Source organism: Bradyrhizobium oropedii (genome assembly GCF_020889685.1).
GTDB lineage: Bacteria > Pseudomonadota > Alphaproteobacteria > Rhizobiales > Xanthobacteraceae > Bradyrhizobium > Bradyrhizobium oropedii.
This window is the reverse complement of record NZ_JACMYO010000066.1, coordinates 1-40,559: the sequence shown is the minus strand read 5'-3', so window position 1 is coordinate 40,559 and position 40,559 is coordinate 1. Positions and strand designations below refer to the sequence as shown.

The window sequence follows — 40,559 nt, the reverse complement described above, 5'->3', positions numbered from 1 at the left end:
CTTCCTGACGGGAGCCTGCACCGTCCGCGGCGCGGGAGCCTGGGCTTGCGCTTGCGCCGACGCATCGATCGGCGCAACGAAAGCCGCCAAGGCGGCGGTCATTCCGGCGGCGAGGCCGATCGACCGGAGCTTCACGATAGTGGCGGTCGTCATGGGTTCACCTTCTGATCGAGGAACTTGTCGGTGCTTTCCTGCAGCTGATTCTGGATCTCGACCCGCCGCTGCTGAATCATCGGCTCGCGCGAGACCACGATCTCGCCGATCGTGAGGTCCTTGTAACGCTGCACCATCTCCTTGCCGGCCTTGACCAGCAGGGTGTTCTTGGCGAGGCAGCTCTTGGTGCTGGCCTTGTAGGCGGTCGCCTCACCTTCGAACTTGGCCCGCTCGGCGTCCTTGCTGCGGGCAACGGTCGCCGCCTCCTCATAGGCGGACTTCCACTTCTCCAGCGTCTCATCGCGTTCGGCGAGCCGTTGATTGAACTCGTCGACGGCTTCGCGATGTTCCTTGTCGGCTTTCTTCAGCTGGGCCTTGAGGTCGTCGACCTCCTTCTTGGCCGTCGCCTTCTCGCGATCGGCGTCGGCGACTTTTGCCTGCAACGCCGTGCGCTGGTCTTCCAGCGCGCGGGTCTGCGCGGTGGCGGTGCGCAGGGCGTCACGCAGACGATCGGTCTCGGACTGGGCGAATGCGGTGCCGGAGCTCAATGCTCCGATCACCATCATCAAGACAAAGAGTGCGATGCGCATGGTCAGAACTTCGCGTTGAGGTCGACTTGCAGGACGTCGACGGCATAGGGGTTGCCGGCGATGCTGTTGGCGCTCATCCAACGCAAGGTCGCCCAGACATTGTCGCCGAGACCGATATTGCCGCCGACGAAATAGCCCTTGAGGTTGGTGCCGCCGAGACCGAAGTCGGAATCTGCGAAGGCATCGATGGTGGCATCCGACTCCAGGTATTTGTAGCCGGCGTGGACGTTCCAATCCCAGAGATGCTTGATCTCCCTGTCGCCGACAGTGACGCGACCGAGCCAACCCTGGTTGCCGCCGTTGAACGGACCGGGCGTGTTGCCGCCGTCCTGGCTTGCCGCACGGTTGTTCATCAGAACGCCGTAAGTCGCCGCAGCCGCATTCATCAGAGAACGACTGAACGCGGTGTTGTTGACGTACTCGCCGTCGAGCACGATGTGGGTCGGATGGAAATGTCCGAGATCGAGCTGTCCGCTGACGACCACCGGGCGATACTGGCTGACCAGTCCGAAATACTGGTACTGAAAGTTCTGGCCGCCGTTGTTGCCGATCCCGGGGGCATCGGCGATGATGTTACGCAGCGGGAAGTAGGTGTTTCCCTTCTGCGCGAAGGACGGCCGGGTTATGTCGGTATTGCAGACGTCGACTGACGACTCGACGATGCAGGGAGCGGAGCGCTGGCCCTGCACATTGTCGAAGTCGTAGTAGGCGACGCCGAAGCGGAACGCATATTCCGGGCTGAAGCGGGCATTGAAGCCGACCTGGCCTCCGAACATCCACTTGTCGTGGCTCGCGAATTTGGTCGGCGCCCCGGTGACCGGGTCTCCCAGATTGATTCCGGCGTTGAAATCGGTGTTGTAGATCGGGAATGCGCCGGCCACCGCGAACGGCGTGAAGCCTTCCCATACCTCGTGCTTGGCCTGAACTGCGACGCCATCGAAGCCGAGCTCCTTGTACCAGACGAGATCGGTCGGCGACCAGAACGGGTTGTCGAAACGGCCAGCGGACAGGCTCAGATCGCCGTTCCAACCCTGCCAGTTGATGTAACCGCGATCCAGCCAGAGCGAGTATTTCGAGAAGTTGCCCCCGCTTGCACCAAACGTCTGGTTGGTCGACACCGGTGAGCTGTTTTCGCCGGTCGCGATGCGCAAGCCGGCCGTGAACCCGTAGAGCAGGTCCGCTTCCATGCCGAGCCGGCCGCGGAGCCGGAACTGGTTGCGGTCTTGCGTGGCATCATAAGTCGGCCCGAAATAAGGGTTCGAGGCCAGCGAAACGTCATACGGCGAGCCGGTGTTGATGGCGTTGAAGTTGGCGGCGCCGGCCTGGTCGTTGCCAGTCGGAAAATAGTTGCCCTGATAGCGCACGCGCGCATCGCCGTAGAAGCGGATGCGTTGCGCCCACTCCGGGTAAGTTCCGGGCGACGCCCAGTTCTCTTTCTGCGCCTTGGCCATCACCTCCTGCTTAATCTCTTCCCGTAACTGTCTTTTGACGACTTCGGGAACGTAGGTGACGTGCCTGGTGCCGGGCGGCTGCGCCGCCGCCGCGGCAGCGGTTGCGGCCTTGGTGGCGTCGTCGGCCTTGGACGTGGCGTCCTTGGCGGCCTGGCGGGAGACATAGGCCTCGTCCTCGGCCTGCTTGATCAGCGCCTGGGCCTGGTCTTCCTTGAGCACGCCCTGCTGCACCAGCAGATTGACGAGATTGACGGTGGCATTCGACGATGTCGGCTTGGTGCTCGACACCTTCGGCTTCTTGGCATCGGTCCGCTTCGCCGCGGCGGGCGCCTGGTCGGCGGCCTGATCCGCAGTCTGGCCCACGGCCGGCGTTGCGCAGGCGAGCGCGCTCAGCGACACCGCAAGCGGCAACGCGCGCCATTCTGCGTGAGCTCGTTTCTTAAACATCAGTCCCCCAGTTCTCACTCGCACATTTCAGTTCAAAGGTTGGTCGTTTGGTTGGTATCGTCAGCTCGGCCGTCGCGCAGTCACGCGCGTGACCACCGGCATCGGCATGTCCTTGGGTGGTGGTTCGCGCAGCGTGAGGCTGCCGATCACCTCGTTGCGCAGCGCCGCGTCGATCTCCGGATTGCCCGACGACGGCGTCAGGACCACGCGGGTGACGTGACCGGAGCCATCGACCCACAGCCGCACCTGGATCTGCGTGGCCATGTTGCGCGTCTTCGGATTGGCGCGGATCGCCGCCTCGACCTGCGAGGTGATGATCGTGGTGTACCAACCCCAGCGGCTGCCACCGCCGCCGCCTCCGCCATACGGGTTGCCACCAGGCTTGCCGCCGAGATTGAACAGATCGCCGGGTCCCGTCGGCTTGGCATCAAGCGACAGCGGGCCGGGCGGCTCGTCGTTCTTGGCGTCCTTGGCGGGCTCGTCCTTCGGCTTGTCGACCGGCTTCTCTTCCTCGAACTCGGGCTCCGCCATCTTGGGCTGCTCGATCATCTTCTGCTCGGGCTGCGGCTGTGGCGGCGGAGGTGGAGGCGGCGGCGGCAGCGTCACATTGACGATGGTGAGATCGCGCACCTGACGCGGCGGCGGCAGGTCGTCGTGGCCGAGAAAGAAATAGACGATGCCGCCAAGGAACACTGCGACCAACGCCACCACCGAGCCGTAACGCAGCAGCGCATTGCGCTCGCCCTTCCCGGCCGCCGGCTTGCGGGCAGGTGCCGGCGTGGCGGTGGCGGGAGCCCCGGCAACATCGTGATCTTCAGCGGACGGCGTGGCACGCGCGGCCTGCGCGCTCTGGTCCCGCATCGGCGCGTTCATGGCGCGGCCTCCGTCGAGGCGCGCTCGGCGAGCCTCTCATTGACGTATTGCGTGACGAAGCTGGCGAGTGCGTCGAAATCCGTGGTCTTCAGGATGACCTTGGTGTCGGGGCCGGCTTCGATCGCGGCCTGAAACGTCCCGATCTCGCTGAGATAATCCACATAGGCTGCCGCATCGATCGAGAGCCGGGCCCACGGGCTTCGCGAGATCGTCAGCCGCAGCGGGTTTTCTGCGAGCTCCCGGCCCGCGACATGGCGCCGGAGCACGTCGGCGAGCTTGACCAGCAGTGCCTCGCCATGGATGGGAAACGGCAGGACCTCGCCGGCCGCTTGTTCGTGCAACGTCGGGCCGGACGGCCCGGAGCCGGCCGGACTCGATACCGTCTCCACCGGCACAGGACGGCCGCGGTCTTCGGCATCGCAGCCGGGATCGCAGCCGGGATCGAATGATCGCATCACGTCGCTCAGCCACGACCGCAGCGTCCGGCGCTCGGCAAGTGGAAAGGGTGTTGGCTGCGTGAACATGGCGGCGCTTCCCGGCTGGCTCACTTCACGAGCGGCTTGGTGGCGAGCCCGACCTGGCTCAGGCCGATGCGGCTGAGCAGGTCGAACACGTCCATCACGCTCTGGTACTGCGCCTGCGCATCGCCGCGCAGCACCACGGGAAATTCCGGCGTCAGGGCCTTTTGCTGGATCAGCCGCTGCTCGAGCTCGGCCAACGTCACCGGGATGGTGTCGAGGAATATCTTGCCGTCATTGGCGACCGTGATCGCCTTGGTGGTCTGGGTCGCAAGGCTCGGCGCGGCCGAGGCCTTCGGCAGATTGACCTTCTGTCCCTGCACAGTCGCCGTCGTCATGATGATGAAGATCACCAGCAGCACGTAGGCGAGGTCCAACATCGGCGTGATGTTGATGTCGTCATAGGGTTTGGAATCGGCCTGGATCTGCATCGCCGTTACTCCGCGGCGATGCGATGTTCGATCGGGTCCGGCCGGTCGGCGGAATAGAATTCCGCCATCTTGGTCACGAACTCGTCGACGAAGACCTGAATGTCGTTGGTCAGGTCCTTGATCCGCGAGATCAGGTAATTGTAGCCGAACAGCGCCGGGATCGCGACGCCGAGACCGGCGACGGTTGCCACCAGTGCCGCGGCGATGCCGGGCGCGATCGCATTGACGTTGACGTCGCCGCTGGCCGCGATCGCCGCGAAGGTGATCATGACGCCGACCACGGTGCCGAGCAGGCCGAGGAACGGTCCGCCCGAGATCGCGATCGTGAGCACCACCATCAAGCGATTGAGCCGCTGCATCTCCTTGACGACGCCGCTATCGAGCGCCGCGCGGATCGCCGCGATCGAGACCGCCGACAGCACCGGCGCACGCTGCGAATTGTTGGCCCCGAAGCGGTGGCGGATTTCCGCGGCGCCGATGTGATAGATGCGATAGAGCGACGACGAGCGCATCATCTTGGCGTCGGCTTCGGTGAGGCGTCCGCCCAGCGTCGAGATGTCGTCGGCATCGCCGCGATCCAGCATGGTGAGATCGGCGGCGATCTCGCGGAAGCCCTTCATGAACTGGGCGTTCGCCTTGGCCTGCTTGCTCAGATACGAGGCTCTGTCGAACATCACCACCCAGCTGATCGCAGCCATGATCAGGAGAATGCCGATCACCACCCAGCCGTCGAGCGTCACCGACTTCAGGATCACCGCGAAGTAGCCGGACAGCCAGCTTGCGGTCTCCTCGTCGACGCTGAAGGCCATCAGCTTGGCCTGGTCGGGACCCTGCCCGATCGCCATCACCTTGATCAGTCCGGCCGGGCGCGCGACCTTGCTGATCTGCAATTCGTCGATGTCGCCGACGAAGCCGGCCATGGCGGCGACAGGCGCAGGTGCCGGCGTTGCCGCCGGTTCCGGCGTCGCCGCGGGCGCGGCTCCACCGTCCGCAGCCGACGCATCAGGGGGCACTGATGGTGTTGCTGCGGACGGGGCCGTCGCAGGCGCGATCGGAGAAGCGCTGGAGGTCGACGAGTCCCCTCCGATCAGGCCAACAGTATTGAGAGCCGGCAGGCTCGCGCTGAGCGCGGCGTAGGATACGCCGTCGAGATAGAGCGTGACCTGACCGTTTGCCGCAACGACGGCGACATGATGCCAGCTGCTGGCCGCCACCGGTGCTCCGGCGGTCGAGCGCTGCACGGAGCCCGCATTGGTGACTTCGACAAACGGGCTGCCGTTGTCGACACCGATCACCAGCCCGTTGGCGCCGTCACGCCGGCTGAACAGCGCAGCATTTGGCTGCAGCGCAGCCGGCTTGATCCAGGCCGACCAGGTCAGCGCCGCGCCATCCGCCCAAGTAAGCGACGGCGAGGCCGGCACGGTCACCGGCGCACGGCCGTCGAGCCGCAAGCCGGTCCCGATCAGCGAGCCGTCCGCCGGCTGGCCGACGCTCTGGGCGTTGTTGGCCCATACCGAGGAATCGATCGCCGGCGTGCCGCGCTCGTTGAAGTGATAGACCGTCAGGGTATCCGGATCGTAGGTGCCCTTGGGATCGCTGGTGGCGAGCGCTTTCTTGTTGCCGTAATAGAGCCAGATGTCGGTCCGCGCGCCCGGCGGAAGGTTCGGCACCGCAACCCAGACGAGGCCTTCGCCGAGCAGGGAATCGAACTTCTCGATGTGATGCTTCAGCGGCGTCTTGTCGTCGCCCGCGACGAACCGCAGATCGCTGCCGTCGTCCTTTGCCGAGCTGAAGCGGAAATTCCCGACATGCAGGCGGACCAGCATGGGCGTCGTTCCGATCGGGTCGGTGACGTTGGCGCCGGACGCGCTGGCATCGATCGTGATCTTCTTGCGCAGCGACCATTCGTCGTTCCACCACGCGTTCGCCGGTGCGAGCGACCCCACCAGGACGACGAGCCCGAACAATAGTGCCGTCGCTGCGTTCGCAATGCCTCGCCGCAGCGCCGGTCGGCGCGTGCGTCGCTCGAGAGTAAGACCCATCCCCATCAGAATTCACCCCAAATTCGGAAGTTCACGCGCGGACTGTTTGCGTGCGTGTATTGTTGAGCAACCCCAGGCACGGATAGCGCGACCGTGCCGTTGAAATATTCGAACGTCTTGAACCGGGTGCCGACGCCGTAGCTCCATGCGACGAATGACGACTGCTGATCGACCAGCGGCTGCTGGATCGACGCGTAGCCGGCGTCAAAGAACGTGAAGAAGCGCCAGTCGTTGAAGGTGACGAAGCGCGGCTTGCCGTCGCCGGTTTCGCTCTTGAGCTCGCCTTGCAGCATGCCGCCGACATTGGGGGTGCGCAGCTCGAAATTGGCGACTGCGCCGTTGTCGCCGAGCACCTCGGATTCGAGGTAGCCGCGAACGGTATCGAGACCGCCGAGGCTGAACTGCTCGCTCGAGACCAGCGGCCCGTCGGCAATCTGCCCCTGCACCTTGCCGTAGAGCTGGAAGCCCTCGGGCAACTCCTGGGTATGCGAGACGTCGAGGTTGAGGTGGGTGAAGCTCGGCGAAGCTTTGAAACGCTTCGCGTCGAACTGGTCCCACGGGCTGCTCAGCGTCCGGATATTATAGGTGACGCCGGCATTGAACTGCGTCGTGAACTTCTCTTGCTGGAACGTCGCGCCATAGGTCGCGACGACGGGATAATAAGTGACCGGTGACGAGAAGCCGTCGGTGCCGAGCTTCACGGTCTGGTCGAAATGCTTGTAGTCCACGCCGACCGACAGCGTGTGGAACAGGCCCTCGCGGGTCGGCAGCGTGATCACAGCGCGCTCGCCGATGATCATGCCGGGGCCGACTACGTTGGTGCCGCCGATGGTCGCGACATTGCTGTTCGACTTGACGCTGTAGAACAGCAGGTTGAGCCAGTCGGCGTTCGGGATCCGCGCCATATAGGAGCCGGAGAACACCTCGGCATCGCTCGGCCGTTCCGGCGCAACCTGGTAGGTGAAGCTCAGCGAATGCCCGAGCTGCCACAGATTGTCGTAGTGCACGGTGGCGGAGACGCGGCTCGCGGTGGTGGACGGCGATTGCCGGTTGTTCACTTCGAGGCTGGCGTGGAGCGGCGCCTTGTCCTCGACATTGAGATCGACGTCGACGGTGCCTGGCGCCACGCCGGCGCGCAGGGCCGGCGTCACACGGCGATCGGGCCACTGGTTGAGCGACACGATGTCCTTGGTGACATCGGTGAAATTGGGAACACTGCCCTCCTTCAGCGACGGCGCACTGTCCTTGATCCGGTCGAGATCGAAATAGCGCGAGTTCTTGACCCGCAGCCGCCCGACCTTCAGCTCGCTCACCTTGAGCGTGACCACACCGCCCGTGACGTTCTGCTGCGGGACTGCGACGCTGACGGTCTGAAAGCCTTTGTCGTGGTACGCCTTCTCCAGCGCGGCGCGCGCCTTCTCGACGTCCTCGGAGGTCTTGTTCGGACCGAGGAAGGGATAGATCGCCTCCTCGATCTCGACCTGCGGCAACTTCTCGGCGCCTTGCACCGCGAAGTCGTCGATGTCGAAGCGCTGCAGCGGCGCCGACGGCTTCTGCGCCGGCGCATTCGCCTCGGCCGGCTGCTTGCCTGCTGCGGGCGCTGCGGCCGCAGCAGCAGTATCTTTCGCTGCTTCCTTCGCCGCGCGCGCCGGCACAATGGCTACCACGGAGCCAACCACGGAGAGTGCCGCAGCCGACACGCGCAACCCGATCCGGCGTCGCGAACGATGCCCAATTAACCAATGATCTCTTCGACTACGCACAGACGTCCCACTTTACTTCGCGCAGACGCGCGCCATCGCGACAGGAAGACCGCGATGACGGCGCCTTACTCAGAAGACGTCTGGGCGAGTGCAAACCCGCAAAAGAATCTGCGGCATCGCGGAATAAATTTTTGATTTGTTAGGAAGTCGAGCGACGCGGCGCCGATTCGTTCGAATGGAGCCTCTTTCGTTCCGATTGAATCGGAACGAAGCTGGATCTCCGGATCTTTGTTTGACGCGTTTTCTTCACACGAACTGATTATCCGCTTCGCGAAGACGCTCCGGGTCAGCTCATCAGCACCACGCCGCCCGGCAGCGATGTGATCCGCGCGCCGAACAGTTGCTCGACCTGGGCGACGAAATTGTCGAGCTTGTCGACCTGAAATGTGCCGTTGACGAGCCGGAGCTTCAGTTCCGCGTTGGTGATGATGATCTTTCCGGCGCGGTACCGGTTCACTTCGTCCACCACACTCGCCAGCGGCCGGTCTCGGAAGATCAACAATCCGGTCTGCCAGGCAGCGACCTGCTTGGCATCGACCGGAAGCGAGGCCTGCAATCCGGCGCGCGAATAGGTGACCTGTTCGGCCTTGCGAAGCTGCACGGAGCGGCCGTCCTGTTCGACGGTGACGATGCCGTCGAGGCACGTCACCGAAACGACGCCGTCGATGCACCGCGCGTTGAAATCAGCCTGCAGCGCACTGATGCGACCGTCGCGCGCCAGCATCACCAGCGGCGTCGGCGACGACCTTCGGGCGACCACGGAGGCCTCGCCCGAGATCAATTCGACCCGGGTTTCGTTCGGCGTCGGCCGCAGCGCAAGGCTGGTCTGGGTGTTCAATTCAACCGAAATATCGGGCGCCAGCATCACCTTGCGCTGTTCGCCCTTTCCGGTCCGGTAATCGGCCGAGAGTTCGTCGATCGACGGCCACATCTCGAGTGGTGGACGGATCATCATATAGCCGGCCGCGGCGGCGATCGCGCCGCCGAGCACGATGCGGCGTGTCAAAGCGCGAGACGGCCGGGGCGGCAATGCTACGACGGAAGCCGCGGCAGCCTTTTCCTCGGCAAGTTCCTTTGCCGCGGCGCTGGCGGTGCGGAGCAGGCTTGCAGCCGTCCTGAACGCCTCTTCGTGGTCGGGGCTTTGCGCGCGCCAACGCTGCAACGCGTCGACATCGGCGCGCGTCGGTGACCCGGCTTTCAGCCGGACAACCCAGTCAAGCGCCTCATCCAACAACGGATCGGGCCCGGATGTGCGGGTCGGCTCGGTCACGACGGATTGCTCATCACCCTGCCCGCCAAACCTCAACCTCCTGATCGCGTCGAGCACATAGCGAAGGTCGCTATATAGACGATTCCGACGGCAGCAGGGCACCGCAATCGGCCGTTGCGCACAACGCAAGCAGAAACATCCAGCAATTGCGGCTTGCGCCGCATCGCGCGCCGGAAGGCAGCGCGGCGATCGCATGCCGGGTCAATTGCACCTGAACCTGTCTTCAAGCGGCTCAACACTTCCAGCGAACCTTTCCCAGGCACCCCAACGGTCCTTATGAGATCGCTCTCTATTCGATAGACGACTGAAAGCCCGCTATCCCGCAGAACAGAGGTTGAAATTGGTGCAGTCTGTTACCCTTGATTTAAGGTCAAGCGCCTGCAGCTGCTGGAAATTGTCGTCCGCAATGAATTTCGATGGCCCGCCGCATGACGGCCGACGTCGCGGCCGCGGCGAGTTCGATCACGAACGGGGACGAGGACCGCCGAGACGTCGGATCAAAGTATAGTCGAGGCAATCAGCACAATGGCTCAGGGCCAACTTCAAATCGCTTTCCACCGTTCGCACGCTGACGCCGAGCCGGGTCGCCACATCCTGCGGCGAACGTCCCTCGATCGTAATGCTGTAAAGTACGTCGCGCGGCCGCTCCGGCAATCCGGCCAACGCCCGCTTGAAAGCGTCAATATCGGAACGCGCCTCGACGATTCTCGCCGGGCTCGGTCCATCATCGCTCACGTCGAGCAGTGCATCGATCTCGGTGGCGCTGACGCGGAGATTCTGCGCCTTCTGACGATCCCTCGCGATATTGATCGCGATACGAAATATGTAGTCGGCAGGGCTGCGGATCGGCACGGCGTCAGTGACCCGCTCCAGCCGCAGGAACGTCTCGTGCAGGGCTTCGTAAGCGAAGTCCGACGATCCCAGACGGCGGGTCAGTTTCTTGACGAGGCCGTCATAATTATCTGCCAGCTGGCCCCGCAGCCGCACTCGATTGATTTCAGCCACGTTCCGCGGCCTCCCAGACACCAGCCCGATATCCAGATTGAATTGTTCTTGAAGCTGGCCAATCTCGTAACGGCCGCCCACAACACATTTATGACGGTAACAAGTCGACACCGAACGACACGCAGGCTGATGCGTCGGGTCACATCCAAAGAGTGAACTGGCGCTCGGCGAAGGCGGCGCGTCGGATCAGGCCGGGTCGAATACCAGCGTGATCTGGATGTTGAGACGGTCGGGCAGAGCCGACGGGATCGATGGCAGCGGCTGCGCGCGCCGGATCGCATCGACGGCCGCCTTGTCGAGCACGGCCTCTCCGGAGCTGGTCTTGACCCAGACCTCGAGCAGGGTGCCGTCCCGCTGCATGGAAAACAGCGTCTCGACCGCCCCGTGCAGCCGGCCGAGCCGCCCCGCGTTCGGGTAGCGCTGGTAGCGCGCAACATGACGAAGCAGCGTCTGCTGAAACTTCGCTGCGGCACTGCTGGGCGGCGCATCGGCCGCCGATGGTGTCGAACGCAGAGCCGGCACCGCCGGTTCCGCCGGCATCGGCTCGCGCGCCGGGGCCACGGTCAGATTGTCGAGGGACGGATCGGAGCTCTCCGGCGACACGTCGGTCCGGCTGGCGAGGGTCGCGGTTTGCGGCTGCGACAGCGGCGCAACCGGAATGGGCGCGGGCGACGGGCTCGGCAGCAGGCGAACCTGTACGATCGAGCTCTGCTCCCGGCTTGCCGGTCCAGCCGGCGGCTGCAGCCGGATCCAATAGATGCCTCCGACGAACAGCAGCGTCGCGATGGCCGGCACCAGGAGCAGGCGCAGGACCTCACCCGAGGTCCAGGCGCCGGGATCCTCGGGATGAAACAGCAGGCTCATCGGGCTGACGCCGCGCCCGCCATCAAGTCCACTGGTGTCGTTGCCACTCATTGAAACGATTTCACCCGGATCGCGATCCGCACCGGCTGCGACGCATTCGTGGGCGTCGTTCGGCTCACGGTCAGTCCTTGCAGCGCTGCGGTCACCGCCGCATCGCGGTGCTGATCGCCGGTCGACCGCAACAGCTGGGTTCGCTGAATCGTGCGTAAGGGATCGATCCACAGATCGACGACGAGCTGATAGCTGCCGCCGCGGGACCCGATATTCTTCTGCAGCGCCTTTTGAATGTCGAGCTGCAGGCTCTCGCTGTAGTCGCGCAGCGCGCCGACGTCGTTGCCGTCATTGGTCGCACGCACCTGCAGCGTGCCCAGCGACAGATCCGCGGTCAGAAGCGGGCTCGCCGGCGGCCGGTCGGCGCGCGCGCTGCGCGAAGCCAGCGTGATGGCGTCCGGGCGAATGTACTGGACCTTCAGATCGGTTCCCTTCAGAAGCAGGTTCAATGCCTCCTCAGGCGTGAGGGTTCCTTCGACCGGCGCCGACTTCCGGCCGGTTGCAGAATTGCTTTCGTAAAGCACCTGAACGCCGGTGCGTTCGCCATAAGCCTGTAGCGCGCCGGCAAGCTGCTGTGCGGGAATGTTGAACTCGATCGACGTGGATGCGGCAACGGTCTCGCGCTGCTGCGCGGCAACCGCGCAGATGCTGCCGATCAACAGCGCCGCGCAAATCCCGAGCAGATACCGCGACCTTGCGGAGGCTCCCAGAGCGTCAACGCCGACCGCAGCACCGCCGCACGCGCCATATGATCCAACTGCCGTCATAACCTTGCTTCGGCCCAAAGTGACCGTGGGTGAAATTCGGCCAGCATGTCTGTGCGGGTTTGCCTTCCGGCCAGCGAACCTGCGTTCTTTATATCTGGAATGTGACGGCCGTCTAACTGGCCTGTCAATCGACCAGAGTGCCGGGAATTTGTGCTGACCTTTCAGCGTAAAAAGTTCCCGACGCCGGCCCGGGAAGCTCCGAGCGCAAGGCCGGCAGCCGAAGTGAGCCAAAAAACGAGCGAGCGCTCTCTCAGAAAAATTGATCATCCCCCTTTTCCGAACGCCGCTTCGTGCGCTAGGAATTGATCAAGGGCGACAAGCCCAGCCCGGACCGGCAACAAAACGAAACGGCCCGGGGACATAGCCAGGGAGGCAACGTGGGTCTCGCGCGTCAGCGGCCGGGGACGAATGCGTTCGCGATGGACGTGCTTTGCACGCGTATCCTCGAACGTCACAGGGATTCCATCCGGGTCCAGAAAACGCATCTCGCCGTTCCGAACCTCACGCGCATCATCGGCGCGACGCTCACGCTTTCCAACAAGCACGGCTTTCATGCCACCACGCTGCGCCAGCTCGCGGAGGCCTCGGGCCTCAGCATGGGCGGTCTCTATACTTACTTCGACAGCAAACCGACGCTGCTGGCGATGATCCTCGGCGAGGTCGCCGAGACGGCGGCGGAGGTCCTCACTGCGCCGCCCGCCAGCGTGAAGCAGGATGCGCGCGAGCATCTGCACTGGATCATCGCAACCCATGTCCGCATGAGCGAGGCGATGCAGCCCTGGTTCGTGTTCTCCTTCATGGAAGCGAAGTCGTTTCCGCCCGCGGAGCGCCAGCGCGCCATCGAGATGGAGGTGATGACCGAGAAGATCATCGCCGACGTCCTCAAGCAGGGTGTCGCCAGCGGGGTGTTCGCGATCGATCAGGTCACGCTGACGGCCTCGCTGATCAAGCCGCTGCTGCAGGATTGGTACGTCAAACGCGCCAAGTACCGCAGACGCGGCACCTCGATCGAGACCTACATCAACGCCGTCGGCGCCTTCGTCGACGCCGCGGTCGCGGGCAGGACGCGGCCCAGAACCGTCGTGGCCGGCTCCCGCGCGAGATCCAGACAGACGGCGCACCCATAAGGGCGGGAAGGACGAGGCAATGAAGCGATTGCGATTCAATCAACAGGAGATCGTCTTCGCCGTATTTGCTTTGCTGTTCCTGGCGTTCTCGATTTTCCTGCACGGCTTCCTGACGCCGGAGAACATGCTGACGCTGCTGCAGAACGTCGCCGTGCTCGGCATCCTCGGGCTTGCCATGGCGATCGTCGTGATCGGGCGCGGCATCGATATCTCGCTGATCGCAGCGCTGGCAGTCCCTCCCGGGCTCGTGCTGCAAATGGTGCAGAACGGCCACTCGCTGCCCGCCTCGCTGCTGACCGCCGTGCTGCTCACGATCGCCTTCGGCCTGGTCAATGGCTGGCTGATTGCCTACGCCGAGGTGCCTTCGCTGTTTGCGACGCTGGCGACCGGCCTGCTGCTCGCCGGGCTCGGGCAGGCCGCATTGTTTCAGCTCGACGTCGTGCAGTGGAGCGACGGCATGAAGGGCTTCGAGCGACTCGGACAGGGCACCATCCTCGGCATCCCGACCTCGATCGTGATGTTTGCGATCGCCTGCGTGGTGGTCGCCTTCCTGCTGCGCCAGACACGCTGGGGCGCCTATATCTACGCGATCGGCGACAATCCCCACGCGGCCCGCGTCACCGGCATCCCCTCGCGCCCGATCATCGTGTTGCAATATGTCGTCGCGGCGCTGATCGGCTGCTTCGCGGGCCTGGTGATGGCGGCCTCCGTCAACTCGATGCCGACCCGCATCTTCAATTCGACCCTGATCTACGACGTCATTCTCGTCGTCGTGCTCGGCGGCATCGGCCTGTCGGGCGGCCGCGGCGGCGTGCTCAACGTCGTCATCGGCACGCTGCTGATCGGCACTATGCTGAACGGCATGACCATCATGGACATCTCCTACGCCGGACAAAACCTCGTCAAGGGTGTCGTCCTGCTGCTCGCCGTCATCACGGATTCATTCCTGAATCCGCGCAACGAAGAAACGGCACAGCAGGGCGACATCTGAACCAGACCACAACAAGATCAACACGACCAAGGAGGAAGCAATGAAGTACGCTGTCAGGACTGCCAAGGTGATCGCCGCCGCATTCGGACTTGCAGCCATCGCCGCCCCGGCTCTGGCCCAGCAGGGCCTCGACGAGCCGTTCCAGAAGCCGTTCAAGGAGGCCCTCGCCGGCAAGACGGTGGCCTACGTTCCGGTGGCCATGAATTTCGACCTCACCGAAGGCTGGTACGCCGGCCTGAAGAAGGAGCTCGAGCCTCTCGGCGTGAAGTTCGAGATCCGCGATCCCAACTGGAACACCAATGCCGGCGCGCAGGCGGTGACCTCGCTGATCTCCGAGAAACCGGCCGTGATGGTGATCCACAATCCGGACGTGCAGACCTACGCCAAGCTGCTGCAACGCGCCGAGAACGAAGGCATCTACGTCATCCAGATCAACATGGGATCGGCCTATCGCTCTTCGGCCTTTGTCGGCGCCAACTGGATCGAGATCGGCGAGAAGGACACTGAAGCGGTGGTCAAGGCCTGCCAGGGCAAGTCCAACAAGATCGCCATCGTGCAGGGCGCACTCTCGGCGGCTGCCAGCGCCTACACGCTCAAGGGCGTCGAGAACGTGCTCGCCAAGCATCCCGAGATCAAGGTGGTCTCGAGCCAGGCAGCCGACTGGGATGCCGCGAAAGCCAAGGCGATCACCCAGACGGTGCTGAAGCAGAATCCTGATCTCTGCGGCATCGTCGGCTTCTGGGACGGCATGGACATCGGCACCGCCGCGGCGGTGAAGGAAGCCGGCCTGACCGGCAAGGTGTTCGTCGCGACCTCCGGCGGTGGCGAGCGCAAGGGCGCCTGCGAGCTGGTGAAGTCCGGCGCCTTCGACCTCAACATGAGCTACGACTGCCGACCCAGGCCGCGCAGATGGCCGGCACGATCAAATGGCTGCTGTCGTCCGGCGCCAAGGCCGGCTCGATCAAGGGTTCGGAATACACGACCCTGATTCCGATCACCAAGGAGAACGCGGACAGCCAGACCGCGTGCTGGAATCTCAGCGACCTGAAGAAATAGTCCGGCCATTCCCGCTTGATGTCCCGGGCGATCTGGCCCGGGACGTCGATCTCTCAGAAAATCGAACGCCTTGCTGGAATGCCGATGCGCGACACCTTGACGAGCCTGCGTTACCGCTACTGGCCGGATCATCTCCTCGGCGAGATCCTGTCCAAGCGATGGACCGAGACCGCAATTCCGGTGATCCTGCTCCTGATCGTCGGTTTCGCGCTCAGCCGCTCCATCGACCACTTCCTGTCGCCGGCGAGCCTTGCCGACACCGCGCGGCAGGCCGGCGAGATCGGCTTCATCGGGCTCGGCATGGCCCTGGTGGTCATCGTCGGCGGCATCGATCTGTCGGTCGGATCGATCTTCGCACTGACGGATTTCTGCGCGCTCTATCTGCTCGACGTGCTGAATTGGCCGGTGCCTGCGGTGGTGGTGGCCACCCTCGCCTGCGGCGCACTGCTCGGCGCGGTCAACGGCGTCCTGATCGGATACTTGCGGCTACGTGCCTTCATCACCACGCTGATCACCCTAATCATCTACCGTTCGGCGTTCGATCTGCTGATCCAGCGCTACTCCAATTCGATCGCCGCGGCCTTTCCCGACATCCCCTCGTGGAATTTCATCGGCGGCGGCGACGTGTTCGGCATTCCGAGCGTCGCGCTGGTCTATATCGCGATCGCGATCTTCGGCCATATCTTCATGACGCGACTGCGCCCGGGCTGGCACATCACCGCGATCGGCGGCTCGCGCCGCTCGGCCTACAATTCCGGCATTCCGGTTCGCCGCACCATCGCGCTCTGTTATGTCGCAAGCGGTGTGCTGACCAGCATCGCCGCGCTGTTCTTTGCAGCACGGCTCGGCACCGTCGGCGGCGACATCGGCGTCGGCCTCGAGGTGATCGTGCTGACCGCGACCGTGCTCGGCGGCATCACGCTCGGCGGCGGCAAGGGCTCGGTCGCCAAATCGCTGGTCGGAGTGCTGATCGTGCTCTTGATCACCAACGGCCTGACCACGCTCAATGCGCGCGGTGGCATCAACCGCATGGCGCTCGCAGGCATCCTGCTGATCGCCGCCATGGTCGACATCCGCTGGCAGAAGAACCGCACCCGCATCATCAGCAAGGTCTACGTCGCGCCGACCTATCACGCGCTGCCGCCGCCTCCGGCCACCGAGATCGGCCAGGGCGGCCCGTTCGAGCAGAACGACAAGCTGCGCGACGTCGAATTGATCGGCCTCGGCCGCATCGAGGCGCCGGAGGACGTGATCCTCGATCGCAACAACAATCTCTACGCCGGCTCGCGCCATGGCGATATCATGCGCTTCTTCGCGCCGGACTATCAGCGGATGGAGGTGTTCGCCCATATCGGCGGTCAGCCGCTCGGCATGGCGTTCGACCGGCAGGACAATCTCTATGTCTGCATCGGCGGCATGGGTCTGTACCGCATCACGCCCGACGGCACCGTGGAGAAGGCGACCGACGAGACCAACCGCAGCATGCATTCGGTGAACGACGACAGCCGTCTGCGGCTGGCCGACGACCTCGACATCACCGACGACGGCCTGATCTTCTTCTCGGAAGCCACCGTCCGCTACGAGATGGACGAATGGCCGATCGACGGCCTCGAGGCCCGCGGCAACGGCCGCATCATCTGCTACGACACCAAGACCGGCGCCACCCATACCGCGCTGCGCGGCCTCAAATTCCCCAACGGCATCTGCGTCGCCAGCGACGGCCAGTCGATCCTGTTCGCCGAAACCTTCGGCTGCTCGATCAAGCGGCTGTGGTTCGCGGGGCCGAAGAAGGGCCAGGTCGAAGTGGTGATGGACAATTTGCCGGGCTATCCTGATAACATCAATCTCGCCTCAGACGGCAATTACTGGCTGGCATTGGTCGGCATGCGCAGTCCGTCGCTCGACCTCGCCTGGAAGATGCCCGGCTTCCGCCGCCGCATGGCCAAGCGTGTCCCGGTCGACGAGTGGCTATTCCCGAACATCAACACCGGCTGCGTCGTCAAGTTCAACGAGCAGGGCAAGATCCTCGAATCGTTCTGGGACCTGCGCGGCGAGAACCATCCGATGATCACCTCGATGCGGGAGCATCGCGGCTATCTCTATCTCGGCGGCATCATGAACAACCGGATCGGCCGTTACAAGTTGGAGAACGCCGACCCGAACTTCGTGCAGTATGACAAGCGCTGGGGGAAGCTGTCGTGATCGCGGCCGTCAGGGAATTCGCCAACCGCTTTCTCGGCCGCGGCGAGGCCACCATCACCGTGCCGTCGTTCGACGGCGCGCTGAAGCCCAATCAAAAGCTGGAGTCCGCGACGACCTTGCTGGAATGCGAGGCGCTCGAGGATCTCGCAACCGACGGCCGCAACCTGTATGTCGCGGACGGCCGGCGCCTGCTACGGCTCGACGGCAGTGTCGCGACCGAGTTGCGCAGCTTCGAGCAACCGATTTCGGCGCTGTGTGCACTCGCCGACGGAGGCATCGCCGTTGCGCTCGGTGGCCGCGAGGTACGGCTCTACGCCAATCCCACCTCGGGCGAGCCGAGCGTGAGGTTCAGCGACGCCGCCTTCAATGCGATCAACGCATTGACACCAGCGGGCGACGGCACCCTGATCGCGACCGATGGCTCGGCGACCTGCGGCGTCGACGATTGGGCGCGCGACCTGATGGAGCTCAACCGGAACGGCCGCGTGTTCCGGCTCGACCCCAAGGCGAGGTCGGTAAAGCCGCTGGCCTCAAAACTCGGCTACGCCTTCGGCGCCTGCGCGCGCGGCGACGGGGTGCTGGTCAGCGAGAGCTGGCGGCATCGTCTCGTCCTCGTTGCCGATGGGCGACCGCCGCAGACCGTGCTCGGTCACCTGCCGGTCTATCCGTCGCGGCTGTCGAAGGCTGCAGGAGGCGGCTACTGGCTGACGGCGTTCACCGCGCGCACCCAGCTGGTCGAGTTCGTGCTGCGCGAGCCGGCCTACCGGCGCCGCATGATGGCCGAGATCGATCCGGCCTATTGGGTGGCGCCGCGGCTGCGCTCGGGCTTCTCGTTCAAGGAGCCGATGCAGGGCGCGCACATCAAGACGATGGGCGTCATCAAGCCGTGGGCCCCGCCGCGTTCCTATGGCCTCGTCGTCCGGCTGAGCGAAGACGGCAAGCCGCTGTACTCGCTGCATAGCCGGGTCGACGGCGTCAATCACGGCGTCGTCGCCGCGCTCGAGCTGGGCAGCGACCTTGTGCTGATCGCCAAGGGACCGGGCCGCGTCCTGAAACTGCCCCTCGCCGGGCTTGCCGAGGAGACAGGCTCATGAACGACACCGTGCTGTCCCTGCGCAAGGCCACCAAGCTTTACGCGGGCGTGCCTGCCATCGAGGGCGTCGACTTCGACCTCCGCCGCGGCGAGATCCACGCGCTGGTCGGCGAGAACGGCGCCGGCAAGTCGACACTGACCAAGGTGATGGCCGGCGTCGTGACGTTGACCTCGGGCAGCATGACGGTCGACGGCGCAGACGTCGCGCCGCGCACGCCGCTCGAGGCCCGCAATCTCGGCATCGCCATGGTGTTCCAGGAGAACAGCCTGGTGCCGACCATGACCGTGGCGCAGAATCTGTTTCTCGGACAGGAGAAATTCTACAACCGGCTGCGCGGCATCTACATCGCCGCCCAGCAATTCCTGCAATCGCTGAATTTCGACGTGACGCCGACCGCGACCGTGAGCGGGCTCGGCGCCGCCAAGAAGCAGATGGTGGAGATCGCGCGCGCGGTCCTGCACAAGGCCAAGGTCATCATCTTCGACGAGCCGACCGCGTCGCTGACGCCGGAAGAGAAGAAGTATTTCTTCGATCTGGTTCGCGATCTCAAGAAACGCGGCGTCTCGATCGTCTTCATCTCGCATGCGCTGGAAGAGGCCCTGCTGCTCGCGGACCGGATCACCGTGCTGCGCGACGGCAAGCATGTCGTCACCGACGACGCGGCGAAGTTCGATCGCGCCGCGATCGTGCAGGCGATGGTCGGACGCGACCTCTCCAACACGCTGTATGGCGCGCGGAAGACCAGCGTCCGGCCGGCCGGTGCGCGCGTGCTCACGGTGCAGAACCTCAAGATGGCGCCGATGGTGAAGAACAATTCGCTGTCGGTGTTTGCCGGGCAGATCACCGGCGTGTTCGGCCTGGTCGGCGCGGGCCGCACCGAAACCTTCAAGATCGTATCCGGCGTGTTGAAGCGCGACTTCTTCCACGGCGGCGAAATCCTGCTGCACGACAAGCCGGTGCGCTACCGGGTTCCGGCGCCGGCGGTCAAGGCCGGCATCGCCTATGTCACCGAGGACCGCAAGGTCGAAGGCTTCTTCGAGACTTCCTCGATCGCCCGCAACATCTATCTCGGCCTGCTCTCCAAGTTTCCCGGAGGACGGATGATGCTGTCGCGGCGCGAGACCAACACAATCGGCAAGACCTGGACCCAGCGACTGAAGGTTCGCGCCATCGGCGACGAGGCCAAGGTGGTCGAGCTGTCGGGCGGCAACCAGCAGAAGGTCGTGATCGCCAAATCGCTGGTGCAGGAGCCCGAGCTGATCATCTTCGACGAGCCGACACGCGGCGTCGACGTCGGCGCCATCGTCGAGATCCACGAGCTGATCAACCAGCTTGCCGACGAGGGCAAGGCGGTGGTGGTGATCTCATCCTATCTGCCCGAGATCATGGCCCTCTCCGACCGCATCCTGGTTTCGCGCCAGGGCAAGGTGGTCGAGGAATTCTCCGCGGTCGAAGCCACCGAGGAGAAGATCATGTACGCGGCGATTCACTGACGCCGCAAGAGACATGCGTCGTGGCCTGCCGGCCACGCCATGGGAGCCGCATTCGCTGCGACCCGGTTCGCCGCTACTGCTTTGGACCGACGGTTCCGGTCGCCTTCAATCTCGCCGACCTCACCCAACCCGAGACGTCGTCGCCGCCGCGCGGATTGAGGTACATCACCGACGACCAGCCATCGTTGGTTTGCGCATAGGCGACGAGCTCGTCGTTCGGAATCACGAACACCCCGCTGATCGGACAGTGGAGATTCGGCGCCGAGTAGAACTGCAGCCGCCCGCTGCCCGTCACCACATTGGCAAGCGGTGGCGAGAATATCGGGACGCGATTGGTGCCGGTCTTCGGCTCCTTGCAACTCGACGGCGTCTGCGCGTGCACGGATGCGCCGAGCGCACCGAGCATCACGGCGGTGCAGACCATGCTGGCGAGGACCGATCTGTCCGACATCATTTCGCTCTCCCGGACCGCGTTGATGGCGATCTCCGGGTGTTTGTCGCCGGATATGCCGAGCAGGTTCTACGGATCCGATCGAGATTGCATCCTCAAGCAACCCGCACGCATTCATCCGGTCGCCAGATCGGGAGGCCCGGCGATCATCTTTTATGCCATTGAGATATCGGCATGATTTGCCGGTCGCCGTCCCCGCCCCGTTGGGCCGGCCCGGAACCTGTCGGGAAGCGCAACACGCGATCGGGCCAGGCGGCACGCTGATTGGTTGAATTCACGACGCCGGCGTCTTATGCGTGGTCGCCATGAACACCCTTGCCACCGCCGATATGTCCCTGACGTCATGGCCGCGCCACCTGGCGCGCCCCGACGAGCCGGCGCCATTCCTGCCGATGAACCGCGCCGAGATGACGGCGCTCGGCTGGGACCAATGCGATATCGTGCTGGTGACGGGCGATGCCTATGTCGACCATCCGAGCTTCGGCATGGCGATCATCGGCAGGTTGCTGGAGGCTCAGGGCTTCAGGGTCGGCATCATCGCGCAACCCGACTGGCAGTCGGCCGAACCGTTCAAGGCGCTGGGAAAGCCGCGCGTGTTCTTCGGCGTCACCGGCGGCAACATGGATTCGATGGTCAACCGCTATACGGCGGACCGGCGGTTGCGCCACGATGACGCCTACACGCCGAACGGCGAGGGCGGCCGCCGGCCGGACCGCTGCACCATCGTCTATGCCCAGCGCTGCCGCGAGGCGTTCAAGGACGTGCCGATCGTGCTCGGCGGCATCGAGGCGTCGCTGCGCCGCATCGCGCATTACGACTATTGGTCCGACAAGGTGCGCCGCTCGCTGCTGGCAGACGCCAAGGCAGACCTTCTGCTCTACGGCAACGCGGAACGTGCGGTCGTCGAGGTGGCGCACCGGCTCGCCAATGGCGAGGCGCCGCGCGATCTCGATTCGATCAGGGGCGTCGCGCTGTTCCGCCGCGTGCCCGAGGATTACGCCGAGCTGCATGCCGACGATCTCGACTCCGCCGACGAGGGCGCATCGCGCCAGCCGGGCAACATCGTGATCCGCCTGCCGGCCTGCGAGCAGGTCGAGCAGGACCGCGAGGCCTACGCCCGCGCCTCGCGCGTGCTGCATCGGGAGAGCAATCCCGGCAATGCGCGGCCGCTCGTGCAGCGTCACGGCGATCGCGATTTGTGGCTGAATCCGCCGCCGATCCCGCTGTCGACGGCCGAGATGGACTCTGTCTACGACCTGCCCTACGCGCGGGCGCCGCATCCCTCCTACAAGGACGCCAAGATTCCGGCCTGGGAGATGATCCGCTTCTCGGTGACGATCATGCGCGGCTGCTTCGGCGGCTGCACCTTCTGCTCGATCACCGAGCACGAGGGCCGCATCATCCAGAACCGCTCGGAGGGCTCGATCCTGCGCGAGATCGAGCGTATCAGAGACAAGACGCCGGGCTTCACCGGCGTGATCTCCGACATCGGCGGGCCGACCGCCAACATGTACCGGATGGCCTGCAAGGATCCGAAGATCGAGGCGGCGTGCCGGCGGCCGTCCTGCGTCTTCCCCGAGATCTGTCCGAACCTCAACACCTCGCATGACGACCTGATCCGGCTGTATCGCAAGGTGCGCGAGGTGAAGGGCGTCAAGCGGGTGATGGTCGCCTCGGGCGTGCGCTACGATCTCGCGGTGGAGAGCCCCGAATACATCAAGGAGCTCGTCACCCATCACGTCGGCGGCTACCTGAAGATCGCGCCCGAGCACACCGAGCGCGGCCCGCTCGACAAGATGATGAAGCCGGGCATCGGCGCCTACAACCGCTTCAAGAAGATGTTCGATGCTGCCGCCGAGCAGGCCGGCAAGAAATACTATCTGATCCCGTATTTCATCGCCGCGCATCCGGGCACGACCGACGAGGACATGATGAACCTCGCGCTCTGGCTCAAGAAGAACCGCTACCGCGCCGATCAGGTGCAGACGTTCCTGCCCTCGCCGATGGCGACCGCGACGGCGATGTATCACACCGGCGTCAATCCGCTGCGCGGCGTGCGCCGCGGCGCGAGCGACAAGGTCGAGGCGATCAAGGGCCTCAGGCAACGCCGCTTGCACAAGGCGTTCCTGCGCTATCACGACCCGGACAACTGGCCGCTGCTGCGCGAGGCGCTGAAGCAGATGGGCCGTGCCGATCTGATCGGCTCGCGCCCCGATCAGCTCGTGCCCGCACACCAGCCGCCCGGCACCGGCAAGGCCGCCGGCACGCGACGACCTCTGCGCGAGGGCGGCCGTGCACAGCGCTTCACCACCAAGGGCCTGCGGATGGGCAAGTGAGAAGCCATCGGCGGCCGGAAGTCAGATCCGGCCAAGCCTGGCGACGCGGCTACTGAGAAAGTTGGCTGGTTCAGTTCGTGCCCGCGATGATGGCGAGGTTGTTCAGGACGGGCGTCGAGCAGAAGGCGACGACAAGCGCGATGTTGTAGACGTTGTTGCTGCGCCAAAGCAGCCACGTGATGACAAACGTCAAGCCCAGCTTGGGCACCAGCCACCACACGCCGAACCACGTCTGAGCCAGATGCATGAACGGGTTCAGCTCGCCCAATCCGAGATCCAGGATCACGTTGGTCGACACGAGGTCGGCGTACCCGAGCAAGAGGGCACAGAGTACCAAGAGACCTTTAACCCAATTCATTATGAGACTCCCGATGCCAAAGATTCCGGAGATGCCGGATTGGCCAGATCACGCTGTTGATGATGTCCACTCGCTCGGCTGGCACGAGGCCCGTTGCAGGATACTCGTCCGGCTTCGGCACCCAGGCCGTGCCGAACAGAATGTCGAGGAGCGGAAAAAAGGCGGCGAAGTTCTTGTCGCGATGCTCAGGACGGACCGAGTGATGAATCCGGTGCCATTGCGGGTTGTTGATCCATGTCACATACCGGCCGAGCGGGATGCGGACGTTGAGATGAGCGCATGCATCGGGGAGGAAGAAGATAAACCCGATAGCTATCGCTATATCTGGCGGGATGCGAAACAAGATCGCCATGATCGGAAGAAAGGCTTCGGAGAGCACCCTCTCTAACCAGAAATGCCGGCCGCCGGTGATGAACGTAACGCCGTTCGCGCTGTGATGGAACGAGTGCATCGCCCAGAGAAACGGGATCGCATGTTGAAGGCGATGGTATGCGTACTTGTAGAGATCGAGCGCGACCACGACGATCGCAAGTGAAACGTACCACCAGTAACCTTCAGTCGGTAACTTGATCCAGCCAACACCGGCATAGCCCGCAATTGCGCCGGCACTGATCGCTGCGACCGGAGCGAGCATGTACGACAAGCCGAGGCTCACGATCACCGCGAGCCAATCATCACGAAACTCGTCGTGGGGAACGTCCGCAATCGGCCACCGTTTTTCCAGGATACGACTGCCATAGACGATCCCCAGAAATACCGCCGCGTAAAAGATGACGTTTGCAACGTTACTCGGCATGAGAAATCACTCGCCGGCTCAATAGGGCAGACAATAAGAATAAAAACAGTCTGTGCCCTATATGTTGAAAAACCTTATTTTTTCTCAACGTTCCGGCGAGCGCAAGCAGGGTTTTTACGGGACGCCGCTCGGCTTCAGCCTGCTTCTGAAGCGCCGCTGGTCGGTACGGATATTGAATTGATCCGGAGGCGACCGAAACGCTGCCGCTTGCGATCCAGCCAGCAGTCGCGGCCTGTCGCTTCAGAGCATGAGCGGCGATCCGCGACAGAAATGTTTCGCTAACGGTGTCGTCGAAGAATTCATCACGACGCTGTCGCGAGCCGACGCAGGTGCCGCGCATCGTACATACGAGAAGGCCCGCGACGTTGTCGCGGGCCTCGGAGGGGATCCGCTATGCAGCTCAATGCAGCGAGCGGTCGGTACGGGCAGAAGCCCGTGCGGTCGTGATCTTGCTTCGCGGTGTCAGGACGCTGAGCTGATGCGGCGTGGCCGACGTCGCGGCGATCGGCGCCTGCTCGTGGACATTGGCGGCGCCAAGCGCGCCAGCCTGCACCGGCGAGATCGGCAGGCCCGCGGCTTCGAAAGTCGGAAGCTCCGCTGCCGATGCGCTCGTTGCACTCGCGATCGCGAGGGTGGCGGCGATGATGGAGAGGGAAATCTTGGTCACTTGAAGGCTCCTCGATGGGATTCGAGAAGCAGATCTAGGCCCGCTTTGTTGCAATGCAATAAAACCATCGCCGCACCGCACAAACAATTGAAGGCCGTGACGGACGTCGCAGCGCCGCTGGCGCTCTCGCCCGGTAGCGAACTCGGCTGCCGGCGTGAAAAACCAATGAAAACAAAGACGAATGGCGCGCCCGGAACGATTCGAACGTCCGACCCTCAGATTCGTAGTCTGATGCTCTATCCAGCTGAGCTACGGGCGCATTTTCGCGGGTGGGCTCGAAGCCCGCAAGGTTCCGGGAAGCCCGGAACGTCGCGAAAGAGCGCTCTAGCTACAGGCTCCCGGCCCGGTTGGCAAGCTCTGGAAATGCCAATTTCGGCGCAGTTTGGCCGCCCGAAATACCGGAGCCGCCTACGCCCTCGCCCGCTCGCTGCGGATCGACAGCAATTCCACCGGGCGATCCGGGATCGAAATCCGGAAGGTGGCGCCGATGGTGCCCTCGACCAGGTGAATATGGCCGCCATGGGCGCGGATCAGCTCGGCGGCAATCGCGAGGCCGAGCCCGCTGCCGCCGGGGCGGCCGGAGGTCTGGAACGCCTCGAACAGATGCTCGCGCGCCTTGGCCGGCACGCCGGGGCCGGTATCGGAGACCTCGATGATCGCAACCGTCCCCTCGCGGCGGCCGGTGATACGGATCTGCTGGGCACCGCCATCGCTGTCCTGCCGGCTTTCCAGCGCCTGCGTGGCGTTGCGCACCAGGTTGAGCAGCACGCGGAACAGCTGGTCCGGGTCGGCGTCGATGGTCAGGCCGCGCTCGATCGCGCTGATCCAGGTGATCGAGACCTCGGTTGCAAGCCCGGCCGATTCCCGCACCTCGGCAACCGCGGGCTCGACCATGATCACGCGGCGGTCGGGTGCCGCCTCCTGGGCGCGGCCGTAGGACAACGTCGACTGGCAGAACGCGATGGCGCGCTCGAGCGAGCGCATCAATTTCGGCGCAAAGCGCTGCACCCGCGGGTCGGGCACGCTGGCAAGCTGGTCCGACAGCAATTGCGAGGATGCCAAGAGGTTGCGCAGGTCATGGTTGATCTTGGAGACGGCAAGCCCGAGCGCGGCGAGCCGGCTCTTCTGATGCAGCATCGAGACGAGGTCGCGCTGCATGTCCGACAGCTCGCGCTCGGCAACGCCGATCTCGTCGCCGCGCTGGCTGGGCACGATGATTCGCGCCGAGCTCTCCGGATTTTCGTGGAAGCCGACCAGGCTTGCGGTCAGCCGCCGCATCGGCCGGACGAACAGGTAATGCAGCGCCAGATAGACCAGACCCGCGGTGAGGCCGGCAATCAGCAGTGCGACGACCAGCACGTTGCGCGAGAATCTGTACATCGCCTGCCGCAGCGGCTTCTCGTCGATCACGACCTCGATGAACTGCGCCTGGCCCGGCGCCGGGCCGACCACGCGGATGGTCTGGTCGCCGTGTTCCAGCATGATCTCGAAGGCATCGACGATCGCCGACCACACCGTCATGGCCCGCATGTCGACGTCATGGTCGATCGCGGCCGGCAGGTCGGCGCTGGCGAGCAGGCGGCGCTGCTGCCCGAGCTTGATGGCGACGGCACGGGCGCCGATGCTGGTCAGGATCTGCCGCGCCAGCGAATCCGGCACCAGGCCAGAGGGGGCGGCGTCAAGCACCAGCGCCGCAGTATTGGCGGCAGCCAGGCGGTCATTGAGCCGGTTCATCCGGAAGTTGGCGATGGCCGGCACGTAGATCAGGAGCCCGGCGATCATCACCAGGGGAATCGTCAGCAGCAAAAGCTTGCCCGACAGCCCGAGCCGAAGAGTCGGCTTGGGCCGCTGCTTCTGCGCGGTCGCCTGATCGTCAGTTAGAGCCACAAGATAAGGCCTTGTTTGGCTGAGGGGTCGGAAGATGCGGCCCGGCCCCCGAGCCGGTCAAATTACGGATCGCTAATGTCGCCGGTTCCCCGGACGCCCCAAAGCGTACCCTTACCGTCAAATACCCCGCGAAATCAGATATATTCGCCCCAATTGCGACGTTTCAAAGAACCCTTTTTGCGACGCCGTGTGACATTGACGAAAACAGGACGCTCCCTTATAAGCCGCGCCAACTGTCCGCGATGGCCCGGTTCTTGACCGGGGGCGGCTCTTTGGGGCCGTAAACGGCTCGTTTGGGCCCGCCAGCATCACCGGACTCCATCTCAATACAACGGCAAATTGCCCGGTCAGCGGAGAATTACCCGTGAAGCGGACTTATCAACCTAGCAAACTGGTGCGCAAGCGCCGTCACGGCTTCCGCGCCCGCCTCGCCACGGCCGGCGGCCGCAAGGTCCTCGCTGCGCGTCGCGCGCGCGGCCGCAAGCGCCTGAGCGCCTGAGCCCGGACGTCTCCTCTCCGGAGATACCCATTATGGATCGGCTGAGGCAGCGGGCGGATTTCCTCGCCGTTGCCAATGGCGCACGGGCGAATACCGCAGCTTTTGTGCTGCAGGGCCGCCGCCGCGATGATCAGGGCCCGATCCGCGTCGGCTATACCGTCACCAAAAAGAACGGCACTGCGACCGAGCGCAACCGCATCCGGCGCCGGCTTCGCGAAGTGATGAGACGGGTCGATGCCGTATTCATGCGGCCGCACCATGATTATGTGCTAGTCGGCCGCCGTGACGCGCTGACCCGCGACTTTACGACCATGCTTGACGATCTGCGGTCGGCGTTGCGCCGCCTTGACCGGCCTGCGCCAAAAGCGGGCAACGAAAGCGCACGTAATCCGAATGGAATGACGAGACCCTGAGAGATGTCCAATAACCGCAACACGATCCTTGCCGTCATTCTGTCCGGCCTCGTCCTGATCGCCTGGCAATATTTCTACAATGTGCCGCAGATGGAGAAGCAGCGCGAGGCGCAGAAGCAGGCCGAATTGCTGAAGCCGTCGCCGCAAGCGACCCCGGGTGCCGTTCCGGGTGCTTCGACCACGCCCTCCCCGGCACCAGGCAAGCCTGCCGCTGACGCTCCGGTGGCAAGCCGCGAGACCGTGCTTGCAGCCGGCCCGCGCATCAAGATCGACACCCCGCGCGTCATCGGCAGCATCGCGCTGAAGGGCGCCCGGATCGACGATCTGTCACTGGTCCAGTTCCGCGAGACGGTCGACCCGAAATCGCCAGCCATCGTGCTGCTGTCGCCGTCGGGCACGGCCGAGCCTTACTATGCCGAGTTCCTGTGGCTGACCGCCAACGGCGCGTCGGTGAAGACGCCGGACTCCGAAACCGTCTGGCAGCAGGAGGGCTCGAACGACCTATCGCCGAGCACCCCGGTGGTTCTGAAATACGAGAACGGCCAGGGCCTGACCTTCCGCCGCACCATCTCGATCGACGATCGCTACCTCTTCAGCATCAAGGACGAGGTCATCAATCAAGGCAGCGCGCCGGTGACGCTGTATCCGTTCGGCCTGATCTCGCGCGGCGGCAAGCCGCCGGTCTCGGGCTACGCGATCCTGCACGAAGGCCTGATCGGCTATCTCGGCGAACAGGGCCTGCAGGAATACACCTACAAGAACATCGACGACAGCAAGATCCCGACCGGCGAGGACTCGCGTGGCGTCAGGTTTGACAACGTGACCAACGCCTGGCTGGGCATTACCGACAAATACTGGGCGACAGCCCTTCTGCCGGACACCAACGCCACGCTGCAAACGGCCCGTCTTACCAACGACTCGGCTTCCGATCCGCGCGCCAAACGCTATCGGGCCGATTACATGCTCGGCGCGCAGACCATTCCGATCGGCGGCACCGGCGTTGCCAATGCGCGGCTGTTCGCCGGCGCCAAGGAGGCCGCGACCGTCGGCCTCAACTTCCCGCTGGTCGGCTTCGGCGGCTACAACAAGCAGCTCGGCCTCAACCATTTCGATCTCCTGATCGACTGGGGCCACTTCTACTTCATCACCAAGCCGATGTTCCTGGCGCTCGACTGGTTCTATCGCCTGGTCGGCAATTTCGGCATCGCGATCCTGCTGGTGACCGTGATCGTGAAGCTGCTGTTCTTCCCGCTCGCCAACAAGTCCTACGCCTCGATGGCGAAGATGAAGTCGGTGCAGCCGCAGCTGGCCGCGCTGAAGGAGCGCTATCCTGACGACCGCGTGAAGCAGCAGCAGGAGATGATGGAGATCTACAAGAAGGAGAAGATCAACCCGATCGCCGGTTGTCTTCCCGTCGCCTTGCAGATCCCGGTGTTCTTCTCGCTCTACAAGGTGCTGTTCATCACCATCGAAATGCGGCACGCGCCGTTCTTCGGCTGGATCAAGGACCTCTCGGCACCCGATCCGACCAATCTGTTCACGCTGTTCGGGCTGATCCCGTTCGATCCGATCGCGCTGCTCGGACCGCATTTCGGCGCCTATCTGGTGATGGGCATCTGGCCGATCATCATGGGCATCACGATGTGGGTCCAGATGAAGCTCAACCCGGCGCCGCCGGATCCGACCCAGAAGATGATCTTCGACTGGATGCCGCTGATCTTCACTTTCATGCTGGCGGGCTTCCCGGCGGGTCTCGTGATCTACTGGGCCTGGAATAACACGCTGTCGGTGCTGCAGCAGAGCTTCATCATGCGCAAGAACGGCGTGAAGGTGGAGTTATTCGACAATCTGAAGTCGACGTTCGCCAAGAAGCCGACATAGGAAGCACCGTCATTGCGAGCGAAGCGAAGCAATCCACGCCTCAGCACGAGGAGAGATGGATTGCTTCGTCGCTTCGCTCCTCGCAATGACGGAATGAGAGCGAGCCACTGCGCATGACCGCCGAACCCGATGCGGAGCTGATCGAACAGGGGCGAAAGCTGTTCGCCGGCGACTGGCGCTTCATCTGGGCCTCGCCCTCGATCGAGACGCTGCCGCCGATGGCCGGCCTCGAGGTCGCGTTTGCCGGCCGCTCCAATGTCGGCAAGTCGAGCCTGATCAACGCGCTGACCGGCCGCAATGCGCTCGCTCGCACCTCGCATACGCCGGGCCGCACCCAGGAACTGATCTTCTTCGAGGGCCCGGAAAACGCGGACATTCGTCTCGTCGACATGCCCGGTTACGGCTACGCCTCGGCGCCGAAAACCAAGGTGGCGTCATGGACCGCGCTGATCCACAAATTCCTGCTCGGGCGCGCGACGCTGGCGCGGGTCTATGTGTTGATCGACGCCCGCCACGGCATCAAGGACGTCGATCTCGACGTCCTGAAGACGCTGGACAAGTCCGCGGTCAGCTACCAGGTCGTGCTGACCAAGGCCGACCAGGTCAAGGCCGGCGAACTCAAGACCGTCACCGCCGACACCATCGCCAAGCTCGCAAAGCATCCTGCCGCCTTCCCCGAAATTCTGGTGACCTCGTCGCGCACCGGCGACGGCATGCCGGAGCTGCGCGCCGCGATGGTGCGCCTGATCGAGGAGCGGCGCCGATGAACGGCGTATCCCGCCTCCTGATCGGGCTCGGCGCCATCATGGGCACCTGCGGCGTGATGCTGGCGGCGGCCGCCGCCCATTTGCCTGATGCCACGCGGCTGGCCGCGGCGTCCTCGATGCTGCTGTTCCATGCATCCGCCGCCATCGCGACCCTTGCGATCGCGGACCGCACGATCATCCATGCGAAGCTCGGAATCGTGGCGGCGGCAGGCTTCGTCATCGCGGCGTCATTGTTCGCGGGCGACCTGGTGCTGCGCCAATATGGCGGCCACGGCTTGTTTCCGATGGCGGCTCCATCAGGCGGAACGCTGCTGATCCTGAGCTGGCTGGCGCTGGCGGTCGCGGCAATGTGGCCGAGGCGTTGATGCCTCTTCCCTTCTCCCCCTTGTGGGAGAAGGTGGCGCGGATGCAATCCGCGCCGGATGAGGGTCTCTATCCGCGGAGACAGACCCCTCACCCGTCTCAATCGCGCGTTGCGCGATTGATCCACCCTCTCCCACAAGGGGAGAGGGTCAAGACGCTTTGCGCCCTGCCCGGCAATCAGATAGAACCGCGCCCGTCCCTCCGCTGACGATGAGACCAGCCCCATGACCGACCAGCATATCAGCCCGCTCGATCAGGCCCGTATCCTGTCCGAGGCGCTGCCGCACATGCAGGAGTATGACGAGGAAACCATCGTCATCAAGTACGGCGGCCATGCCATGGGCGCCGAGGACACCGCCAAGGCGTTCGCGCGCGACATCGTGCTGCTCGAGCAGACCGCGATCAATCCGGTGGTCGTGCATGGCGGCGGGCCGCAGATCGCGACCATGCTGAAGCGCCTCGGCATCCAGTCGGAATTCGCCGCGGGCCTGCGCATCACCGATGCCGCCACCATCGAGATCGTCGAGATGGTGCTGGCGGGCTCGGTCAACAAGCAGATCGTCGGCTACATCAACGAGGCCGGCGGCAAGGCCGTTGGCCTGTCCGGCAAAGACGGCAACATGGTGAAGGCGTCGAAGACGACGCGAACCATGGTCGATCCCGATTCCAACATCGAGAAGGCCGTCGACCTCGGCTTCGTCGGCGACCCCGAAAAGGTCGACCTCACGCTGCTCAATCAGCTGATCGGCTATGAGCTGATCCCGGTGCTGGCGCCGCTGGCGACCTCGCAGGACGGCCAGACGCTGAACGTCAACGCCGACACCTTTGCCGGTGCGATCGCCGGCGCGTTGAAAGCCAAGCGCCTGCTGCTGTTGACCGACGTGCCCGGCGTGCTCGACAAGTCCAAGAAGCTGATTCCGGACCTGTCGATCAAGGAAGCGCGCAAGCTGATCGCCGACGGCACGATTTCCGGCGGCATGATCCCCAAGGTCGAGACCTGCATCTACGCGCTCGAACAGGGCGTGCAGGGCGTCGTGATCATCGACGGCAAGACGCAGCACGCGGTGCTGCTCGAGCTCTTCACCAACCAGGGCACCGGCACGCTGATCCATAAGTAATGGCAGACGCGGGACACACGGCGAGGATCCCTCGCCGGTCGCCGGCGGCACGGCTCGCAATGTCGCTGCCGGCCGCGCTGATGTCGTTCCTGTTCTCGTCGGCGCCGGCGCGTGCCGACCTGAAGCTCTGCAACCGCATGAGCTATGTGATCGAGGCCGCGATCGGCATCGACGACAAGGCCGCCACCGCGACGCGCGGCTGGTTCCGCATCGATCCGGCGACCTGCCGGGTCGTGGTGCAGGGCGCGCTCAGCGCCGACCGCGTACTGCTCAATGCCCGGGCGCTCGGCGTTTACGGCGCATCGCCGATCCCGCAGAACGGCACCGACACGCTCTGCGTCGCGCAGGACAATTTCGTGATCGCCGCCGCGCGGCAATGCCGCTCCGGCCAGACGCCCGCGCAATTCACCCAGATCACACCGACGCAGACCGATGACGGCAACCTCGTCGCCTATCTCGCCGAGGACAGCGAGTATGACGACGAGCAGGCGCGGCTCGCCGGCATCCAGCGCCTGCTGGTGATCGCGGGCTACGACGCCGCGCCAATCGACGGCGTCGACGGGCCGAAGACCCAGAGCGCGCTATCGGCATTCCTCAGGAGCCGCGGGCTCGCCAGCGACATCGTGCAGTCGCCGAACTTCTTCACCACCATGGTCGACGCCGTGCAGAAGCCGTCGGCGACGGGCCTGACCTGGTGCAACGACACGCCGCACAAGGTGATGGCCGCGGTTGCGACCGACGACGGCAAGGTGGTGACCAGCCGCGGCTGGTATCGGATCGATCCCGGCAAGTGCCTGCATCCCGACGTGTCAGGCACGCCGAAGCAGATCTATTCCTTCGCGGAAGCGGTCGACAGCGACAATCGCGCCATTCGCATCAAGGACAAGCCGCTGAACTGGGGCGGCGGGGTGCAACTCTGCACCCGCGACAGCAAGTTCGAGGTCAACGAGCAGGGCGACTGTGCTACTCGCGGCCTCACCGCGCTCGGTTTCACCACCGTCGACATGACCAGCGGCGGCAAGACGCTGCGCTTTGCGGTGCCGTGATGATTTCTTTCGTCGTCCCTGCCTAGTGCACAATTGCGCACCAGGCAGGGACGCCCCGTGGAGATAGCCATGACTAAAACTCCCCGCAGCTTCGGCCATATCGAGACCTGGGTGTTCGACCTCGACAACACGCTGTACCCGCATCACGTCAATCTGTGGCAGCAGGTCGATGCACGGATCGGCGAGTTCGTCGGCAACTGGTTGAAAATCTCGCCCGAGGAAGCGCGGCGGCTGCAGAAGGACTATTACCTGCGCTACGGCACCACGATGCGCGGCATGATGACCGAGCACGGCGTGCAGGCCGACGACTATCTCGCCTATGTGCACAAGATCGACCACTCGCCGCTGCAGCCGAATCCGGCGATGGGCGCTGCGATCGCCAAGCTGCCGGGGCGCAAGCTGATCCTGACCAACGGCTCGGTCGATCATGTCGATGCAGTGCTGGGCCGGCTCGGCATCGGCCACCATTTCGACGGCGTGTTCGACATCATCGCCGCCGATCTCGAACCGAAACCGGCGCCGCAGACCTACCAGAAGTTCCTGAAGCTGCACGACGTCGATCCGGCGAAGGCTGCGATGTTCGAGGACCTCGCGCGCAATCTGGTGGTGCCGCACGACCTCGGCATGACCACGGTGCTGGTGGTGCCCGACGGCAGCCAGGAGGTGGTGCGCGAGACCTGGGAGCTCGAAGGCCGCGACGCCGCTTATGTCGACCATGTCACGGATGATCTGACCGGGTTCTTGCAGCGGCTGAAGCCCTGATCCCTCCATACGTCGTCCCGGCCCCGTGCGCAATTGCGCACTAGGCCGGGACGACGGAGGAGAGAGATCGCTCGCCGAACGACGGCCGAGTTTGCCTTGACTCTCATGCCCCAAATTCCGAAAACGCCCTGCAAAATTCCCGTTATATCCTCGATACGCCCAAGGATTGTCCCGATGTCGCTGTCTGCCCTCGAAACCACCGTCAACACTGCGTTCGACGCCCGCGAAGGCATTTCGACCTCGACCAAGGGCGAGGTCCGTGAGGCCGTCGACCAGGCGCTGGAGCTGCTCGACAAGGGCGAGGCCCGCGTCGCCGAGCGCGAGGCTGATGGCAAGTGGAAGGTCAATCAATGGCTGAAGAAGGCCGTGCTGCTCTCGTTCCGCCTCAACGACATGGGCCAGATCGCGGGCGGCCCGGGCAAGGCATCGTGGTGGGACAAGGTGCCGTCGAAGTTCGAGGGCTGGGGCGAGAGCCGTTTTCGCGATGCCGGCTTCCGCGCGGTGCCGGGCGCGATCGTGCGCCGCTCGGCCTTCATCGCCCGCAACGTCGTGCTGATGCCCTCGTTCGTCAATCTCGGCGCCTATGTCGATGAAGCCACCATGATCGACACCTGGTCGACGGTCGGCTCCTGCGCGCAGATCGGCAAGCGCGTGCACATCTCCGGCGGCGTCGGCATCGGCGGCGTGCTCGAGCCACTGCAGGCCGAGCCCGTGATCGTCGAGGACGACTGCTTCATCGGCGCGCGCAGCGAAGTCGCCGAGGGCGTGATCGTGCGCAAGGGGGCGGTGCTGTCGATGGGCGTGTTCCTGGGCGCCTCGACCAAGATCGTCGACCGCGAGACCGGCGCAATCTTCGTCGGCGAGGTCCCCGAATATGCCGTCGTGGTGCCGGGCACCCTCCCGGCCAAGCCGCTGAAGAACGGCCAGCCCGGCCCTGCCACCGCCTGCGCCGTGATCGTCAAGCGCGTCGACGAGCGCACCCGCGCCAAGACCAGCATCAACGAGCTGCTGCGGGACTGATCGGTCTTCCGCGGCAACAGTCCATCACCGTCACCCTGAGGTGGCCGCTTCTTCAGCGGCCCTCGAAGGGTCGACGGCTAGGCTGGTGGCCGATTCATCCTTCGAGGCTCGCAAGGGCTCGCACCTCCAGCGACAACGGCGAAGCCGTTGCGCGGGGATGACGGGTCCAACATCGAACCAAGCACCTCTCCAAAACGACAAAACTTCGGGCCGCGAATAATTGCCGCTGCCCGGAGTTTTTTCATGGACTGGGCCAATTACCTGTTCGGCTTCAAGGGCCGCGTCAACCGGGCCAGGTTCTGGCTGGCGGGACTGATCATCGTCTGCTGGATGATGTTCCTGGCCCTGTTCGTGATTTTGACCGGCCTTGCCGGCAAGGGCGGGTCGTTCGGCTTCAATGTCGACGACATCTTCCGGGCCTTCGACCCGGACAGCTACAAATCGCTGAGCTGGGCCGGATTGCCGAAGCTGGTGGCCAAGGCCAGCGGAACGGTGCTGTTCGTCTGGGTCTATGTCGCTGTCTCGATCAAGCGCCTGCACGACCGCGATAGGAGCGGCTGGTGGATGGTCCCGTTCTTCGCGATCCCCGGCCTCATGAGCCAGTTCTCCGACCGGCTTTCCGATGAATCCTATTGGGCGATGGCCGCGGGCGCGATCATGTTCGTGCTCTATATCTGGGGCTTCATTGAGCTCGCGTTGCTGCGCGGCACCTCCTACCCCAATCGCTACGGTCCCAATCCGTTGGGCAAAACCCATGTGAGCCGCGGAGGTAGCTGCGGCACCGGGTCGCGCTCCACGCAAGGCTGGGATCAGCAAAGCGAGCTCGATATCGTGCCGCACAAAGCTGGTCCACCCGCGCTGTGACGTGGTAAGCGAGGCCCATGAATGATGCCGTCTCGATTACCCGTGATCTCGTCCGCTGCCCCTCGGTCACCCCGGCCGACGCAGGCGCGCTTGGCGTTCTCGAAAATTTGCTGAAGGCCGCAGGCTTCGACGTCCACCGCGTGACGTTCTCGGAGCCCGGCACCGCCGATGTCGACAATCTCTATGCCCGCATCGGCTCCTCGGCGCCGCACATCACCTTTGCCGGTCACACCGACGTGGTGCCGCCCGGCGATGAAGCCGCGTGGACGCTGGGCGCGTTCTCGGGCGAGGTGAAGGACGGCTATCTCTACGGCCGCGGCGCCGTCGACATGAAGGGCGGCATCGCCTGCAGCGTCGCCGCCGTGCTGCAATATCTCAGCGAACATGGTGGCAAAGCGAACGGCTCGATCTCCTTCCTGATCACCGGCGACGAGGAAGACGTCTCGATCAACGGCACCGTCAAGCTGTTGAAATGGTGCGTCGAGCGCGGCGAGAAGTTCGACCATTGCGTGCTCGGCGAGCCGTCGAATGTCGAGGTGCTCGGCGACATGATCAAGATCGGCCGGCGCGGCTCGCAGTCCGGCACGCTGATTGTCGACGGCGTGCAGGGCCACGTCGCCTATCCGCACCGCGCCTCGAACCCGGTGCCTGATATCTCGCGGCTGATCGTGGCGCTGAGCGACGAGCCCCTCGATCACGGCAGCGCGCAATTCCAGGCCAGCAACCTCGAATTCACCACGGTCGATGTCGGCAACGCCGCGAGCAACGTGATCCCCGGCCAGGCGCGGGCGAAGTTCAACATCCGCTACAACGACAATCACACCCAGGAGAGCCTGCGGCAGCTGATCGACGAGCGGCTGGTGAAGGCCTGCGGCAACCGCATCCGCGCCCACATCGACTGGATGCCGTCGAACTCCAACGTGTTCGTCACCCAGCCCGGCCCGTTCACCGATCTCGCGGTCGCCGCGATCGAGGAGATCACCGGCCGCAAGCCGGAGCTCTCCACCTCGGGCGGCACCTCGGATGCGCGCTTCATCTCGAGCTATTGCCCGGTGATCGAATTCGGCCTGGTCGGCCAGACCATGCACCAGATCGACGAGCGCACGCCGGTGGCTGACCTCGAGAAGCTGACGAAGATCTATCGCGGCGTGCTGGACAGGTATTTTGCATAGTCCAGCCGCGCGGCCAGACAAAAATATCGAAAACAACCCCATGCACAGTAGGGATTGTAGCGCTTAATAATCCACCCGCATCAGATAGAGCCCGTCCGGCGGCGCGACGGGGCCGCAGGCGGCGCGGTTGCGGGCGGCGAGTGCGGCGAAAAGATCATCCGCGCTCCAGCGCCCTTCGCCGACCCAAACCAGCGATCCCACCATCGAGCGCACCTGGCTGTGCAGGAACGAGCGCGCCGACGTCACGATGCTGATGGCGTCGCCCTCGCGGGTGACGTCGAGCTGGTCGAGCGTCTTCTCCGGCGACTTGGCCTGGCACTCGGTGTCGCGGAAGGTGGTGAAATCGTGCTTGCCGAGCAAGCGCTGCGCGGCCTCGTGCATCGCGCCGGCATCGAGCGCGCGCGGCACGCGCCAGACCCGGCCGATGTCCAGCGCGAGGTTCGCACGGGTATTGGTGATGCGATAGAGATAATGCCGCTTGATCGCCGAGAACCGCGCCTCGAAATCGTCGGGCACGATATCGGCCGCAAGCACGGCGATCGGATTGGGCCGTAGATGCGCGTTCAGCCCGTCGCGGAAGCGGCCGCGCGGAAATTGCTTGGCAATGTCGCAATGGGCGACCTGGCCGCGCGCGTGCACGCCGGCGTCGGTACGCCCCGCGCCATGGACACGCACATCCTCGCCGCAGATCGCCTTGACCGCGGTCTCCAGTGCACCCTGCACGGTCGGCGCGGTGTCCTGGATCTGCCAGCCGGAGAACGGCGTGCCGTCATATTCGATGGTGAGCTTGTAGCGGGGCATCAGCCGAGCCGCGCAGGCGGCTTCAGCGGCGTGCCGCGCAAGAAGTCCGCGGCCTTCGTCGGCGTCTTGCCGGCGCGCTGCAGTTCGAGAATCCGGACCGCGCCGTCGCCGCAGGCGATCGCGAAATTGTCGTCGAGCACATCGCCCGCCTCACCCGCGCCCTTTGCCAGCTCGCAGCGCAGGATCTTCAGCCGCACCGGCTCGCCCTCGCCTGTGAGTTCGCACCAGGCGCCGGGAAACGGCGACAGCCCGTGAATGTGCCGCAGCACGGCGTGCGCCGGCAGCTTCCAGTCGATCCGCGCCTCGGCCTTCTCGATCTTGGCCGCGTAGGTGACGCCGTCCTCGCTCTGCTTCGTCAACTGCAAGCCGCCGCGCTGAAGCCCGCCCATCGCCCGCACCATCAGATCGGCGCCGAGCGGCGCCAGCGCGTCGTGCAGGTCGGATGCCGTCATGCTGTCCGTGATCGGCAACCGCTCGGCCATCGCGACGTCGCCGGTGTCGAGGCCGACATCCATCTTCATCACCATCACGCCGCTCTCGGCGTCACCCGCCATGATGGCGCGGTTGATCGGCGCGGCGCCGCGCCAGCGCGGCAACAGCGAGGCATGCAGGTTGAAGCAGCCGAGCTTCGGCGCGTCGAGGATGGCCTGCGGCAGGATCATGCCATAGGCGACGACGACGGCGGCATCCGCGTCATGCGCGCGAAACTCGTCGAGCGCTTCGTCTGTCTTCAGCGTCTTCGGCGTCAGCACGGGAATGCCGAGCCTGCGCGCCTCCTGCTCGACCGGTGTCGGCTGCAATTGCAGGCCGCGCCGCCCGCCCGGCTTCGGCGCACGGGTGTAGACGGCCACGACCTCATGGCCGTGCGCTACCAGTTCCAGCAATGTCGGCACCGCGAAATCGGGCGTGCCCATGAAGATCAGGCGGAGAGGCATCAGGCAGGGCTCGATGATAGTTTGAGTGCTCCGTCATGCCCGGGCTTGTCCCGGGCATCCACGTTTTCGGCCACAACGAAGCAAGACGTGGATGGCCGGGTCAAGCCCGGCCATGACGTGAAAGCAACCGCGCCTACTCCGCCGCGCGCTTGGCGGCCTTCTCGAATTTCTTGAAGACGCGGTCGCGCTTCAGCTTCGACAGATAGTCCACGAACAGCACGCCGTTGAGATGGTCGATCTCGTGCTGGATGCAGGTGGCGTAGAGCCCGTCGGCATCCTCCTCATGCAGCTTGCCGTCGAGGTCGGTGAAGCGCAGGCGCACCCGCGCCGGGCGCTCGACCTCCTCGTAATATTCGGGGATCGACAGGCAGCCCTCTTCGTAGACCGACAGCTCTTCCGAATGCGAAACGATCTCCGGATTGATGAACACCCGCGGCTGCGGCGTGGTCTCGCCGTTCTCGTCGCGCTTGGCGAGGTCCATGGTGATCAGCCGCAGCGGCTGCGCGACCTGGATCGCCGCGAGCCCAATGCCAGGCGCGTCATACATGGTCTCGAGCATGTCGTCGGCGAGCTTGCGGATCTCCGGCGTCACCTTCTCGATCGGTTTCGACACCAGACGCAACTGCTTGTCCGGCAGGATGATGATTTCTCTTAATGCCATGGCGGCGATTTAAGCCGGTGACTTCATGGGGTCAATGCGCTCAGGAACCGGTTAAGGCGGCCTTAACCACGTTTCTTCACGCAACGTTAACCAAGGAATTTAAGGGAGTGTTTACCATAAATGTTCCCTTTTCGTTCGATGCCAGCACCGAATCGGCTACAACGGCCAGCATGAACGAGATTCTCCTCACGATTGGCGACCTTCCGGTCCGTGTCTCCGACGCGCTGATCGGCCTTGGCGCGCTGGCGCTGATCCTGCTGTTCGCCATCGCCGTGGTGATCGCACGCGGCAGCCGGCGCGGCGCGGAACTCGCGATGGCCCAGGCCATTCGCGCCGACGAGCTGGAGGAGCGGCTCGCCGACATGCTGCGGGCCCAGAGCGAATCCTCCGGTCGGGTCGACGCCATGGCGCAGGCGCTGGCCGGCCGCCAGGCCGAGATGGCGCGCGCCGTCAACGAGCGGCTGGACTCGGTGACCCACCGGGTCGGCCAATCGATGGAACAATCGACCCGCAACACGATGGATTCGCTGCGCGTGCTGCACGAGCGGCTCGGCATCATCGACCACGCCCACAAGAACCTCAACGAGCTGACCACCCAGGTCACCACGCTGCGCGACGTGCTCGCCAACAAGCAATCGCGCGGCGCCTTCGGCCAGGCGCGGATGGAGGCGATCGTCCAGGACGGCATGCCGAAGGGCTCGTTCGCGTTCCAGCATACGCTGACCACGGGCAAGCGGCCGGACTGCGTCGTGTACCTGCCCGATCAGCGCCCGCTCTGCATCGACGCCAAGTTTCCGCTCGAGGCGATGACCGCGCTGCACGATGCGCGCAGCGACGAGGAGCGCAAATCGGCCTGCCAGCGGCTGCGCGCCGACGTGCTGAAGCATGTCAGCGACATCGCGGAAAAATACCTGATCCCGGGCGAGACCCAGGACACCGCGCTGATGTTCGTGCCCTCGGAATCGGTCTATGCCGAAATCCATGACGGCTTCGACGACGTGATCCAGAAGGCCTATCGCGCCCGCGTCGTGCTGGTGTCGCCCTCGCTCTTGATGCTGGCGATCCAGGTGATGCAGCAGATCCTGAAGGACGCCCGCATCCGCGACGCCGCCGACCAGATCCGCAACGAGGTGATGCATCTCGGCGACGACCTCGGCCGCCTGCGCGAGCGCGTGCTCAAGCTGCAAAATCACTTCGGCCAGGTGAACGAGGACGTCAGGCAGATCCTGATCTCCGCCGACAAGATCGAAAAGCGCGCCGGCCGCATCGAAGAACTCGACTTCAGCAAGTCCGAGACCCCGATCGAGGTGCCGCGCTTCGTCAAGCCCGCCGCCACCGACCTGTTCCCCGCCCCGCGCAAGCTGCAGGCGGGGGAGTAGGCGCTAGCTTCGCAACAAACTCGGTGTCATCGCCCGGTTTGACCGTCGCCCGGTCAAGCTAAGTGATGGCGGACGTGGGCGGGAACAAGGTTATCTCCCCTTGTCGTCCCTGCGAAAGCAGGGACCTATAACCACGAATGGCGGTTGGTGGGCGATGTCGGAACAACGAGCCCCCGCAACAACGAAAGCCGCGGC

Annotated in this window: 38 protein-coding genes, 1 tRNA gene and 1 pseudogene; 19 read left to right on the top strand and 21 right to left on the bottom strand. The window is 64.5% G+C overall.

Translation table 11 applies throughout. The annotated features are described in order from the left end of the window. Window positions 1-149: 149 nt before the first annotated feature. The 11 genes from H8A95_RS19845 to H8A95_RS19795 all read right to left on the bottom strand — a co-directional run bounded on the left by H8A95_RS19845 (window position 150) and on the right by H8A95_RS19795 (window position 12,225). Window positions 150-743, bottom strand: coding sequence for a coiled-coil domain-containing protein (locus H8A95_RS19845; RefSeq protein WP_229184616.1), 594 nt, complete (start codon window positions 741-743; stop codon window positions 150-152). A 2-nt stretch (window positions 744-745) separates the two neighbouring features. Then, on the bottom strand, window positions 746-2,641 hold the full coding sequence (locus H8A95_RS19840) for a putative porin (protein WP_229184615.1): 1,896 nt from the start codon (window positions 2,639-2,641) through the stop codon (window positions 746-748). 60 nt (window positions 2,642-2,701) lie between these two features. Then, window positions 2,702-3,514, bottom strand: coding sequence for a TonB C-terminal domain-containing protein (locus H8A95_RS19835; RefSeq protein ID WP_229184614.1), 813 nt, complete (start codon window positions 3,512-3,514; stop codon window positions 2,702-2,704). After that, window positions 3,511-4,038, bottom strand: a complete 528-nt coding sequence (locus H8A95_RS19830) for a hypothetical protein (RefSeq protein WP_229184613.1) — start codon at window positions 4,036-4,038, stop codon at window positions 3,511-3,513. The genes H8A95_RS19835 and H8A95_RS19830 overlap by 4 nt, the downstream gene beginning before the upstream one ends. A gap of 20 nt (window positions 4,039-4,058) precedes the next feature. After that, the gene (locus H8A95_RS19825; RefSeq protein ID WP_092122695.1) at window positions 4,059-4,463 is read right to left on the bottom strand and encodes an ExbD/TolR family protein; all 405 of its coding nucleotides are present in this window, start codon (window positions 4,461-4,463) and stop codon (window positions 4,059-4,061) included. Window positions 4,464-4,468: 5 nt separating this feature from the next. Then, the gene (locus tag H8A95_RS19820) at window positions 4,469-6,511 is read right to left on the bottom strand and encodes a DUF2341 domain-containing protein (protein WP_420839428.1); all 2,043 of its coding nucleotides are present in this window, start codon (window positions 6,509-6,511) and stop codon (window positions 4,469-4,471) included. Beyond that, window positions 6,511-8,172, bottom strand: coding sequence for a ShlB/FhaC/HecB family hemolysin secretion/activation protein (locus H8A95_RS19815; protein WP_229184611.1), 1,662 nt, complete (start codon window positions 8,170-8,172; stop codon window positions 6,511-6,513). Before H8A95_RS19815 ends, H8A95_RS19820 begins: the two co-directional genes overlap by 1 nt. Before the next feature lie 382 nt (window positions 8,173-8,554). Continuing rightward, window positions 8,555-9,538: a FecR family protein gene (locus tag H8A95_RS19810; RefSeq protein ID WP_229184610.1), complete on the bottom strand. Its 984-nt coding sequence runs from the start codon at window positions 9,536-9,538 to the stop codon at window positions 8,555-8,557. A gap of 462 nt (window positions 9,539-10,000) precedes the next feature. After that, a complete protein-coding gene (locus tag H8A95_RS19805) occupies window positions 10,001-10,624 on the bottom strand; it encodes an RNA polymerase sigma factor (protein ID WP_229184609.1) in 624 nt (207 codons plus the stop codon). A 105-nt stretch (window positions 10,625-10,729) separates the two neighbouring features. Continuing rightward, window positions 10,730-11,458, bottom strand: a complete 729-nt coding sequence (locus H8A95_RS19800) for an energy transducer TonB family protein (RefSeq protein WP_229184608.1) — start codon at window positions 11,456-11,458, stop codon at window positions 10,730-10,732. Beyond that, complete coding sequence (locus H8A95_RS19795) at window positions 11,455-12,225, bottom strand: STN domain-containing protein (RefSeq protein ID WP_229184607.1); 771 nt, start codon at window positions 12,223-12,225, stop codon at window positions 11,455-11,457. The genes H8A95_RS19800 and H8A95_RS19795 overlap by 4 nt, the downstream gene beginning before the upstream one ends. A 419-nt stretch (window positions 12,226-12,644) precedes the next feature. Between H8A95_RS19795 and H8A95_RS19790 the strand changes: the two genes are divergently transcribed. The 6 genes and pseudogenes from H8A95_RS19790 (at window position 12,645) to H8A95_RS19765 (ending at window position 20,188) form a co-directional block, all read left to right on the top strand. Next, complete coding sequence (locus H8A95_RS19790) at window positions 12,645-13,352, top strand: TetR/AcrR family transcriptional regulator (protein WP_229184617.1); 708 nt, start codon at window positions 12,645-12,647, stop codon at window positions 13,350-13,352. A gap of 19 nt (window positions 13,353-13,371) precedes the next feature. Continuing rightward, entirely contained in the window at window positions 13,372-14,343 is a 972-nt protein-coding gene (locus tag H8A95_RS19785) for an ABC transporter permease (protein ID WP_229184606.1), read from the top strand. Window positions 14,344-14,383: 40 nt separating this feature from the next. Next, window positions 14,384-15,399, top strand: a pseudogene (locus tag H8A95_RS19780) (sugar ABC transporter substrate-binding protein). A gap of 78 nt (window positions 15,400-15,477) precedes the next feature. Further along, window positions 15,478-17,601, top strand: coding sequence for an ABC transporter permease (locus H8A95_RS19775; protein WP_229184604.1), 2,124 nt, complete (start codon window positions 15,478-15,480; stop codon window positions 17,599-17,601). Continuing rightward, a complete protein-coding gene (locus H8A95_RS19770) occupies window positions 17,598-18,695 on the top strand; it encodes an SMP-30/gluconolactonase/LRE family protein (RefSeq protein WP_229184603.1) in 1,098 nt (365 codons plus the stop codon). The genes H8A95_RS19775 and H8A95_RS19770 overlap by 4 nt, the downstream gene beginning before the upstream one ends. After that, complete coding sequence (locus H8A95_RS19765; protein WP_229184602.1) at window positions 18,692-20,188, top strand: sugar ABC transporter ATP-binding protein; 1,497 nt, start codon at window positions 18,692-18,694, stop codon at window positions 20,186-20,188. The genes H8A95_RS19770 and H8A95_RS19765 overlap by 4 nt, the downstream gene beginning before the upstream one ends. A 73-nt stretch (window positions 20,189-20,261) precedes the next feature. Here the strand turns inward: H8A95_RS19765 and H8A95_RS19760 are convergent, their stop codons facing one another. Beyond that, on the bottom strand, window positions 20,262-20,639 hold the full coding sequence (locus H8A95_RS19760; protein WP_229184601.1) for a hypothetical protein: 378 nt from the start codon (window positions 20,637-20,639) through the stop codon (window positions 20,262-20,264). A gap of 305 nt (window positions 20,640-20,944) precedes the next feature. Between H8A95_RS19760 and H8A95_RS19755 the strand changes: the two genes are divergently transcribed. Then, window positions 20,945-22,975 carry a YgiQ family radical SAM protein gene (locus H8A95_RS19755; protein WP_229184600.1) on the top strand — a complete coding sequence of 677 codons (2,031 nt, stop codon included), beginning with the start codon at window positions 20,945-20,947 and terminating at the stop codon, window positions 22,973-22,975. A gap of 70 nt (window positions 22,976-23,045) precedes the next feature. On the opposite strand, the gene H8A95_RS19750 is transcribed toward H8A95_RS19755, so the two are convergent. The 6 genes from H8A95_RS19750 to H8A95_RS19725 form a co-directional block, all read right to left on the bottom strand. Further along, a complete protein-coding gene (locus tag H8A95_RS19750; protein WP_233287121.1) occupies window positions 23,046-23,333 on the bottom strand; it encodes a DUF5658 family protein in 288 nt (95 codons plus the stop codon). Continuing rightward, window positions 23,320-24,129, bottom strand: a complete 810-nt coding sequence (locus H8A95_RS19745; RefSeq protein ID WP_229184598.1) for a sterol desaturase family protein — start codon at window positions 24,127-24,129, stop codon at window positions 23,320-23,322. Before H8A95_RS19745 ends, H8A95_RS19750 begins: the two co-directional genes overlap by 14 nt. Further along, a complete protein-coding gene (locus H8A95_RS19740; RefSeq protein ID WP_229184597.1) occupies window positions 24,119-24,469 on the bottom strand; it encodes a hypothetical protein in 351 nt (116 codons plus the stop codon). Before H8A95_RS19740 ends, H8A95_RS19745 begins: the two co-directional genes overlap by 11 nt. Before the next feature lie 60 nt (window positions 24,470-24,529). Then, entirely contained in the window at window positions 24,530-24,796 is a 267-nt protein-coding gene (locus H8A95_RS19735) for a hypothetical protein (protein ID WP_229184596.1), read from the bottom strand. 182 nt (window positions 24,797-24,978) lie between these two features. Further along, window positions 24,979-25,055, bottom strand: a tRNA-Arg gene (locus H8A95_RS19730). Between the two features lie 149 nt (window positions 25,056-25,204). Continuing rightward, complete coding sequence (locus tag H8A95_RS19725) at window positions 25,205-26,683, bottom strand: sensor histidine kinase (protein WP_229184595.1); 1,479 nt, start codon at window positions 26,681-26,683, stop codon at window positions 25,205-25,207. Between the two features lie 364 nt (window positions 26,684-27,047). Between H8A95_RS19725 and rpmH the strand changes: the two genes are divergently transcribed. From rpmH to dapE, 11 genes are all read left to right on the top strand, one after another. Continuing rightward, window positions 27,048-27,182: a 50S ribosomal protein L34 gene (rpmH, locus tag H8A95_RS19720; protein ID WP_008542748.1), complete on the top strand. Its 135-nt coding sequence runs from the start codon at window positions 27,048-27,050 to the stop codon at window positions 27,180-27,182. A gap of 32 nt (window positions 27,183-27,214) precedes the next feature. Beyond that, the gene (gene rnpA / locus H8A95_RS19715; RefSeq protein WP_163158492.1) at window positions 27,215-27,595 is read left to right on the top strand and encodes a ribonuclease P protein component; all 381 of its coding nucleotides are present in this window, start codon (window positions 27,215-27,217) and stop codon (window positions 27,593-27,595) included. Between the two features lie 3 nt (window positions 27,596-27,598). Continuing rightward, on the top strand, window positions 27,599-29,476 hold the full coding sequence (gene yidC, locus H8A95_RS19710; RefSeq protein ID WP_229184594.1) for a membrane protein insertase YidC: 1,878 nt from the start codon (window positions 27,599-27,601) through the stop codon (window positions 29,474-29,476). A gap of 113 nt (window positions 29,477-29,589) precedes the next feature. Next, window positions 29,590-30,243, top strand: coding sequence for a ribosome biogenesis GTP-binding protein YihA/YsxC (gene yihA, locus H8A95_RS19705; protein ID WP_229184593.1), 654 nt, complete (start codon window positions 29,590-29,592; stop codon window positions 30,241-30,243). Beyond that, complete coding sequence (locus H8A95_RS19700; protein WP_229184592.1) at window positions 30,240-30,608, top strand: DUF423 domain-containing protein; 369 nt, start codon at window positions 30,240-30,242, stop codon at window positions 30,606-30,608. The genes yihA and H8A95_RS19700 overlap by 4 nt, the downstream gene beginning before the upstream one ends. A gap of 222 nt (window positions 30,609-30,830) precedes the next feature. After that, complete coding sequence (gene argB / locus H8A95_RS19695) at window positions 30,831-31,724, top strand: acetylglutamate kinase (protein ID WP_163158486.1); 894 nt, start codon at window positions 30,831-30,833, stop codon at window positions 31,722-31,724. A 59-nt stretch (window positions 31,725-31,783) separates the two neighbouring features. Beyond that, window positions 31,784-32,770, top strand: a complete 987-nt coding sequence (locus H8A95_RS19690) for a DUF1036 domain-containing protein (protein ID WP_229184591.1) — start codon at window positions 31,784-31,786, stop codon at window positions 32,768-32,770. A 69-nt stretch (window positions 32,771-32,839) separates the two neighbouring features. Continuing rightward, a complete protein-coding gene (locus tag H8A95_RS19685) occupies window positions 32,840-33,532 on the top strand; it encodes a pyrimidine 5'-nucleotidase (protein ID WP_229184590.1) in 693 nt (230 codons plus the stop codon). A 174-nt stretch (window positions 33,533-33,706) separates the two neighbouring features. Next, the gene (gene dapD / locus H8A95_RS19680; protein ID WP_229184589.1) at window positions 33,707-34,552 is read left to right on the top strand and encodes a 2,3,4,5-tetrahydropyridine-2,6-dicarboxylate N-succinyltransferase; all 846 of its coding nucleotides are present in this window, start codon (window positions 33,707-33,709) and stop codon (window positions 34,550-34,552) included. A 243-nt stretch (window positions 34,553-34,795) separates the two neighbouring features. Next, window positions 34,796-35,416, top strand: a complete 621-nt coding sequence (locus H8A95_RS19675) for a DUF805 domain-containing protein (protein WP_229184588.1) — start codon at window positions 34,796-34,798, stop codon at window positions 35,414-35,416. A gap of 17 nt (window positions 35,417-35,433) precedes the next feature. Continuing rightward, complete coding sequence (gene dapE / locus H8A95_RS19670; protein ID WP_229184587.1) at window positions 35,434-36,588, top strand: succinyl-diaminopimelate desuccinylase; 1,155 nt, start codon at window positions 35,434-35,436, stop codon at window positions 36,586-36,588. Window positions 36,589-36,651: 63 nt separating this feature from the next. On the opposite strand, the gene truA is transcribed toward dapE, so the two are convergent. From truA to def, 3 genes are all read right to left on the bottom strand, one after another. Beyond that, window positions 36,652-37,389, bottom strand: a complete 738-nt coding sequence (gene truA / locus H8A95_RS19665; protein ID WP_229184586.1) for a tRNA pseudouridine(38-40) synthase TruA — start codon at window positions 37,387-37,389, stop codon at window positions 36,652-36,654. Further along, the gene (gene fmt / locus H8A95_RS19660) at window positions 37,389-38,324 is read right to left on the bottom strand and encodes a methionyl-tRNA formyltransferase (protein ID WP_229184585.1); all 936 of its coding nucleotides are present in this window, start codon (window positions 38,322-38,324) and stop codon (window positions 37,389-37,391) included. The genes truA and fmt overlap by 1 nt, the downstream gene beginning before the upstream one ends. Window positions 38,325-38,457: 133 nt before the next feature. After that, on the bottom strand, window positions 38,458-38,985 hold the full coding sequence (gene def, locus H8A95_RS19655; RefSeq protein ID WP_229184584.1) for a peptide deformylase: 528 nt from the start codon (window positions 38,983-38,985) through the stop codon (window positions 38,458-38,460). A gap of 170 nt (window positions 38,986-39,155) precedes the next feature. Here def and H8A95_RS19650 point away from each other — a divergent pair, with 170 nt between their 5' ends. Further along, a complete protein-coding gene (locus H8A95_RS19650; protein ID WP_229184583.1) occupies window positions 39,156-40,364 on the top strand; it encodes a DNA recombination protein RmuC in 1,209 nt (402 codons plus the stop codon). Window positions 40,365-40,559: the final 195 nt, after the last annotated feature.

Coding starts and splice junctions, on each gene's coding strand:
- H8A95_RS19675 (WP_229184588.1), top strand. CDS start 34,796: ATGGACTGGGCCAATTACCTGTTCGGCTTCAAGGGCCGCGTCAACCGG.
- H8A95_RS19835 (WP_229184614.1), bottom strand. CDS start 3,514: ATGAACGCGCCGATGCGGGACCAGAGCGCGCAGGCCGCGCGTGCCACG.
- H8A95_RS19790 (WP_229184617.1), top strand. CDS start 12,645: ATGGACGTGCTTTGCACGCGTATCCTCGAACGTCACAGGGATTCCATC.
- H8A95_RS19760 (WP_229184601.1), bottom strand. CDS start 20,639: ATGTCGGACAGATCGGTCCTCGCCAGCATGGTCTGCACCGCCGTGATG.
- H8A95_RS19685 (WP_229184590.1), top strand. CDS start 32,840: ATGACTAAAACTCCCCGCAGCTTCGGCCATATCGAGACCTGGGTGTTC.
- H8A95_RS19800 (WP_229184608.1), bottom strand. CDS start 11,458: ATGAGTGGCAACGACACCAGTGGACTTGATGGCGGGCGCGGCGTCAGC.
- H8A95_RS19840 (WP_229184615.1), bottom strand. CDS start 2,641: ATGTTTAAGAAACGAGCTCACGCAGAATGGCGCGCGTTGCCGCTTGCG.
- H8A95_RS19775 (WP_229184604.1), top strand. CDS start 15,478: ATGCCGATGCGCGACACCTTGACGAGCCTGCGTTACCGCTACTGGCCG.
- H8A95_RS19750 (WP_233287121.1), bottom strand. CDS start 23,333: ATGAATTGGGTTAAAGGTCTCTTGGTACTCTGTGCCCTCTTGCTCGGG.
- def (WP_229184584.1), bottom strand. CDS start 38,985: ATGGCATTAAGAGAAATCATCATCCTGCCGGACAAGCAGTTGCGTCTG.
- truA (WP_229184586.1), bottom strand. CDS start 37,389: ATGCCCCGCTACAAGCTCACCATCGAATATGACGGCACGCCGTTCTCC.
- H8A95_RS19765 (WP_229184602.1), top strand. CDS start 18,692: ATGAACGACACCGTGCTGTCCCTGCGCAAGGCCACCAAGCTTTACGCG.
- dapD (WP_229184589.1), top strand. CDS start 33,707: ATGTCGCTGTCTGCCCTCGAAACCACCGTCAACACTGCGTTCGACGCC.
- H8A95_RS19845 (WP_229184616.1), bottom strand. CDS start 743: ATGCGCATCGCACTCTTTGTCTTGATGATGGTGATCGGAGCATTGAGC.
- yidC (WP_229184594.1), top strand. CDS start 27,599: ATGTCCAATAACCGCAACACGATCCTTGCCGTCATTCTGTCCGGCCTC.
- H8A95_RS19745 (WP_229184598.1), bottom strand. CDS start 24,129: ATGCCGAGTAACGTTGCAAACGTCATCTTTTACGCGGCGGTATTTCTG.
- H8A95_RS19700 (WP_229184592.1), top strand. CDS start 30,240: ATGAACGGCGTATCCCGCCTCCTGATCGGGCTCGGCGCCATCATGGGC.
- dapE (WP_229184587.1), top strand. CDS start 35,434: ATGAATGATGCCGTCTCGATTACCCGTGATCTCGTCCGCTGCCCCTCG.
- H8A95_RS19690 (WP_229184591.1), top strand. CDS start 31,784: ATGTCGCTGCCGGCCGCGCTGATGTCGTTCCTGTTCTCGTCGGCGCCG.
- H8A95_RS19785 (WP_229184606.1), top strand. CDS start 13,372: ATGAAGCGATTGCGATTCAATCAACAGGAGATCGTCTTCGCCGTATTT.
- argB (WP_163158486.1), top strand. CDS start 30,831: ATGACCGACCAGCATATCAGCCCGCTCGATCAGGCCCGTATCCTGTCC.
- H8A95_RS19820 (WP_420839428.1), bottom strand. CDS start 6,511: ATGGGGATGGGTCTTACTCTCGAGCGACGCACGCGCCGACCGGCGCTG.
- H8A95_RS19825 (WP_092122695.1), bottom strand. CDS start 4,463: ATGCAGATCCAGGCCGATTCCAAACCCTATGACGACATCAACATCACG.
- yihA (WP_229184593.1), top strand. CDS start 29,590: ATGACCGCCGAACCCGATGCGGAGCTGATCGAACAGGGGCGAAAGCTG.
- H8A95_RS19830 (WP_229184613.1), bottom strand. CDS start 4,038: ATGTTCACGCAGCCAACACCCTTTCCACTTGCCGAGCGCCGGACGCTG.
- H8A95_RS19650 (WP_229184583.1), top strand. CDS start 39,156: ATGAACGAGATTCTCCTCACGATTGGCGACCTTCCGGTCCGTGTCTCC.
- fmt (WP_229184585.1), bottom strand. CDS start 38,324: ATGCCTCTCCGCCTGATCTTCATGGGCACGCCCGATTTCGCGGTGCCG.
- H8A95_RS19740 (WP_229184597.1), bottom strand. CDS start 24,469: ATGCGCGGCACCTGCGTCGGCTCGCGACAGCGTCGTGATGAATTCTTC.
- H8A95_RS19755 (WP_229184600.1), top strand. CDS start 20,945: ATGAACACCCTTGCCACCGCCGATATGTCCCTGACGTCATGGCCGCGC.
- H8A95_RS19795 (WP_229184607.1), bottom strand. CDS start 12,225: ATGACGGCAGTTGGATCATATGGCGCGTGCGGCGGTGCTGCGGTCGGC.
- rnpA (WP_163158492.1), top strand. CDS start 27,215: ATGGATCGGCTGAGGCAGCGGGCGGATTTCCTCGCCGTTGCCAATGGC.